59 protein-coding genes (1 of these 59 cut by a window edge) are annotated in these 56413 nt (G+C 67.0%); 19 read left to right on the top strand and 40 right to left on the bottom strand.

The annotated features are described in order from the left end of the window. Positions 1 to 124, bottom strand: partial view of a LysR family transcriptional regulator gene (locus ABZ942_RS37370; protein WP_357390659.1) — the beginning only. Its footprint begins 788 nt before the window's first position; the window shows 124 of its 912 coding nt (coding positions 1-124); its start codon is at positions 122 to 124; its stop codon lies off the left edge, out of view. 70 nt (positions 125 to 194) lie between these two features. Between ABZ942_RS37370 and ABZ942_RS37365 the strand changes: the two genes are divergently transcribed. The 3 genes from ABZ942_RS37365 to ABZ942_RS37355 all read left to right on the top strand — a co-directional run bounded on the left by ABZ942_RS37365 (position 195) and on the right by ABZ942_RS37355 (position 3153). After that, positions 195 to 1340 carry a TDT family transporter gene (locus tag ABZ942_RS37365; protein ID WP_357390657.1) on the top strand — a complete coding sequence of 382 codons (1146 nt, stop codon included), beginning with the start codon at positions 195 to 197 and terminating at the stop codon, positions 1338 to 1340. A gap of 54 nt (positions 1341 to 1394) precedes the next feature. After that, positions 1395 to 1589, top strand: a complete 195-nt coding sequence (locus ABZ942_RS37360; RefSeq protein ID WP_357390655.1) for a hypothetical protein — start codon at positions 1395 to 1397, stop codon at positions 1587 to 1589. 832 nt (positions 1590 to 2421) lie between these two features. Then, on the top strand, positions 2422 to 3153 hold the full coding sequence (locus ABZ942_RS37355) for an HNH endonuclease family protein (RefSeq protein ID WP_357390653.1): 732 nt from the start codon (positions 2422 to 2424) through the stop codon (positions 3151 to 3153). Here ABZ942_RS37355 and ABZ942_RS37350 read toward each other — a convergent pair whose 3' ends face one another. Both ABZ942_RS37350 and ABZ942_RS37345 read right to left on the bottom strand, forming a co-directional pair. Further along, positions 3154 to 4173, bottom strand: coding sequence for an NAD(P)-dependent alcohol dehydrogenase (locus tag ABZ942_RS37350; RefSeq protein WP_357390651.1), 1020 nt, complete (start codon positions 4171 to 4173; stop codon positions 3154 to 3156). It abuts the gene before it with no gap. Then, the gene (locus tag ABZ942_RS37345; protein ID WP_357390649.1) at positions 4170 to 4616 is read right to left on the bottom strand and encodes a hypothetical protein; all 447 of its coding nucleotides are present in this window, start codon (positions 4614 to 4616) and stop codon (positions 4170 to 4172) included. The genes ABZ942_RS37350 and ABZ942_RS37345 overlap by 4 nt, the downstream gene beginning before the upstream one ends. Before the next feature lie 129 nt (positions 4617 to 4745). Here ABZ942_RS37345 and ABZ942_RS37340 point away from each other — a divergent pair, with 129 nt between their 5' ends. Next, positions 4746 to 5537, top strand: coding sequence for a helix-turn-helix transcriptional regulator (locus tag ABZ942_RS37340; RefSeq protein ID WP_357390647.1), 792 nt, complete (start codon positions 4746 to 4748; stop codon positions 5535 to 5537). Between the two features lie 21 nt (positions 5538 to 5558). On the opposite strand, the gene ABZ942_RS37335 is transcribed toward ABZ942_RS37340, so the two are convergent. The 7 genes from ABZ942_RS37335 to ABZ942_RS37305 all read right to left on the bottom strand — a co-directional run bounded on the left by ABZ942_RS37335 (position 5559) and on the right by ABZ942_RS37305 (position 14016). Next, on the bottom strand, positions 5559 to 6482 hold the full coding sequence (locus ABZ942_RS37335; protein ID WP_357390645.1) for a LysR family transcriptional regulator: 924 nt from the start codon (positions 6480 to 6482) through the stop codon (positions 5559 to 5561). Positions 6483 to 6578: 96 nt separating this feature from the next. Further along, positions 6579 to 8144 (bottom strand): hypothetical protein, encoded by a 1566-nt coding sequence (locus tag ABZ942_RS37330; RefSeq protein WP_357390643.1) that lies wholly within the window; start codon positions 8142 to 8144, stop codon positions 6579 to 6581. Continuing rightward, the gene (locus ABZ942_RS37325; RefSeq protein WP_357390641.1) at positions 8129 to 8896 is read right to left on the bottom strand and encodes an ABC transporter ATP-binding protein; all 768 of its coding nucleotides are present in this window, start codon (positions 8894 to 8896) and stop codon (positions 8129 to 8131) included. Before ABZ942_RS37325 ends, ABZ942_RS37330 begins: the two co-directional genes overlap by 16 nt. Positions 8897 to 8968: 72 nt before the next feature. Next, positions 8969 to 10174: an FAD-dependent monooxygenase gene (locus ABZ942_RS37320; protein WP_357390639.1), complete on the bottom strand. Its 1206-nt coding sequence runs from the start codon at positions 10172 to 10174 to the stop codon at positions 8969 to 8971. A gap of 183 nt (positions 10175 to 10357) precedes the next feature. Further along, positions 10358 to 11017 (bottom strand): PadR family transcriptional regulator, encoded by a 660-nt coding sequence (locus ABZ942_RS37315; RefSeq protein ID WP_357390637.1) that lies wholly within the window; start codon positions 11015 to 11017, stop codon positions 10358 to 10360. 82 nt (positions 11018 to 11099) lie between these two features. Continuing rightward, positions 11100 to 13133 (bottom strand): MDR family MFS transporter, encoded by a 2034-nt coding sequence (locus ABZ942_RS37310; protein WP_357390635.1) that lies wholly within the window; start codon positions 13131 to 13133, stop codon positions 11100 to 11102. Positions 13134 to 13371: 238 nt separating this feature from the next. Then, positions 13372 to 14016 (bottom strand): TetR/AcrR family transcriptional regulator, encoded by a 645-nt coding sequence (locus ABZ942_RS37305; RefSeq protein WP_357390633.1) that lies wholly within the window; start codon positions 14014 to 14016, stop codon positions 13372 to 13374. Positions 14017 to 14372: 356 nt separating this feature from the next. Between ABZ942_RS37305 and ABZ942_RS37300 the strand changes: the two genes are divergently transcribed. The 3 genes from ABZ942_RS37300 to ABZ942_RS37290 all read left to right on the top strand — a co-directional run bounded on the left by ABZ942_RS37300 (position 14373) and on the right by ABZ942_RS37290 (position 16204). After that, positions 14373 to 15248: an oxidoreductase gene (locus tag ABZ942_RS37300; RefSeq protein WP_357390631.1), complete on the top strand. Its 876-nt coding sequence runs from the start codon at positions 14373 to 14375 to the stop codon at positions 15246 to 15248. A 126-nt stretch (positions 15249 to 15374) separates the two neighbouring features. Beyond that, positions 15375 to 15824 carry a transcriptional regulator gene (locus ABZ942_RS37295; RefSeq protein ID WP_357390629.1) on the top strand — a complete coding sequence of 150 codons (450 nt, stop codon included), beginning with the start codon at positions 15375 to 15377 and terminating at the stop codon, positions 15822 to 15824. Between the two features lie 65 nt (positions 15825 to 15889). Next, positions 15890 to 16204 carry a DUF3817 domain-containing protein gene (locus ABZ942_RS37290; RefSeq protein ID WP_357391166.1) on the top strand — a complete coding sequence of 105 codons (315 nt, stop codon included), beginning with the start codon at positions 15890 to 15892 and terminating at the stop codon, positions 16202 to 16204. Between the two features lie 111 nt (positions 16205 to 16315). Here the strand turns inward: ABZ942_RS37290 and rdgB are convergent, their stop codons facing one another. From rdgB to clpS, 10 genes are all read right to left on the bottom strand, one after another. Continuing rightward, entirely contained in the window at positions 16316 to 16927 is a 612-nt protein-coding gene (rdgB, locus tag ABZ942_RS37285; RefSeq protein WP_357390627.1) for an RdgB/HAM1 family non-canonical purine NTP pyrophosphatase, read from the bottom strand. Between the two features lie 3 nt (positions 16928 to 16930). Then, complete coding sequence (gene rph / locus ABZ942_RS37280) at positions 16931 to 17701, bottom strand: ribonuclease PH (RefSeq protein ID WP_357390625.1); 771 nt, start codon at positions 17699 to 17701, stop codon at positions 16931 to 16933. 101 nt (positions 17702 to 17802) lie between these two features. Next, the gene (locus ABZ942_RS37275; RefSeq protein WP_357390623.1) at positions 17803 to 18567 is read right to left on the bottom strand and encodes a cyclic nucleotide-degrading phosphodiesterase; all 765 of its coding nucleotides are present in this window, start codon (positions 18565 to 18567) and stop codon (positions 17803 to 17805) included. 69 nt (positions 18568 to 18636) lie between these two features. After that, a complete protein-coding gene (locus ABZ942_RS37270; RefSeq protein ID WP_357390621.1) occupies positions 18637 to 19374 on the bottom strand; it encodes a rhomboid family intramembrane serine protease in 738 nt (245 codons plus the stop codon). A 95-nt stretch (positions 19375 to 19469) separates the two neighbouring features. Then, positions 19470 to 20432 (bottom strand): cysteine synthase, encoded by a 963-nt coding sequence (locus tag ABZ942_RS37265; RefSeq protein WP_357390619.1) that lies wholly within the window; start codon positions 20430 to 20432, stop codon positions 19470 to 19472. A 7-nt stretch (positions 20433 to 20439) separates the two neighbouring features. Beyond that, complete coding sequence (locus ABZ942_RS37260; protein ID WP_357390617.1) at positions 20440 to 20712, bottom strand: MoaD/ThiS family protein; 273 nt, start codon at positions 20710 to 20712, stop codon at positions 20440 to 20442. A gap of 33 nt (positions 20713 to 20745) precedes the next feature. Beyond that, on the bottom strand, positions 20746 to 21168 hold the full coding sequence (locus ABZ942_RS37255) for a M67 family metallopeptidase (protein WP_357390615.1): 423 nt from the start codon (positions 21166 to 21168) through the stop codon (positions 20746 to 20748). A gap of 100 nt (positions 21169 to 21268) precedes the next feature. Continuing rightward, entirely contained in the window at positions 21269 to 22333 is a 1065-nt protein-coding gene (locus ABZ942_RS37250; RefSeq protein WP_357390613.1) for a P1 family peptidase, read from the bottom strand. Positions 22334 to 22451: 118 nt separating this feature from the next. Further along, positions 22452 to 23021, bottom strand: a complete 570-nt coding sequence (locus tag ABZ942_RS37245; protein WP_357390611.1) for a DUF2017 domain-containing protein — start codon at positions 23019 to 23021, stop codon at positions 22452 to 22454. Between the two features lie 22 nt (positions 23022 to 23043). Beyond that, positions 23044 to 23394: an ATP-dependent Clp protease adapter ClpS gene (gene clpS / locus ABZ942_RS37240; protein ID WP_357390609.1), complete on the bottom strand. Its 351-nt coding sequence runs from the start codon at positions 23392 to 23394 to the stop codon at positions 23044 to 23046. 161 nt (positions 23395 to 23555) lie between these two features. On the opposite strand from clpS, the gene ABZ942_RS37235 reads away from it, so the two are divergent. From ABZ942_RS37235 to ABZ942_RS37220, 4 genes are all read left to right on the top strand, one after another. Then, positions 23556 to 24911, top strand: coding sequence for a nicotinate phosphoribosyltransferase (locus ABZ942_RS37235; protein ID WP_357390607.1), 1356 nt, complete (start codon positions 23556 to 23558; stop codon positions 24909 to 24911). A gap of 73 nt (positions 24912 to 24984) precedes the next feature. Then, complete coding sequence (locus ABZ942_RS37230) at positions 24985 to 25551, top strand: isochorismatase family protein (protein ID WP_357390605.1); 567 nt, start codon at positions 24985 to 24987, stop codon at positions 25549 to 25551. 54 nt (positions 25552 to 25605) lie between these two features. Beyond that, positions 25606 to 27648 (top strand): ATP-dependent DNA helicase, encoded by a 2043-nt coding sequence (locus ABZ942_RS37225; RefSeq protein ID WP_357390603.1) that lies wholly within the window; start codon positions 25606 to 25608, stop codon positions 27646 to 27648. A 177-nt stretch (positions 27649 to 27825) separates the two neighbouring features. Beyond that, entirely contained in the window at positions 27826 to 28521 is a 696-nt protein-coding gene (locus tag ABZ942_RS37220; protein ID WP_357390601.1) for a methyltransferase domain-containing protein, read from the top strand. A gap of 49 nt (positions 28522 to 28570) precedes the next feature. On the opposite strand, the gene ABZ942_RS37215 is transcribed toward ABZ942_RS37220, so the two are convergent. From ABZ942_RS37215 to ABZ942_RS37165, 11 genes are all read right to left on the bottom strand, one after another. After that, a complete protein-coding gene (locus ABZ942_RS37215) occupies positions 28571 to 29338 on the bottom strand; it encodes an ESX secretion-associated protein EspG (protein ID WP_357390599.1) in 768 nt (255 codons plus the stop codon). After that, positions 29335 to 30699 (bottom strand): hypothetical protein, encoded by a 1365-nt coding sequence (locus ABZ942_RS37210; RefSeq protein WP_357390597.1) that lies wholly within the window; start codon positions 30697 to 30699, stop codon positions 29335 to 29337. Before ABZ942_RS37210 ends, ABZ942_RS37215 begins: the two co-directional genes overlap by 4 nt. Next, complete coding sequence (locus ABZ942_RS37205) at positions 30699 to 31106, bottom strand: hypothetical protein (protein ID WP_357390595.1); 408 nt, start codon at positions 31104 to 31106, stop codon at positions 30699 to 30701. Before ABZ942_RS37205 ends, ABZ942_RS37210 begins: the two co-directional genes overlap by 1 nt. An 87-nt stretch (positions 31107 to 31193) precedes the next feature. Beyond that, the gene (locus tag ABZ942_RS37200) at positions 31194 to 31769 is read right to left on the bottom strand and encodes a DUF3558 domain-containing protein (RefSeq protein ID WP_357390593.1); all 576 of its coding nucleotides are present in this window, start codon (positions 31767 to 31769) and stop codon (positions 31194 to 31196) included. 146 nt (positions 31770 to 31915) lie between these two features. Next, complete coding sequence (locus tag ABZ942_RS37195; protein WP_357390591.1) at positions 31916 to 32470, bottom strand: DUF3558 domain-containing protein; 555 nt, start codon at positions 32468 to 32470, stop codon at positions 31916 to 31918. A gap of 128 nt (positions 32471 to 32598) precedes the next feature. Continuing rightward, the gene (locus ABZ942_RS37190; RefSeq protein ID WP_357390589.1) at positions 32599 to 33066 is read right to left on the bottom strand and encodes a Rid family hydrolase; all 468 of its coding nucleotides are present in this window, start codon (positions 33064 to 33066) and stop codon (positions 32599 to 32601) included. Between the two features lie 48 nt (positions 33067 to 33114). Beyond that, positions 33115 to 33654, bottom strand: coding sequence for a DoxX family protein (locus ABZ942_RS37185; RefSeq protein ID WP_357390587.1), 540 nt, complete (start codon positions 33652 to 33654; stop codon positions 33115 to 33117). Positions 33655 to 33801: 147 nt separating this feature from the next. Then, positions 33802 to 35163 (bottom strand): NCS2 family permease, encoded by a 1362-nt coding sequence (locus ABZ942_RS37180; protein ID WP_357390585.1) that lies wholly within the window; start codon positions 35161 to 35163, stop codon positions 33802 to 33804. Positions 35164 to 35294: 131 nt separating this feature from the next. Then, positions 35295 to 37883 (bottom strand): alpha-glucan family phosphorylase, encoded by a 2589-nt coding sequence (gene glgP / locus ABZ942_RS37175; protein ID WP_357390583.1) that lies wholly within the window; start codon positions 37881 to 37883, stop codon positions 35295 to 35297. A 181-nt stretch (positions 37884 to 38064) separates the two neighbouring features. Further along, complete coding sequence (locus ABZ942_RS37170; RefSeq protein ID WP_357390581.1) at positions 38065 to 38607, bottom strand: DUF4262 domain-containing protein; 543 nt, start codon at positions 38605 to 38607, stop codon at positions 38065 to 38067. 56 nt (positions 38608 to 38663) lie between these two features. Continuing rightward, positions 38664 to 38810 carry a hypothetical protein gene (locus tag ABZ942_RS37165; RefSeq protein ID WP_357390579.1) on the bottom strand — a complete coding sequence of 49 codons (147 nt, stop codon included), beginning with the start codon at positions 38808 to 38810 and terminating at the stop codon, positions 38664 to 38666. Between ABZ942_RS37165 and ABZ942_RS37160 the strand changes: the two genes are divergently transcribed. Further along, positions 38809 to 39108: an SDR family oxidoreductase gene (locus ABZ942_RS37160; protein ID WP_357390577.1), complete on the top strand. Its 300-nt coding sequence runs from the start codon at positions 38809 to 38811 to the stop codon at positions 39106 to 39108. The two genes, ABZ942_RS37165 and ABZ942_RS37160, sit on opposite strands and share 2 nt — an antisense overlap. Before the next feature lie 14 nt (positions 39109 to 39122). On the opposite strand, the gene ABZ942_RS37155 is transcribed toward ABZ942_RS37160, so the two are convergent. Further along, a complete protein-coding gene (locus ABZ942_RS37155; protein ID WP_357390575.1) occupies positions 39123 to 39611 on the bottom strand; it encodes a hypothetical protein in 489 nt (162 codons plus the stop codon). A 109-nt stretch (positions 39612 to 39720) separates the two neighbouring features. Between ABZ942_RS37155 and ABZ942_RS37150 the strand changes: the two genes are divergently transcribed. From ABZ942_RS37150 to glgB, 3 genes are all read left to right on the top strand, one after another. Further along, positions 39721 to 40362, top strand: coding sequence for a LysE family translocator (locus ABZ942_RS37150; RefSeq protein ID WP_357390573.1), 642 nt, complete (start codon positions 39721 to 39723; stop codon positions 40360 to 40362). A gap of 65 nt (positions 40363 to 40427) precedes the next feature. After that, a complete protein-coding gene (locus ABZ942_RS37145; RefSeq protein ID WP_357390571.1) occupies positions 40428 to 42428 on the top strand; it encodes an alpha-1,4-glucan--maltose-1-phosphate maltosyltransferase in 2001 nt (666 codons plus the stop codon). 14 nt (positions 42429 to 42442) lie between these two features. Next, entirely contained in the window at positions 42443 to 44578 is a 2136-nt protein-coding gene (glgB, locus tag ABZ942_RS37140) for a 1,4-alpha-glucan branching protein GlgB (protein ID WP_357391164.1), read from the top strand. A 6-nt stretch (positions 44579 to 44584) separates the two neighbouring features. On the opposite strand, the gene ABZ942_RS37135 is transcribed toward glgB, so the two are convergent. From ABZ942_RS37135 to ABZ942_RS37125, 3 genes are all read right to left on the bottom strand, one after another. After that, positions 44585 to 45436 (bottom strand): tetratricopeptide repeat protein, encoded by an 852-nt coding sequence (locus ABZ942_RS37135; protein WP_357391162.1) that lies wholly within the window; start codon positions 45434 to 45436, stop codon positions 44585 to 44587. A 61-nt stretch (positions 45437 to 45497) separates the two neighbouring features. Continuing rightward, positions 45498 to 45875 carry a DUF3817 domain-containing protein gene (locus tag ABZ942_RS37130; protein ID WP_357390569.1) on the bottom strand — a complete coding sequence of 126 codons (378 nt, stop codon included), beginning with the start codon at positions 45873 to 45875 and terminating at the stop codon, positions 45498 to 45500. A gap of 162 nt (positions 45876 to 46037) precedes the next feature. Beyond that, positions 46038 to 47216, bottom strand: coding sequence for an acetyl-CoA C-acetyltransferase (locus ABZ942_RS37125; protein WP_357390567.1), 1179 nt, complete (start codon positions 47214 to 47216; stop codon positions 46038 to 46040). 107 nt (positions 47217 to 47323) lie between these two features. Between ABZ942_RS37125 and mce the strand changes: the two genes are divergently transcribed. Then, entirely contained in the window at positions 47324 to 47785 is a 462-nt protein-coding gene (gene mce / locus ABZ942_RS37120; RefSeq protein WP_357391160.1) for a methylmalonyl-CoA epimerase, read from the top strand. Positions 47786 to 47871: 86 nt separating this feature from the next. Beyond that, on the top strand, positions 47872 to 48870 hold the full coding sequence (locus ABZ942_RS37115) for a hypothetical protein (protein ID WP_357390565.1): 999 nt from the start codon (positions 47872 to 47874) through the stop codon (positions 48868 to 48870). A 312-nt stretch (positions 48871 to 49182) separates the two neighbouring features. Here the strand turns inward: ABZ942_RS37115 and ABZ942_RS37110 are convergent, their stop codons facing one another. After that, positions 49183 to 49491, bottom strand: coding sequence for an ATP/GTP-binding protein (locus ABZ942_RS37110; protein ID WP_357390563.1), 309 nt, complete (start codon positions 49489 to 49491; stop codon positions 49183 to 49185). A gap of 247 nt (positions 49492 to 49738) precedes the next feature. Here ABZ942_RS37110 and ABZ942_RS37105 point away from each other — a divergent pair, with 247 nt between their 5' ends. Next, positions 49739 to 50455 (top strand): rhomboid-like protein, encoded by a 717-nt coding sequence (locus ABZ942_RS37105; protein WP_357390561.1) that lies wholly within the window; start codon positions 49739 to 49741, stop codon positions 50453 to 50455. Between the two features lie 37 nt (positions 50456 to 50492). After that, complete coding sequence (gene nucS, locus ABZ942_RS37100) at positions 50493 to 51179, top strand: endonuclease NucS (protein ID WP_357390560.1); 687 nt, start codon at positions 50493 to 50495, stop codon at positions 51177 to 51179. A gap of 53 nt (positions 51180 to 51232) precedes the next feature. Here nucS and ABZ942_RS37095 read toward each other — a convergent pair whose 3' ends face one another. From ABZ942_RS37095 to ABZ942_RS37080, 4 genes are all read right to left on the bottom strand, one after another. After that, entirely contained in the window at positions 51233 to 52162 is a 930-nt protein-coding gene (locus ABZ942_RS37095) for a hypothetical protein (RefSeq protein WP_357390558.1), read from the bottom strand. 3 nt (positions 52163 to 52165) lie between these two features. Then, a complete protein-coding gene (locus ABZ942_RS37090; protein ID WP_357390556.1) occupies positions 52166 to 53215 on the bottom strand; it encodes a 3-oxoacyl-[acyl-carrier-protein] synthase III C-terminal domain-containing protein in 1050 nt (349 codons plus the stop codon). A 40-nt stretch (positions 53216 to 53255) separates the two neighbouring features. Next, entirely contained in the window at positions 53256 to 55502 is a 2247-nt protein-coding gene (locus tag ABZ942_RS37085; RefSeq protein ID WP_357390554.1) for an MMPL family transporter, read from the bottom strand. 84 nt (positions 55503 to 55586) lie between these two features. Next, positions 55587 to 56171: a hypothetical protein gene (locus ABZ942_RS37080; RefSeq protein ID WP_357390552.1), complete on the bottom strand. Its 585-nt coding sequence runs from the start codon at positions 56169 to 56171 to the stop codon at positions 55587 to 55589. Between the last annotated feature and the right edge of the window lie 242 nt (positions 56172 to 56413).

Here is a 56413-nt window from a genome sequence, read left to right as displayed (position 1 = left end):
GCGAGGACGCGGAGGGCTGGCTGATGCCGTGTGCCGCCGCCGCGCGACCGAGGCTGCCCAGCTCGATCACCGAAAGCAGCAGGTCGAGCGCGGCCAGATCCGGGACACGGGGCGACAGGGGCATAGAACGAGTCTATGCATACATAGGCACACGGCGGCTACCTGACGCCGCCGCCTCCGGCGACGCTGGAGCCATGACCGCCACCGTGTCCTCCCGCCCCGCAGGGCAGCGGCGTCTGGTCGGCGACGTGCGTGCCGACCGCCGCCGACTCGCCTCGCTGCGCCAACTCGGCCCGAACTGGTTCGCCGCGGTGATGGGCACCGGCATCGTCGCCACCGCGGCGGCCACCCTGCCGCTGCAGTTCCCCGGGCTGCGCGGCGCCGCGACCGTCGTGTGGGCGCTGGCCGCCGTGTCGCTGGTGACATTGACCGTCGCGTGGATCGCGCACTGGGCGCGTTTCCCCGATACCGCCCGCGACCACCGCAATCACCCGGTGATGTCGCAGTTCTTCGGCGCACCGCCGATGGCCTTGCTGACCGTCGGCGGCGGCACCCTGCTGCTCGGCTCCGACGTGATCGGCCTGCCCGCGGCGGTGGCGATCGACTGGGTGCTGTGGACCGTCGGCACCCTGCTCGGCCTGCTCACCGCCTTCGCCATCCCCTACCGGATGTTCACCAGGCACCGCGTCGCCGCCGACGCCGCGTTCGGTGGCTGGCTGATGCCCGTTGTGCCGCCGATGGTTTCGGCCGCGATGGGCGCGCTGCTGGTCCCGCACGCCCCGGCGGGCCAGCTGCGCTTGACCATGATCCTGCTCTGCGTCGCCATGTTCGGCCTGAGCCTGCTCGCCGCCTTGGTCACCATCACCATGATCTGGTCGCGCCTGGTGCATCACGGCACGCCCCAGGCGGGCATGGTGCCCACCCTGTGGATCGTGCTCGGCCCGCTCGGCCAATCCGTCACCGCCGCAGGCCTACTCGCGAACGCCGCACCCGCCGCCCTGCCCGACCTCTACGCCAAGGGCTTCCTGGTCTTCTCGGTCATCTTCGGTATCGCCGCCTGGGGCTTCGCCATGCTGTGGCTGGCTCTGGCGCTCGCCATCACCGTAAAGACCTTCCGCGCAGGCGAATTGACCTTCACCCTGACCTGGTGGGGCTTCACCTTCCCGCTCGGCACCTGCGTCACCGGCAGCACCGTCCTCTACACCCACACCGGTGCAAATCTTTTCGCCGTCACCGCGATCGCCCTGTACGTACTGTTGGTCGCCGCCTGGTCGGTGGTCGCGACCCGAACCGCCCGCGGCGTACTGAGCGGCAGCCTGCTGCGACCCGCAACGAGCTAGCCTCCCTGCTCTCAGTCCAGCAGCGGGAAACGTCCGGAGTGCGGCAGACCCGCGATGACTTTCGATAGGTGGCCGGGTGACGTCGAGGATCCCGGCGGCGTCGGCGGAGGTGAGTTCGAAGACGTCGCCGAGGACGAAGGCGCCTCGCTCGTCGCGGGCCAGGCACTGCGGCGTCGCCTGACTGCAGTTGAGCCGGACCTCCGCAGTGAGCAGGGTCGCTTCGGGGCCGCGATAGTCCGGCCCGGATGACGCGCGGCCCAGTCCAGGCCGAGCGCGCCGGCCCCAGTCGTGGCCGACGATGACCACCTGGTCCAGTTCCAGCGCGGCGAACCAGGCGTCCAGGTGGCGGGCGTGATCGACAAACCGGTAGTCGCTGTCGGGCTTGCCGGACTCGCCCATGAGTTGTCCTTCCAAGGGGTCGGCTTTGTTGCCTTCACCCGGTTTGGACACGGGATATCGCTGCCCTGCGACCGCCGCGAAAGTGACGCTCATCACGGCTTTGGCCGGCCGCGGACTGCCTCGCGCCCACTGATGCGATCCCGCAACTGACCGGCACATCCGTAAGCATTCAGTAGATATAGCTACCAGTCTGAAATGAACCTGAGAATACTGCCGAATCAGGGCGATGGACTTGCCAAGATCAAACCCTGTTATCTACTGTCTCAATACGTAGCAACAAGCAAGGTCGGGACGGAGACAAGCGGTGCGAGAGCGAGAGGCGAATTCCCAGTCGTGGGTAGCACTCTCAGCTGACACCGATCGAATCCCGATCTGCCCCTAGTCATCACGAGCGAGCTCGCCCGGCGCGGCTCGACACCTCGGGTCCTCCCTCATCGGCCCTGTGGTGTCGTCGGGTGCGGAATACGGACTGGACAACCATCCGCCCCACCGCGCGACCGTCGACCTCCCTCGTGATCAGCCACCCTCGAGTCGGCGCCGGCACGGCGACTCGAGGGTGGTTTCATGTATGAACCCCCTATGCCTGTGCGGAACGTCATACCCCGCAATCACTTCCGCGACCTCGCCCTCCGGATACGTTGGCGCCCGATATAGTTCAGGGTGGTTGGCGTTAGGAAGCTCGATGAAGTTCACAGTTCAACGGCTCGCTTTGATAGGGCTGGCCATCGCGACATTCATCGGATTGTCCTACTACTACGTGAACCGAGTCGAATCCCCCAGCGCGAACGCGGCGTGCGGCAACGGATCCGCGCTGGCCTGCGCCAATGCCCCGGCCAGCATGCCAAGCCGCGACGCGCTCGCCATGCTCGACACCATCCGGGTGGCCGGCCGCGCCGCCAAAACCGGTTACACCCGTGAGCAATTCGGCACCGCCTGGACCGATGACGTGTCGGTCCCCGGCGGTCACAACAAGTGCGACACCCGCGACGACATCCTGCAGCGTGACATGACCGAGGTCACCTTCAAGGACAACAGCAAGTGCGTCGTCGCCACCGGCACCCTGAACGACCCGTACACCGGCAAGACCATCAAGTTCGTCCGCGGTCCGAAGACCTCCGACGACGTGCAGATCGACCACATCATCCCGCTGTCGGACGCCTGGCAGAAAGGCGCACAACAGCTTTCCGCCGCGCGTCGCCAGGATCTGGCCAACGATCCGCTGAACCTGCAGGCCGTCGACGGTCCGACCAACCAGTCCAAGAGCGATTCCGACGCCGCCACCTGGCTGCCGCCGAACAAGGGCTACTGGTGCGCGTACCTGACCAGGCAGATCCAGGTCAAGGCGGCCTACCAGCTCTGGCTGACCCAGGCCGAAAAGGACGCCATGACACGGGAACTCACCGGCTGCCCCTAGTCAGGGCATCGTCACGACGACCTTGCCGAACGGGTTGTCGTCACGGAAGTAGCGGTACGCCGCCACCGCCTGGTCGAGCGGGAACACCCGATCGATGAGCGGCCGCATCCGATGTTCACTGATCGTCCGGTTCATCGCCTCGAAGTCGGTGCGACTGCCGACGGCGATCCGGCGGATCGACGCGTACTGGCTACCGAACACCTCGGCGACCGACTCGGCCACCGGCGACTGCACCGCGCCGATCATGGTGATCTGCGTGTTGTATCCGCCGGAGCGAACGGATTTCGACAAGGTCGGCAGCCCGACCGCGTCGACGACGTGCTCGACGCCGAGGCCGCCGGTCAGCTCCTGCACCGCCTGATCCCAGTCCGGCGTCTCGGTCGAGACGATCACCTCGTCCGCTCCGAGCTTGCGCAGGCCCTCGGCCTTGCCCGGGCTGGAGGTGACGGAAAAGACCCGCGCGCCCAGCATTTTGGCATACTGCACGGCGAACAGCGCGACTGTTCCGCTGCCCACCGTCAGCACCGTCTCGCCGAGCACGACCGGCACCGGTTTGGTAAGTGCCGCCCACGCAACGACTCCCGCGCAGGTCAGCGTCGCCGCCTCCACGTCGGTCAGGTGCGCGGGCACGTGCACCACCGAATCCTCTTCGATCACCGCGTAAGTGGCGAGCATGCCGTCGAAGTTGGCGCCGTATTGCTCGGCCGCCATGGCCGGCCGCTGCGGGCCGTCGATCCACCGCACGAAGTAGCTTGCGGTGATCCGATCGCCGAGCGCGGCCCGGGTCACGTTCTCGCCCAGGGCGATCACCTCGCCGACGCCGTCGGAGAGCGGGATGATGCCCGGGGTGGCGGGCAGCGGGTAGACGCCGTCCATCAGCATCAGGTCGCGGCGATTGACCGAGGCCGCGCGGACCCGGATCACGACCTGATGCGGTCCCGGTTCGGGAACTTCTTGCGCCGCGATGGTCAGGCCGTCGAGGCCGCGCAGCGGATCCAGTTGGTAGGCAATGCCATTCATCGCACACCTGCAATGAACTGGTGGTCGGACAGGATCCGGCCCTCGTCGTCGAGGCCGATGACCTCGAAGCCGCCACCGGCGACCGAGCCGTCGGCCTTGGCCACCATCGTCCAGCTCACGCCGAGCAGCCCGGCCGGCAGCCGGATCGCCGCCTGCTCGACCGCGAACTCGTACTCACCCGACTCGATGAACATCTCATAGGCCCGGGTCACCCTGCGGTCCATCGCATCATGGCCGCGTACCTCCAGCGGCGGCATCGGGAACTGCAGGCGCTCCGCCTCTTCCCGCATTTCCACCGGCGGATCCACCAGGGTCTGTGCACCGGTCGGCGCCCAGAGGTCGCGGATCTGCTTGCTGCGGGCCGCGGGGTCGGATTCGTTCCACTGCGCGATGTACTGCTGGGCGAAGCGGGCTAGCTCGTTATCGTTCAGTTGTTCACTCATGGGACATAGTTTTGCGAGCGCAGCGATACCGCGCGATTCCCGACAGGGAATAGCGCAATCACGCCGCAACTGCTCGCTCATACCCTTCGCGGAATCGCACTCACCCCCAGGTCGGGCCAAAATGTGGATATGACAACGGCGATAGAAGCACCGGGGTTCGCCCGTGAGCTCAAGCACTGGCGGACCCTGCGTCGGGTCAGTCAGCTCGACCTAGCGATCCGCGCGGACACCACGCAGCGACATCTGAGTTTCCTGGAACAGGGACGTTCGCGACCGGGCCGCACCATGGTGGTGCGGCTCGCGGAGTCGCTGGATCTGTCCCTGCGGGAGCGCAACGATCTGCTGCTGGCCGCGGGCTACGCCCCCGCGTTTCCCGAATCCGATTTGGATACACCGGAATTGGGCCCGGTGCGGGAGGCACTGAAGACGATCCTGGACGGCCACCTGCCCTACCCGGCGATCGTCGTGAAGCCGCGCGGCGTGCTGCTCGCCGCCAACGCCGCCTTCACGGTGCTGACCGAGGGCGCCGCGCCCGAGCTGCTGAAGTCGCCGATCAACGTGTTGCGCCTCGCGCTGCATCCGGATGGGCTGGCCAAGCGAGTGGTGAACCTGCCCGAGTGGGGCAAGCACGTGACCGAGGCCCTGCGCGGGCGAATGTCCCGCAGCCCCGATCCGGCCTTGGCCGAGTTGATCGTCGAGCTGGAAAGCTATCTCCCGCAAGTAGAACCGGGCCCGGACCACCTCGGTTTCGCGGTGCCGCTGCGGCTGCGCAGCGACGACGGCGAGCTGCGGCTGATCACCACGCTCACCTCGTTCGCCACGGCCACCGACATCACCCTGGCCGAGCTGCACCTGGAGGCGTTCCTGCCCGCCGACGAGCAGACGGCCGAGATCCTGCGCAAACGCGCGGCGCGCGGATAGGAGCCCGAAGTTCCGCTGCGGCTACCAGGTTCGGGCGGCGGTGCGTAGGCGGGCGTGGACCAAGTCCACGTGCGGTCGGGTGTCCGGGCCGGGGCGGCGGACCAGGAAGCCGGTGTTGATCGGTGGGTCAGGTGGGTCGAGCAGGGTGACCAGAGCGCCCGAATTCAGTTGAGCTGCACAGAGATAGCGCGGTAGGACACTGATGCCCGCGCCTGCGGCGACCGCGGCGGCGACCGCACGCAGGTCCGCGACGATGACGGCCGCTTCGCCGGTCAGCCGGATCCCGAAGACGTGTCGCCAATACCGGCGCAGGATCGGCAGGTCCGGGGCGTAGCTGACGAGCGGCGCCGTGGCCAGTGCGGCCGGGCCCTCGGCACCCAGCCGCGCGGTGTCGATCCGTCCGGCCACCGCGGGCGCGGCGACCAGGACGAATTCCTCGTCCGACAGCGCCTCGGCGATCACTGTGCGCCCCCGAGGCCGCACCGTCGACACCACCAGGTCGTAGTTCCCTGCGCGCAGCCCGGCCAGCAGATCCTCCGAGAGTCCGGCTGTCACGGTCAGTCGGACACCGTGCGAGATAAGCGGAGCCAGGGCCGGGATCGCCTGCACCGCAAGCATTTCCGCAGGGCCGGCCAACCGGACCGGTGGCTGTGGTTCATCCTCGGTGGTAATGGACCGTCCGGCAACGGCAGTCAACGCATCCAGCGGTTCGGCGATCCGCGCGGCCAATTCGGCGGCGGCCGCGGTCGGCGCCACCCCGCGCGGCAGTCGCTCGAACAGCCGCTGCCCCACCCGCTTCTCCAGCGCCTGCAACTGCGCGGTCACCGTGGGCTGCGACAACCCGACCAGCCGCGCGCCGCCGGTGATGGACCCCGCACGATGCACGGCCAGAAAAGTGCGCAACTGATTCAGATCGAGACTGCCATCGGAATCCCTATCGCTCACCAGCAGAGTCTATTGCCTCACCGATGTGCCCGCTGCCGTTCGACCCAGCGCTGACACGCACGGGTGTTGATTTCAAGGAACGCGCGCTGTCGGCGTTCACTTGGGTCGGACGGCGGCGAGGAGTTCGGGCCCCTGGGTGGTCAGGCGCTTTTCGGCGAGCCGAGCGGCGACCATGGCCGCGGCGATGCCAGTGCCGACTCCGACCGGGACCGCGAGCCATTCGATCGCCGTCAGCTCGGTGAAATGGCCGATCAGCAGGACGAGCAGCACCGGAAGCACGGCGGCCAGCTGACCGAACAGCACGGTGAACTGGAGCAGCACCTTCGCACAGCCCGGGTTACCCGAACCGGAGAAGGGATTGCCGGTGCGTGGCGGGATCGGATACGGCGCGAGCACCGAGATGAGCACGGCCGCGCCGACGCCGACGCCCAGCGCGGCGCCATACAGCGAGAGCACCCAGGGATACAGGCTCCACCGGCCGAGCGCACCCGGCAGGATCAGCGCGAGCAGCACCGTGGGCAGGCCGAGCACGATCAGCAGCGCGAGCAGCCTGCCGCGCACGTCCGCGCGCGCCGCGCCGGGGGTGACGAGGGTCTGCCAGATGGCGGTGCCGTCGTAGCCGTACAGGTTGGCACCGGCGAGCGCGGCGAACGAGACCGCGGTGACCCCGGCGAACGGCACGGCACCGGTGCCGCTGCCCTGGAAGGCGGGGAACACCGGCATCATGATGCCGACCACCAGCACCGGCAACAGCGCGGCCCGGCGGCGACTGTCCCGCGACCAGGTGCGCAGTTCCTTGATCAGCACGGCGCCGACCGGTCCGCGCTGGCGCACCCGGCCGAGCAGTCCGCCACCCGTGCTGCCCGCCACGGAATTCATCGGCGCGGCCAGCCGCCGCGCCAGCAGCACCGCCCACGCCTGCCACAGCCCGAGCGAGACCACGACCAGACCGACCAGCGGCACCAGTGCAAGCAGCCAATTACCTTGTGCCGCACCCTCTACCGCGACCGGCGCCCAGCCGGAGGGAATCCAGCGCAGTGCCGCTGCCGCCCAGTCCGGCAGGTCGCGTAGCGCGCTCACGTGCGACATCAGCCAGCTCATCGGGTAGTAGGCGACACCGAGCAGCCCGGCCAGCAGCACGCCGATGTCCTTGCCCCGCCGTGACCGCATGGCGGCGCCGACCCAGGCCAGCACCACCCGCGACAGCAGCACCACGAACACCAGCTGCAGCACGGTCCCGACGACCGCGACCAGCGTTGCCGCCCAACCCAATTGCGCCGCGAGCGCGACCAGCCCGGCGAAGGCGATCAGGTTGATCACCGGCGCCGGTCCGGCGAACGCCGCGGCGAGCAACCCGCCGGCCAGCTGCCGACTGCTGAGCGGCAGCAGCCGCAGATGCTCCGGCTGGATGGTCTCGTCGCTGCTGCCGATCAGCACCGGGCCGCACAGCCAGCCGAGCGTCCATACCCCGAAAATCGTTGCAGCAACGGTGATTCCGTTCGCGACATCGCCATCGCGCACGGCGAATCCGATCAGCGCCGCGGTGATGATCGCGAAGACCGTGCCGACCAGCACACCCATCACGAAGCTGAAGCCCTGCATGCCGTTGCTCAGCGTCCGCCTGGTGAGCAGCAGCCGCAGCCGGATCAGGATGCCAGCCACGACAACCCGTCCTCTCCGCCGACGCGGCCACCGACCAACCGGACGAACGCCTCCTCCAGGGTGGTGCCGCCGCGGACCTCGTCCACCGTGCCCGCCGCGACCACGCGTCCGGCGGTGATCACCGCGACCCGGTCACACATGCTCTCCACCAGCGCCATCACGTGACTCGACAGCACCACCGCGCCACCGGCCGCGACGAAGCGCTGCAGGATGGTGCGAATCGTGCTGCCCGACACCGGATCCACCGCCTCGAACGGTTCGTCGAGCACCAGCAGTTTCGGCGCGTGCAGCAGCGCGGTGGCCAGGCCGATCTTCTTGCGCATGCCCGCGGAATAGTCGACTACCAAAGTCTTTTCGGCGCCGGTCAATTCGAAGACTGCGAGCAGTTCGTCGGCGCGCTCGGCGACGGTCTGTTCCGGCATGCCGCGCAAAAGGCCGGTGTAGGTGAGCAATTCGCGGCCGGTGAGCCGTTCCGGCAGCGCGAGACCGTCCGGTAGCACGCCGACGAGGGTCTTGGCGCGGATCGGATCGGCCCATACGTCGGCGCCGAAGATCTCGGCGCGGCCGCCGTCCGGGCGCAGCAGTCCGCAGGCCATCGACAGCGTCGTCGTCTTGCCCGCCCCGTTGGGGCCGACCAGGCCGAAGAAGGAGCCCGGCGGTACCGCCAGGCTCACGTTGTCGACGACCCACGGTCCGCCGAAGCGTTTACACAGGCCGGTCAGGTGCAGCGCGGGCTGATGGTCAGGTTGCATTGTTCCCCCGGAGTCCTTTCGGATCGATGTTCTCCAAGGGTACGGACCATCAGCCCGCGCGGTTCGACCGAATCAGACGGTTACCGCGAGTTCTTTTTGCACCGGGGCGTCCCAGTCGATCCGGTAGCGCTGCTCGTGTCCCATGCTCTTCTCCACGTTCATCATCTTCATGAATGCCGGGGCCAGCAGCTTCATCATCGTGCGCCCCACCGGGCCGAGCGTCTTGCTGTGGTTGGTCTTCGCGGCGCGGGCCGCGACGGCCTCCACCCGGCCGCGCCGCAGCCGCTCATAGGTCTCGAACGCGGCCGTCGGCGTCGGCAGGTCACGCAGGCAGCGGGCCACCTGGACGGCGCTCTCGATGGCCAGCGACGCACCCTGACCGGAGCTGTTGGACGGCGCGTGCACCGCGTCGCCCACCAGCACCATGCGGCCGCGGAACCAGTGCGGCACCGGCGGCATGATGTGTAGCGCCCCGGACACCTCCAAGTCCGCCTCGGTAGTGCGCCTGGCGAATTCACCGCCGGGCGTGTCGTCGGCGTAGGTCTCGCGCAGGATGCCGAGCCAGTGCGCCTTCGGGATGGCCCGGGCGGCGGTGAGCGACAGGTACTCGTCGTGTGGCAGGTTGGCGCCCCACAGCACCCGGCCCGGGCCGTGTGCCCCGTACAGGTAGTAGGCCTGCTTGCCGAAGGCGAAGGTCATGGATTCGGGCTCGACGTCGCCGTCGTAGTCGATGATCGCGCCGAAGCCGAGCATGCCGGTGTAGTCGGGTCCCGGTGCGTTCGGATCGATCAGGGCGCGCACGGTCGAACGAACGCCATCGGCCCCGATCAGCACATCGGCGGTGGCCGTGCTGCCGTCGGCGAACCGCGCGGTGATGCCCGACTCGTCCTCGACCACGTCGACCAGGCGCTTGTCGTACTCGAAGCCGACGCCGGCGGCGACCGCGTGATTGTGCAGCACCTGGTGCAGCTCGCCGCGATCGACCAGTTGCAGTGGCGGCATGCCTTCCAAGCCGGGCAGGAAGATGCTCTTGCCGCCGATCGACATGCCCATCTTGGACACCGGCAGCGCGATATCGCGGACCGCGTCGCCGGCCCCGATGACGTCGAGGGCGGCAATACCGTTGGGCGCGAGCGCGAGCCCGCTGCCGATGTTGTAGGACGAGCCGGGGTAGGCCTCGTAGACGCGGGCATCGATGCCCGCCTTCAGCAGGGCGGTGGCGGCGACCGGTCCGGCGATGCCGCCGCCGATGACCAGTGCGGTCTGTGTTTTGGACATGGGTATCTCCAGGTTCGTGTGTTGCGGGTTTTTCGAATCCCCGAACCAACCCGTGCAGTACGCACCCAGTTATCCTGTGGTTGCCAGCCTTGTAGCCGGGTGCGCGCATGCGGGCGCGGTTCGAGACTGTTCAATCGGGCTCGGCGGCGGTGTTGCCGCACCCCGCCGAGCCTGGTCTCGTTGTCAGGACGGTTCCGGTTCGGCCAGCCCCCTCTCCACGTAGGCGATGACTTCCTCGGGTGGTATCGCGTCGGCGTGCACCTGCCGCCACCAGTCGACCTCGGGGAACGTGCCGTCCGCGATCTCGTCGCGGAACGAACGCGCCCAGGCCATTTCGGCTTCCAGCATGGCGAGGCCGAATTCGGATTCGACGATGAACAGTCGCGGCAGCTTCATGGCCAAGACTTTGTCGAGTTCCCGGCGCACACCGTCGATGATCTGGCTCAGCGCGTCGATGCGCTTGCCGAGCAACTCGATCACCTCGTCCGGCGGCAGCACCGCAAGAATCGACAGACCCGCGACGAACCGGTGTTGTTCCGGTTCCGGCACGGCGATCAATTCCTTGGTCCAGTCGGCGAGTTCGGCGCGTCCGGCGTCGGTGATCTGGTAGATCACCCGTTCCGGTCGCGCGCCGTCGCGCTCGCTGCCGACGATCTCCAGGAAGCCGGCCTTCTCCAGGCTCTGCACGACCGTGTAGAGCGAGCCCCACTTGATCGCCATGTCCTGGTCTTTGCCGCGGTCACGCAGCGTCTGCGCGATCTCGTAACGGTGCTTCGGCCGGTCGATCATCGCCGAGAGCACCGCCAGCGCGAGCAGGTTGTTCACCTTGCGCTTCGTGGCCATCACACCTCCTTACTCGTCTACGAATATACGTGCACGAGTATTAGTGAGGCAAGGGGGTTTCGTGGCGCGAGTGCGGACGGATTCAGGTGCGGGCGGGTTCGTGCTCGCCGGCTTCTTGTTCGAGCAGCTTGGCGGCGAGGTTGTCCAAGGCCTGGTCGAACAGGGCGCGGTCGGCGGGATCGTCGTTGTTCCAGTCGTCGAGCCTGCTGTCGAGCCAGCGGCGCCAGGCGGCCTTCACCCGATCCAGCTCGGCCTGGCCCTGGTCGGTCAGCCGCAGCTCGCGGCCGTCGTCGACGAGGTAGCCCTTGTCGGCCACCCGGCGATAGATCGGCGCGAGCACATCGTCGGGCAGCTTGTGCGCCCGCGCGACCGCGTCGAGCGTGGCACCGCCCTCGACCCGGTCACGCAGGTAGACCTGGCCGAGCGCCCAAGCCTCGCCGCGGCTGAGCGTACTGCCCGCGTCCGCGAGGATGCGCGGGCCGATCGGCCCCTCGGCGTGTTCCTTGCGCATGGTTCCGGCGATGGCCCGCTCCAGCTGCACCACCCGGTCCGCGGAGTCGGGCACCGAAAAGCCTTCGCCCACATCGCCTGCGCCGGTTCGAGCACTATCGCGCAGTGGCACTTCTTTGAGGAACCAGGCGACCACGAAACCGACCAGCGCGACCGGGACCACCCAGACGAAGACATGATCGATGGTGTTGGCGTAGGCATCGATGATCGGCGCGGCCACCTCCTCCGGAACCTTTTGCAGCGCTTGCGGATTCGCTGCGACTTCCGGCGGCACCACCTTCGCCTGAACCAGCGCGTCGCGCAGATTCGGGCCGATCTCGTTGCTGTACAGCGTGCCGAAAATCGCTGTGCCGAAAGTACTTCCGAGCGTGCGGAAGAAGGTGACGCCGGACGTCGCGGTGCCGAGCTGCGCGTACGGCACGGTGTTCTGCACGACGATGGTGAGCACCTGCATGGTCAGGCCGATGCCGAGACCGAGCACCAGCATGTACAGCGACTCTTCCCAGAAGCCCGTGTCACGGCCCATGGTCGACATCAGATACAGCCCGAGCGCCATCACCAACGTGCCGACGATCGGGAAGTACCGGTAGTGACCGGTCTTGCCGACCACCTGGCCGGACAGGATCGAGGTGACCAGCAGCCCGGCCACCAGCGGCAGCGAGCGCACGCCGGACATGGTCGCCGAAACCCCGTCCACGTACTGCAGATACGCGGGCAGATAGGTGATCGAGCCGAGCATCGCGAAGCCGCAGATGAAGCTCAGGATCGAGCACACCGTGAACACTCTGCTGCGGAACAAGCCCATCGGCAGCATGGGTTCCTCGGCCCGCAACTCGACCACCACGAACGCCGCGAACAGCAGCACCGACGCCGCGAACAGCCCGAGGATCATCGTCGAGCCCCACGCGTACTCCTGCCCACCCCATTCCAGCCCGAGAATGAGGGTGGAAACCGCAACGGCGACAAGGCCGATGCCCGCGTAGTCGATGATCGGCTTGATCACCGCGCGCACCCGCGGGATGGTGCGGGCCGACATCACGATCATGATGATCGCGATCGGCACGTTGACGTAGAAGCACCAGCGCCAGCTCGCGTGGTCGGTGAACAGGCCGCCGAGCGTCGGACCGATCACCGTGGTGACGCCGAAGACCGCACCGAGCGCGCCCTGATACTTACCGCGCTGGCGCAGCGGGATGGTGTCGGCGATGAGCGCCATCGCGGTGACCATCAGTCCGCCGCCGCCGAAGCCCTGGATGCCGCGGGCGATGATCAGCAGCGTCATCCCGTTGGCCAGGCCGGCGATCATCGAGCCGACGATGAAGATCAACGCGCTGAGCTGGAAGATCAGCTTGCGGCCGAACAGGTCGCCGAGCTTGCCCGCCAACGCGGTCGCCACCGCCTCGGCGAGCAGATAGGCCGTGACCACCCAGGCCATGTGCCCGGCCTCGCCGAGATCGGCGACGATGGTCGGCAGCGCGGTGGACACGATCGTCTGATCGAGCGCCGCCAACAACATGCCCAGCACAATGGTGGCGAACACGATATTGATCTTCGCCCGGCTCATCGGCTCGGGGGCTTTCTCGGCGACAGCGACTGCACCGGTCATTCAGACAGTATGGTCTTGTTCCGGCGACCTGTCCGTCCAGCGACACGGCAGCAGCTCAGTGTCGCGAAGCGACTCGATGGGGGGTGGTGGTCGGGCGACGGGCGGGCCAGCCGAGCACCCCTGCCAGGGCCATGGCGCGCGTCGGTTGTCGCAGCTCGGCCATGCCTTTCGCCTCGATCCGCCTGGCACGTTCGCGGGAAACGCCGAAGGTCACCGCGTTCGACGCGCTGCCGGCAGGCTATGCCGTGCGCTGATCGGGCAGTTCCAGCAGCGACAGCGCGATCGGCACCAGCAGTTCCACCAGCTCGCCGACCGAAGGGCGCGGCTCTGCCAGCACCCACTCGTGCGCGAGGCCGTTGATCGCGCCGATGAGAGCGCTTGCGCCCCAGCCACTTCCGCCGCGAATCCGGGCGCCGGGCGCCACCGCAGGCAGCAAGCTGGTCTCCAGCATCGCCGCCCAGGCATGCCGCCGTTCGCGGCGGTGCCGCTCCATCCGGTCGCTGACGCCGACCACCTCGATGAAGGCGACCTTGGCGCGATAGGGATCGGCGCCGATCGAGCCGAGGTAGGCCGACACCATCGCGGTCATCGCGGCGGTCATGTCGAAGCGCGGGTCGAGCTCGGCCAGCGCCGTGGCCAGCACGGCGGCCGCGTCGTCCTGGATCCGGTCGTAGGCGGCGACCAGCACGTCTTCCCTGGTCTGGAATTCCTCGTAGAACTGCCGCTTGGACAGCGACGCGGCGGCGCAGACGTCGGCCAGCGAGCAGTTCGCGTAGCCGCGTTCGGCGAAGATCCGGGTCGCCGCGTCCAGGAAGCGCAGGCGGCGTTCGGCCTTGCGTTCCGTGACGGCGCGTCCGCCGTACTGCCTGCCAACGATGGTCACGCCTCCACCGTATCGGAGCGACCGCCGCGACCACTGTGACCAGGCATATCCCAGCTGGGCGCAGACGAACCGAGGGTGCCGGGAACCTATGCGAATCCCGAACCGAGCCATCCCATCACAGCGATATTCCAGCAACCAACCGGCGGCGGCCGCTGAGTGAACTCTCGGTGGGCAGGATGTGATCTGTAGCGAGGGCCTGGCAGTCGGCGCGGCGCGCTGTTGTTATCTCTTACGACTGTGATCTCTCGCGGGTGTGCTCTCGACCGAGTGACAGTAATCACCTCCGTCTGAGACACTCGTCAGCAGATCGCGGGGAAACCCTTCCCCAGGAACTTACTCCAGAGTAAGGTTGATTCATGGCGTGGAAACCTTCTGAAATCCCGGATCAGACCGGACGCACCTTCGTGATCACCGGCGCGAACGGCGGGTTAGGCGCCGTGACGACCGAGGTCCTCGCGGCCCACGGCGCGACCGTCATCATGGCCTGCCGCAACGCGACCAAGGCCAAGGCGGTCGCCGACGGCATCACCGGCGACGTCCGCGTCGCCGAGCTGGACCTGTCCGACCTGGCCTCGGTCCGCAAGTTCGCGGACGAGCAGGCCGAGTTCGATGTGCTGATCAACAACGCCGGGTTGATGAACGTCCCGTTCTCGCGCACCAAGGACGGCTTCGAGACCCAGTGGGGTGTCGACCATCTCGCGCACTACGCGCTGACCGGCCTACTGCTCGACCGCATCCGCGACCGGGTGGTGACGCTGGCCAGCATCGCGCACAAGCAGACCCCGAAGCTGTGGATCGACGATCTCAACTACGAGAACCGGCGCTACCAGCGCAACCTCGCCTACGCGCAGGCCAAGCTGTCGAACCTGATGTTCGCCAGGGAACTGCAGCGCCGGCTCGCCGAATCCGGTTCGAGCAAGCGGTCTTACGCGGTGCACCCCGGTGTCTCGGCCACAGATCTGTTCGCCAGGACCGAGACCCCGATCGACCGGATCATCAAGCCGTTCGTCGCGATCATCGGCCATCCGCCGAAGAAGGCCGCGCACTCGTCGCTGTTCGCCGCGACCATGCCCGATGCCGATCCGGAGGTCTACTGGGGTCCGCGCCGGTTCTTCCAGACCCAGGGGCCGGTGGAGTCGTCGCCGTCGAGCCGGCTGTCCAAGAACAAGGAACTCTGGCGGCGGCTCTGGGAGGAATCCGAGCGGCTGACCGGCGTCACCTACAAGTTCTGAGCCGAGCGACCCGCCCGCGCGCTGCGGGCGGGTCGTCGCGTGTCCGGCCGAGACCACGATCACGGCGGGATTCCGACCGTCGACCTGGTCCTACGGACCGTGTAGTAGACGGGTACCGTAGTAGCCGTGTCCGCTTCACCCCGCCGCTCGGCACACAATCGCCCGGCCCTCATCGCGCTGGTGATCGTCGCTGCGCTCGGCTGCCTGGCGCTGGCATGGTGGCAGTGGGAGCGGTTCGAGTCGACCAGCGGCACCGGCCAGAATCTGGGCTACGCGCTGCAGTGGCCGCTGTTCGCGGCGTTCGCGGTGTTCGCCTATTTCCGGTTCGTCCGGCTGGAACGCGAGGCCGAGGAAGACGAACACCCCGGCGAGAAGCCCAGGCGCGCCCCGAAAGCCGTTGCGCCGCGCGAGATTCCGGCCGGACTGCTGCCGGAGCGGCCGAAGGCGATGCGTGAGGAGGATCCTGCGCTCGCCGAATACAACAAGTATCTGGCCGCACTGCACGCCGAAGACATCGATCATCAGGTCCGCGAGGCGGGCCTGCATGCCCGCGACACCGAGAGGAGCGCCGGTTGACCGCCAGCGAGAAGTCCACCGAGAGCACTGCGGCACCGGCCACCGAGAGCGCCCCGGCCCGCGGGGTGAGCACCGCCAAGATCAAGTCCGCGCTGCTGCGCTACCGCACGCTGGCCTGGATCACCGGTCTCTGGCTGCTGCTGCTCACCGGCGAGATGATCGCCAAGTACGGCTTCGACGTGCACACCCCGAGCTGGATCGCGGTCGTGCACGGCTGGGTGTACTTCGTCTACCTGCTGGTCACTGCCGACCTCGCGGTGAAGGTGCGCTGGCCGGTGCTGCGCACCGTCGGCACGCTGCTCGCAGGCACCATCCCGCTGCTGTCGTTCTTCGTCGAGCACGTCAACGCGAAGAAGGTCAAGGAAGACTTCGGGGTCTAATCCCTCAGCGCCGCACCGTTTTTGATGTCCGGAGTGGTGCGGCTTCGTCCTGGGCACGCATGTCCAAAGCTCCGAGACCGCGGCCCTGGGGGACAGCGCACGCTCGCCAGGTCAGCCTTCGGCCAGCTCGGAGAGCGCAGGGAGTAGCTGGGTGAGCGCGCGGCCACGGTGCGAGGCCGCGTCCTTCTCGGCGGGGGTCAGCTGTGCGGCGGAAGTGTCGCCGCCCTCGGGGATGAACAGCGGGTCGTAGCCGAAACCGCCGTCGCCCAATGGTTTCCGGCCGACCGTGCCCGGCCATTCGCCGCGCACCACGATTTCCGCGCCGTCGGGCACGACCAGCGCGCAGGTCGAGACGAACCGGGCGCCGCGCCGCTCGTCCGGCACGTCGCCGAGTTGGGCGAGCAACAGCGCGTTGTTGGCCGCGTCGTCGCCGTGCCGACCGGCCCAGCGGGCCGAGAGCACGCCGGGCATCCCGTTGAGCGCGTCCACCTCGATGCCGGAATCGTCTGCGACACAGGCCAATCCGGTGGCGACGGCACCGTCGCGGGCCTTGGCGAGCGCGTTCTCCTCGAACGTCGCGCCGGTCTCCGGCGCCTCGTCGTAGGCGGGCACGTCGTCCAGCCCGACGATCTCGATCCCCGCGATGCCCGCCTCGGCGAGGATGCGCCGCAGTTCGTTCAGCTTCTTGGCGTTGCGGCTGGCCACCAGCACCCGGCGCGCCATCGGCTACTTCTTCTTCGACTCGGACGGCTCCGGCAGCACGCCGGGATACGGCAGCGCCAGCGCTTCTTTCTGGATGGCGAAGATCTGCTCGCAGCCGACCAGTGCGGAGTCGAGCATCTTGTCCAGCGTGGAGCGCGGGAAGGTGGCGCCCTCGCCGGTGCCCTGGATCTCGACCAGGGTGCCGGTGTCGGTGGCGACCACGTTCATGTCGACCTCGGCGCGCGAATCCTCTTCGTAGGGCAGGTCCAGGCGCACCCGGCCGTCGACGACGCCGACGCTCACCGCGGCGATCGCGCAGGAGATCGGCTGCGGGTCGGCCAGCACGCCCTTGGCGGCCAGGTAGGTGATCGCGTCGACGAGCGCGACATACGCGCCGGTGATGGCGGCGGTCCTGGTGCCGCCGTCGGCCTGCAGCACGTCGCAGTCGATCGCGATGGTGTTCTCGCCGATGGCGGCGAGGTCGATACAGGCACGCAGCGAGCGGCCGATCAGGCGGCTGATCTCCTGGGTGCGGCCGCCGACCTTGCCCTTCACCGACTCGCGTCCGCTGCGGGTGTGCGTCGCCGCGGGCAGCATCGCGTATTCGGCGGTGACCCACCCCAGTCCGGAGTCGCGCCGCCACGGCGGCACGCCCTCGGTCACGCTCGCGGTGCACATCACCCGCGTCTGACCGAACTCGACCAGCACCGAACCGGCTGGATGCGTGGTGAATCCACGGGTGATCTTTACCTCGCGGAGTTCGTCGTCCGCCCTGCCATCGGCTCGTCTAGACACGCGCAGAGCTTAACTGCCGCGCCTCCGCGCGGCGTGTTCGCGGCCCCCTTAGTCTCGAACGGCGCTCGATGGCCTCGCGCGTGATGGCTGGGTGGAGTGGATCAGAGGTCGAACGTCTCGCCCGGCGCGACGGCGTGCACGGGTCCGGCGAACTGTGCCTTGGCCTCGGCGATGACATCCTCGCGTGAGGTCCACGGCGGAATGTGGGTGAGCAGCAGTTCCTTCACGCCCGCCTGGGTGGCGATCTGGCCCGCCTCGGTGCCCGAAAGATGAATGCCGGGCGGCCGATTCGCCGGATCGTGGGTCCAGGACGCCTCGGCCATCAGGATGTCGGCGCCCTCGGCGAGTTGGTGGACCGAGTCGCACATCGCGGTGTCGCCGGTGTAGACGAAGGTGCGTCCGGCGGCCGTGACGATCCGCAGGCCGTAGGACTCCGGCGGGTGGAGCATCCGGCGCGCCGACACGGTGTGGCCGGGCCCGAATTCGATCTCTTCGCCGACGGTCCACGGCCGGTGGTCGATCACGTCGGACCAGTCGTCGCATTCGCCGCCGATCTCCGCGGACGCGTTGCCGATGCGCAGCGCGCTGTCCGACGGGCCGCGCACGATGGCCCGGCCGACCGGCGGGCTCGGGTGGTAGCGCCGCCAGACCAGCAGGCCGGGCAGATCGAGGCAGTGGTCGGCGTGCAGGTGGGTGAGGAAGATGTCGACCTCGCCGGGGTCGGCGTAGCGCTGCAGCGCGCCGAGCACGCCGGGCCCGAAATCGATCACCACGGGCGTCATATCCGGCCCGGTCAGCAGATAGCCCGACGCTGGGGAGTCCGGGCCGGACACGCTGCCCGAGCACCCGAGGACGGTGAGGCGCATTCCCCCATGCTGCCACGACGAATTCTCAGTCAAGAAAGGATCCCCCACATTCCGTTTCCAGCCGCAGAATCACCGTGGCGACGCAATGATTCCAGCCTGATCCCCGCGACGATTTCGGCGTGCATCACCAGAGAGTACCCAGCCCGCGAGCAGTCCACCCATCGCCCCGAAAAGATGGCCCTGCCAAGAGATTCCAGGTTGGCCGGGTAATACACCCCACAGCACAGACCCATAGATGGCCAAAACCACCAGTCCGAGCACGATCTGTCCGATGTTGCGAGCGAACCAGCCGCGCGAGATCAGGAACGTCAACCAGCCGAACACCAGGACCGACGCGCCGAGGTGGGTACTGCCGGACGCACCGGTCAGCCAGGTGCCTACGCCGGCGACGATCCAGATGACCGCGGTGGCGGCCAGGCCGCGGCCGATACCGGCCGCCAGCACGAGAAAGCCGAGGACCAGGACCGGCAGGGTGTTGCCGATCAGATGGGGCCAGCCGTAGTGCAGGACCGGGGCGAACAGGATGCCGGGGAGCCCGTCGGCCTCGCGGGGGTGGATCCCCGCGTTGTCGAGTTGATTGTGGTCGAGGGTGTCGACGCCTTCGATGCCGTACAGCAGTGCTACGAAACCGGCGATCAGTACCCCGGCACGCAGCCACGTCTGTTTGACGGCGGTGAAGTTGTTCGACTTCGCCGGCGCGTTTGCCGTAGTTCGCGGCGCGGATGCGCCCGGCTTCCCCAACTGGGCACGGATCGCCGCGATCCGATCGGGGTCGAATGACGAACCGATTCCCGAATCGCCGGACATCGCAGCCTCCTCGTCGAGCAGGAGTAACGGTCGCTGATTCGTGCGCGAGCCGTCATCCCACTATTCGAGGGTACCGGCGTAGACAAGGGCGAGCGTCAGGCCCAGAGTTGGCCGTCGAGTCGTTCCTCGGCCTCTTCCAGAGTGCCGTCGTAGGCGCCGGTCGAAAGGTACTTCCAGCCGCCGTCGGCGACCACGAACGCGATATCGGCGCGCTTGCCCGCCTTCGCGACCTTGCGCGCGACACCGAGCGCGGCGTGCAGGATCGCGCCGGTCGAGACGCCCGCGAAAATGCCCTCTTCGGAGACGAGCTCGCGGGTGCGCTTCACCGCGTCGAACGGGCCGACCGAGAAACGAGAAGTCAGCACCGACTCGTCGTACAGCTCGGGGATAAAGCCCTCATCGATATTGCGCAGCCCGTAGACCAATTCGCCGTAGCGCGGTTCGGCCGCCACGATCTCGATGCTCGGCACCTTCTCGCGCAGAAAACGGCCGGTGCCCATGAGGGTTCCCGTGGTGCCGAGGCCCGCGACGAAATGGGTGATCTCCGGCAGATCGGCCAGGATCTCCGGGCCGGTGGTTTCGTAATGCGCCAGCGCGTTGGCGGGGTTGCCGTACTGGTACAGCATCACCCAGTCCGGATTTTCGGCGGCGATCTGCTTGGCCAGTGCCACCGCCTGATTGGAGCCGCCCGCGGCCGGTGAATCGATGATCCGCGCGCCGAACATGGTCAGCAGCTGACGCCGCTCCACCGAGGTGTTCTCCGGCATCACGCAGACCATCCGGTAGCCCTTGAGCTTGGCGGCCATGGCCAGCGAGATGCCGGTGTTGCCGCTGGTGGGTTCCAGGATGGTGCAGCCCGGTGTCAGCAGACCGTCCGCCTCGGCCTGTTCGATCATCCGCAGTGCAGGCCGGTCCTTGATCGAACCGGTCGGGTTGCGATCCTCCAGCTTGGCCCACAGCCGCACATGGTTTTCACCGTCCCACTGCGGGGACAGCGTGCGCAGGCCGACCAGCGGAGTGTTGCCGAGGGTCGCGATCAGCGATTCATAGCGCGCCACGGGTGGGTCAGCCGCCGGCGACGGCAGGCAGGATGGTCACGCTCGCGTCGGCGGGTACCTCGGCCGCGAGGCCGCCGGAGAAACGCACGTCCTCGTCGTCGACGTAGATGTTGACGTAGCGGTTCAGCTTGCCGTCCTTGAGCAGCCGCTCGGCCAGCCCCGGGTGGTTCGCGTCGAGGTCATCGATCAGCGCGCTGAGGGTGGCGCCCTGCGCCTGCACGCGCTTCTCCCCTCCGGTGAGGCCACGCATGATGGTCGGGATGGACACGGTTACCGGCATGAGAACTCCTCGGTTTCACGAACAAGCATCGGTTCAGGCGGTTTCGTACGCATCGACGATCTGCACCGGCTCCTCGGTGACCTCGCCGTCGACGATCCGGTAGCTGCGCAGCTCGTGCTGCTCGGGATCGCGGGTGGAGATCAGCACGTAGTGCGCGAACGGCTCGGACGCGTAGGACACATCGGTGCGGCTCGGGTATGCCTCGGTGGCGGTGTGCGAGTGGTAGATCACCACCGGTGTCTCGTCGGCGTCGTCCATCGCGCGCCAGACTTTGAGCTGTTCACCGGAATCGAAACGGTAGAAGGTGGGCGAACGCTCGGCATTCACCATGGCCACGTAGCGCTCCGGGCGATCGGAATCCTCGGGTCCGGCGATGATGCCGCAGGCCTCGTCGGGGTGATCGGCGCGTGCGTGCGCCACCATTGCCTCCACGAGGTCGGCCCTGATCACCAGCACGAGTCAAACCTTTCCGCAATGCCGACCTATTGCTGTCGACAACGAGTCAGAATATTCGGCTATTCCCCGAACGCTTCGGCTGGTCCCGGATTCTCCGCGTTCAGCGGGGAAATAGGGCGCTGTACGCAGGGACTTCCCCGACGGACACGGCGGAAAGGATCGCGTCGACGATCGCGCGTTCCACGCAGAGCGCCGCGGCGGTGCCGAGCAGATCGACCATCAGTATGTCCGGCGGGAACGCGGGCGGCAGTTCGAAGCTCGCGGCGGGCGGCTGCCAGGTGCCGGTCGACAGCGCGAAGAACGCGTCGCCGTCGAACGGTCCGTGCGCGGGCCGGATCGCGCGAGCAAGTCCGTCGTGGGCGGTCATCGCCAGTCGCTGACAGCCGATCGGGTCCAGCGGCGCGTCCGTGGCCACCACACCGATGGTGGTGTTGAGCCGCATGCTTTTCGCGGGCAAGGCGTTCGCGCGCGCCAGCTGTTCGGCGGTCGGCGGGCGCAAGCCGAAGTACTCCGGCCCGTCGGTGCCGACGCCCCACGGCAGGCCGGTGCGCGGATCGAAGACCGAGCCCGCAGCGTTCGCCACGACCAGTGCGGACACCGTGGCCCCGGCCGCGAGCCCGTCGCCGAGCACCACGCTCGCGGTGCCGACACCGCCCTTGATCGAACCGGCCCGCGCGCCGACGCCGCCGCCGACCACGCCGCGTGCGAAATCGAGCGACGCGGCCGCCGCGGCCTGATAGCCGAACTCGGCGGTGGGCCGAATGTCCCACGCGCCCAACGGAAGGTCGTAGATCACCGCGCCCGGCACGATCGGGACCACCCGGCTCGGGTTGGTCGGGTCCATCGGGATGCCCTCGCTGCGTTCCTCCAGCCAGCGCATGACGCCGTCGGCCGCCGCGAGGCCGTAGGCGCTGCCGCCGGTGAGCACGATCGCGTTGGCCTGACGCATGGTGCGGGCCAGATCGAGCACGTCGGTTTCCCTGGTGCCGGGCCCGCCGCCGCGCACATCGACCGCGGCGGTCGCGCCGCCCGGCGCGTACACGACGGTGGTTCCGGTCGCCGCGCCGGAGCCGAGCGTCGCGTCCGGGTCGAGCGCGGTGTGATGCCCGACCAGCAGGCCGGATACATCGGTGAGCGAATTACGTTGCCCGGCTTGCACCTTCATAATTGCTCCTGACGCTCGGTCGCGGCGGTATTCGATCTACGCGCGTACAGGTTCTGTTCTACCTGTCTTGTCCGGCGGGCGCGGTCTCGCGTCCTCGCCGACACTCCGGCGAACGCACTCAGGGAGCCAGCGCCTGCAGCAGCGAGTCCTGCATCCAGGTGAGCCAGTGGTACACGTCCAGGTGTGGTGCGCGCGGGTCGTCCGAACCGAGATGGTCGGGGGTGTCGGCGTCGATGCCGAGCACCGTGCCGAGAGCCAGTCGCACGTCGGTGAGCGCGGTCAACCAGGCGTCGGCCTGTTCGGGGGTGAGCACGATCTTGCCGCCGGAGGTGGGCACGGTGCTCAGGATGACGCTGCCCGCGGCCAGCTTGGCGTCGATGATCTCCGGTTCGTGCAGCCCGCGCAGCGCGCTGTTCAGATCGGCGCGGTCGGCGTCGGGGGAACCGGGTTCGCTGCGGTGGAAGTCGGGCAGCAGCCTGCGCAGTCGCGGATCGTCGGGGGCGACGGAGTTGCCGGTGCGCAGCCCGGTCAGCGCGGCCAGGTCGTCTTCGGGTGCGGCCTCGGCGCGTTCGGTGAGCAACCCGGAGACGGCACCGACCAGCGAGCGCAGCACGTTGGCCTCACGTGCGTCCATCTCGGATCGCAGTTTGAGGCCGCTCAGCGAGTTCTTCCTGCTCCACTTCCGCACGGCGTCAGGGTAGTCGTCTCGGTCAGTCGTCCCGCTGCATGGTCGCCCAGAGTCCCGCGGCGTGCAGCCGCTGGACATCATGTTCCATTTTGTCCCGCGAACCCGACGACACCACGGCCTTACCCTCGTTGTGCACGCAGAGCATCAGCTCGGTCGCCTTGGCTTTGCTGTAGCCGAACAGCTTCTGGAAGATATAGGCGACATAGTGCATGAGGTTGACCGGGTCGTCCCAGACCACAGTGACCCACGGGCGATCTTCTGCCTCCAAGATCTCGGTGTATTCGACCGCCTCGGGGGTCGCCTGTGCCGCTGACAGTGTCGCGTCCACGGCGTCCACCACGACGCCACCTCGGACTGTGTTGCACAAGGCCATAACGTCAAGGGTACGACTCGACTCCGAATGAGCAACACCCCGCCGAGCCCCGATTCGCGCATTTACCGACTCGCTGAACGGGCCGCCCCTATGATGCTCCGGCCCGGGCATTCCGCGCTCCGCAAGCGCTATAAACGACCGGTCTGTCTACAGTTGGCAACGTGGACAACCGCGACGGCGTCACCAGCACCGCACTGCTGACGGACCAGTACGAACTGACCATGCTGGCCGCCGCGCTGGCCGACGAATCCGCGCACCGCCGCTGCACCTTCGAGGTGTTCGCCCGCCGCCTGCCGCACGGACGGCGCTACGGCGTGGTCGCGGGCACCGGTCGACTGCTCGACGCGCTGGAGCGCTTCCAGTTCGGCGAGGCCGAGCTGGCCGTGATCGAGCCGTTCCTGCCCGCCGAGACGGTGGCTTGGCTGCGCGACTACCGCTTCACCGGCGACATCGACGGCTACGCCGAGGGCGAGCTGTATTTCCCCGGTTCCCCCATTCTTTCGGTGCGCGGCAGCTTCGCCGAATGCGTCGTGCTGGAGACGCTGGCCCTGTCGATCCTCAACCACGACAGCGCGATCGCCTCCGCGGCCGCGCGGATGGTGAGCGCGTCGGGCGGGCGGCGGATGATCGAGATGGGGTCGCGACGCACCCACGAACTCGCCGCGCCGGACAGTTCACGTGCCGCCTACCTGGCAGGCTTCGACGCCACCTCCAATCTGGAGGCCGTACGCCGGTACGGAGTGCCGGGCGCGGGGACCAGCGCGCACGCATTTACGTTGTTGCACGCGGGGACCGCAGTCGGCGGAGCCGACGGGGTGGGTGGGCACAGCGGGGCGGACGGCGAGCACGAGGCGGAGGCGTTCCGCAGCCAGGTCGCGGCACTCGGCATCGGCACCACACTGCTGGTCGACACCTACGACATCACCCAGGGCGTCGCGACCGCGATCGAGGTGGCTGGTCCGGAATTGGGTGGCGTGCGGATCGATTCCGGCGACCTCGGCGTACTGGCCAGGCAGGTGCGCGATCAGTTGGACGGGCTCGGTGCGACGAAGACGCGCATCGTGGTGTCCGGCGATCTCGACGAGTACGCCATCGCCGCGTTGCGGGCGGAACCGGTCGACGTGTACGGCGTCGGCACCTCGCTGGTGACCGGGTCCGGCGCGCCGACCGCGGGGATGGTCTACAAGCTGGTCGAGGTCGACGGGGTGCCGGTCGCCAAGCGCAGCAGTCACAAGGAGTCGCGCGGCGGGACCAAGAAGGCGATCCGGCTGTCCCGGGACACCGGGACGATCGTCGAGGAGATCGTCTATCCGGCAACCGGGCCCGCGCCCGCGGTGAACGGGTTCGAGGCGCGGGAACTGCTCGTTCCGCTGGTGCGCGGCGGCAAGCTCGTCGACGACCTGCCGACGCTGTCGGACAGCCGGGACCATGTGGCGCACGGGCTGATCAGCCTGCCGTGGGAGGGTCTGAAACTGTCCGCCGGTGAGCCCGCCGTGCCGACTACATTCCTGAGTTGAGCCCACTGGGCCGGCTGTCGGGCCGAGCGGCACAATGCATTACGGGTACTCAGTTCAACCGCGGGAGGTCAGCATGACCCGGGCCCTGATCATCGTCGATGTCCAGAACGATTTCTGCGAGGGCGGGTCGCTCGCCGTCACCGGAGGTGCCGCGGTCGCGACCCGAATCAGCGAGCACCTGGCGGCCGCGGATTACGCCGCGATCGTCGCGACCCGTGACTATCACATCGATCCCGGCGATCACTTCTCCACGCATCCCGATTACGTCGACTCCTGGCCGCCGCACTGCCGCGTCGGCACCCCGGGCGCGGACTTCCATCCGAACCTGGACACCGCACCCGTTCAGGAGATCTTCTCCAAGGGCGCGTATTCGGCCGCCTACTCCGGTTTCGAGGGCACCGCCGCGGACGGCACCACCCTGGCCGACTGGCTGCACAACCGCGGCATCGAGGCGGTCGACGTCGTCGGCATCGCCACCGACCACTGCGTCCGCGCCACCGCGCTGGACGCCAGGATCGAGGGCTTCGACACCCGCGTGCTGCTCGACCTGACCGCCGGCGTCGCCCGCGACACCACCGACTCCGCGCTGGACCGGATGCGCGCCGCGGGCGTCGACCTCGAAGGAAGCGTTTCCGGGTAGGTCATCACCACAACGCCCGCGTCCGGTGTCGGTATCGGGCAGTAGGCTGCTCGCGTGCCCGAACTCCCCGCCGTCCCCGACCTTTTGGCCACTGCCGTGCAGGCGCTCGGCGGGAAAGAACGCGTCGGGCAGGTGACGATGGCGACCGCGGTGGATCACGCGATCGACACCAAGGAGCACCTGGCCGTGCAGGCCGGAACGGGCACCGGCAAGTCGCTGGCCTACCTGGTGCCCAGCCTGCGGCACGCGGTGCGGACCGGGCGCACCGTGGTGGTGTCGACCGCGACGATCGCGCTGCAGCGCCAGCTGGTCGATCGCGATCTGCCGCGGCTGTCCGAGGCGCTGAGCAAGCCGCTCGGGCGCGCGGCCAAGTTCGCGATCCTCAAGGGCCGCAACAACTATCTGTGCCTGAACAAGATCAACAGCGTGATTCCGGAGGAGCCGGAGGCGGAGCTGTTCGACGCGTTCGCCATCTCCCGGCTCGGCCGCGAGGTGCAGCGGCTCAACGAGTGGGTCTCCGACACCGAGACCGGCGACCGGGACGAGATCGTGCCCGGCGTGACCGACCGCGCCTGGAAACAGGTGAGTGTGTCCTCGCGCGAATGCCTCGGCAAGTCGCGCTGCCCGTTCGGTCAGGACTGCTTCGCCGAGAAGGCACGAGCCGAATCCGCGCAGGCCGACGTGGTGGTGACCAACCACGCGCTGCTGGCGATCGACGCCATCAGCGGCATCCAGGTGCTGCCCGAGCACGACGTGGTCGTCATCGACGAGGCACACGAATTGGTCGACCGGGTCACCGGCGTGGCCACCGCCGATCTGGCCTCGTCCGCGATCAGCGCGGCCGCGCGCCGCTGCGCCAAACTCATCGACGAAAAAGAGGTGGACCGGCTCGAGGGCGCCGCCGAGGCCTGGCACGACGTGCTGGAGGAGCTGCCCGCTGCGCGTTGGGAACGGCTGCCCGACGGCGTCGCCCCGGTACTCGCGCTGGTCCGCGACGCCGCGTGGAACGCGCGCACCGCACTCGCGCCGCAGGGCGGCACCACCCAGCAGGGTGACGTCGAGACCGCCGCCGCGCGCACCCAGGCGCTGGCCGCGATCGACGAGATCCACGACAGCGCGGTGCGCGCGCTCACCGCGTTCGACGAACCGGATCCGGCGAAACGCCACGACGTCATCTGGCTGTCCGCCGAAGAGATGCGCGGCGTCGCCCGGCGCTCGCTGCGGATGGCGCCGCTGTCGGTCGGCGGGCTGTTGCGCAGCAGGCTGTTCGGCACCGCGACCGTGGTACTCACCTCGGCAACGCTGCAGATCGGCGGCTCGTTCGACGGGCTCGCGATCACCTGGGGACTGCCCGCGCAATCGTCGAGCCAAGTCGATCCGGGCCTGGCCAACGGTGCCGAGGCGCCCAGCGACGCCGACAAGGTGCGCTGGAGTTCACTCGACGTCGGCTCGCCGTTCGACCACGCCAAGTCCGGCATCCTCTACGTCGCCAAGCACCTGCCCGCGCCGGGCCGCGATGGCCTCGCCCCCGCCTACCTGGACGAGATCGAAAAGCTCATCACGGCCGCGGGCGGTCGCACGCTCGGGCTGTTCTCCTCCATGCGCGCGGCCAAGGCGGCGACCGAGGCGTTGCGCGAGCGGCTGGACACGCCGGTGCTGTGCCAGGGCGACGATTCGACCGGGGCGCTGGTCCGCAAGTTCGCCGACGATCCGGAGACCTCGCTGTTCGGCACGCTGTCGCTGTGGCAGGGCGTCGACGTGCCCGGCCCGTCGCTCAGCCTGGTGATCCTGGATCGAATTCCGTTCCCGCGACCCGACGATCCGCTGCTCACCGCCCGGCAGCGCGCGGTCGAGTCACGTGGCGGCAACGGGTTCATGGCGATCGCGGCCAACCACGCCGCGCTGCTGCTCGCCCAGGGCACCGGCCGGTTGCTGCGCAGCGTCGACGACCGCGGCGTCGTCGCGATTCTCGACTCCCGGCTGGCCACCGCCCGCTACGGCGGCTACCTGCGCGCCTCGCTGCCGCCGTACTGGGAGACGTCCAACCCCGAGGTCGTGGTGAAAGCGCTGAAACGACTCACCGAAAACCCAGTGTGAAACAGACCACATTAGGGCGCGTATGCTTCCGAACAGAAGTAAATTAAGAGTGGTACTTCGGTGAACCCCAATTCCCACACCGAATGTATCGGCGGTCCCCGCGCCAAGCCCTGCACGCGGCGCGGGGACACCACAAATTCTCCCCGCGTGTCCGGTCGCGCATGAGACCGTTTCCAGATGAAGCACCCTTCCGACAGTGACGTCCTAGGCGAATTTCTGGTCAGCGCAAGATCATTGGCCGAGTATCGCGCAATATTCACCCTTACCGACGCCGATCTGCACGGCCGAATTCTCGATTGCCCCGGCGGCGCAGCGAGTTTCACGGCCGAGGCGAATGCCCTCGGCGCCGATGTCACCGCCACCGATCCGATCTACGCCCGCCCACCCGATGAGCTGCGCGGCCTCGCACTCAGCGAGACCGATCGCGGAAGCGACTGGGCCACAGCGCATTCGGAAAGATACCGGTGGGACTGGTACGGCGGCCCGCGCCAGCAGCACGCGATGCGCCACGCCGCCGCCCGCCGATTCGGCGCCGACCTCACCGCACATCCCGAACGCTACGTCGCCGCCGAACTGCCGTCGCTGCCCTTCCCCGACGACAGCTTCGACCTGGCCCTCAGCTCACACCTGCTGTTCACCTACGCCGACCGGCTGACCGCCGACTTCCACCTCGAGGCCCTACTGGAGCTGGCCCGGGTCTGCGCGGGCGAGATCCGCGCCTATCCCCTGGTCGACCACGTCGGTCATCATCAGGACGAACTGGTCGCACATCTCCGAAAGGAACTCGAAGACAAAGGAATTCGCACCGGTCTCCGCGAGATCAGCTACGAATTCCATCATGGGGCGAATACCGTGCTCGTGCTGCGTCCCTGATTACCGGCGTTGACACGCTTTCCATCCCCGAGCACCTGAGCTGGTCGGGCTACCAGCTGTGGGCCACCGCGCGGTAGGTGGTTTCGATGAGTGTGTGCAGCTGACGCTGGATCTCCTCGACCGGGCCGGGGGTCAGGGTGAACTCGTCGTTGTCCTGGTTGTGCAGCAGGTAGCGGCCGTCGGCGGGCAGGTAATCCATCCAGTGGAAGCCGCGGCCGTCGGTGGTCGGCCTGCTGTCGATCGCGCCGCCGGCGAAGACGCCGACCTCGCCGAGCCCGGAGCGCGGGCGGCGGACGATGCGGTTGAGTTGCTCGGTGTGCGAAAGGCGGGTCGGATGCTGGGCGTATTCGACCCTGTGCACGTCCGAGCGGCGGCCGCTGATCGTCGGGTATTTGCCTGGGGCGCATTTCGGCAATTGCGCGGCGATCTGTGCGGGTAACGCCTGCGGCGGGCAGCGGGTGAGCAGGATATCGCGGCCGTATTCCTGTGTCGGACCGGGCAATTGGACCGCCATGGTCGCGGCCCGGCCGGTCATTCCGGCATGCACGCGCACCACCTGATTGAAATCGCGGCCGAAGAAACCGTGCACCTCGACCCGAACCTGCGGTTCCAGCAACACATTCAGCGCATTGAACAAGTCGGGCGACGCGAAACTCGACAGCTGCTTCGCGGCATTCACGCGCAAACGCTGATAGTCCTCGTAGGCTTCGACGCCTTCGATGGTGTAACGCAACGGATAGGGCAGACGGTCACGGCCGAGCGCCTCCAGCGCCAACTCGAACATCAAACCGTCCAGGCGCCAGCGGGATTCGTTCATCCGCCGATGACTCCGCCCGGTGGCAGCGCGGGCGGCTGCGTACCCAGCAACTCCGAACCATGGTCATAGATGAGGTAGTCCGGGATCTTGTGCTCACCGTCCTCGTCCCCCTTGCCGCGTCCCGCGCCCGCACCCATGCCTGGGGCGCCGGAGGTGCCGGGTTTGCCGGAGGCGGCGGCGCGGGCGGCGGTTGTCGCCGCCGGGCTGGAGGGGGTTCCCGCCTTGCCGGGGATGCTCTTTCCCGGCGACGGGGTGGAACTCGGCGTGCCGGGAGTGCGCGACGGTGAACCGGGGAACGTCGTGGTCGGAGTGTTCGACGGGGTCGACGGTGTCGACGGTGTCGACGGCGTCTTCGATTTGGTCGGATCGTCGATGGTGGGTGTGCTCGCCGGGGTGGTCGAAGCCGGTGTCGTACTGGTCGACTTCTTGTCCGTGGAGTCGCTCGGATTCGTACTCGAAGGCTGAGTCGACGGGTCGACGGTGCTGTCCTGCTTCTTCGAATCGTCCGTGGACTTCTGGTCGGTGGTGTTGGGCGTGCCCGTCGGGTTGTTGCTGTTCGGGCTACCCGGCTGACCTGGCCCCGGGGTGTAGCCGGGGTCATTCGGCTTGTTCTTGTCCACTGTGCTGGTGGGCTCGGGAAGGATCGGGGTGATGCCGTCGACCTCGTTGACCCCAGGGCGGTAGTACTCGGTCATCGCGAAGCGCGCGTTACTTTCGGCTTCTTGAGCGCGGTAGGTCGGACCCTTGATGATGTTCTGGCCAGGCAGCATGTCGATGAGCTTGTCGCCGATGGTGTAGCTGTCCGGCTCTGGCACAGAACCTTTGGCCTGGGCAAGGTGCCCCTGGGTCAAATCCAAACCGTGCCCGACCATTTGGAACGAGGCTGCGAGCTTGGTAAAGGTCTTGGTGAACTCGCGGGTGGCGTCTATCGCGCCGCTACCCGACTTGCCGGTCCAGTGCTCGGTAATGGATTGCTCGACACCCTTTGAGTACTCCTCGACTGCGGTTCGGCCTTCTTTGGCCAGATTGCGCCAGCCATCGGCTGCGTTATTGATCACGTTCGGGTCCACATCTCGAAGCGCGTCGTAGATCGCTTGGTGTGACATGGTTTCGAACGGGTCCTGGCCCTTGATGGCCCGGCCTGCGAACGTAGCGTTGCCATACTCGGACAGCAACCCAGCCCATTCGTTGTTGACGTACCCGCGATCCTCGTCCCACTTCGTCTTTTCGTCGGAGATCCGCCGCTGGTCGTCAGATTTGTTCTTGTCGGCCTCGTGCCGCGAGCTGATCACGCTTCCCGCACCCGGTCCAAGAGCGGCGTTGCCGATCGCCGCAACCCAGTCGTTCATTGACAGCCCCATCACGAACTCCCTAAGTTCAGCTGACGGAGCTTGTCGGCAGCAGATTGGTCGGACTCGGTCAGCTTGCCGATGGCGAGATTGTAGGTCTCACTCATCAAGGTCAGCACTTCGATGCTCTGCTTGAGCCGGTTAACGGCTGAATCATCGGAGCCATTCGCTTTACTGCCGAACTTGTCTCGCAGAGCTTCCGCTGACATCAAGGTGCCAAAGCCGGACAAACGATCAAGACCTACCGTGATATCCATCATTTTGTTGAGCTTTTTGAGCATCTGATCGGCGTGCCGAGCCAAGTCCGTTCCGATTTGCTCGTCAAGACGAAGCTCGCCCCCTTCTGCCTGCTTCTTCAACGACTGCCAGCGGGCCACAGCGGCCTGCATCCCGGCACCTTCGCTCTGCGACTCCGACATCGTCCCTCCTTACGAAAACTCCACTGCCACAATGTCGGCGATCCGTAGCGGTTCGGTATGCACCAGCGTGCTGATCACCGTTCGAACCTACTTCGGCAAAAAGGGCTCGAGCTCCTGTGCGTGCCGTACATCAAGATCACACGGGGGCGCCTGCGGCAGTGATGCCCGCTCGCTGTAATCCCAGCCGACAGCGACTTCGACCATGCCCTGCGATGCGGGGAGGCTGATATTGCATCGAAGCTTGTCTTGGTCGGCCTTATCAAGAGAAATCAGACCTGATCGCGAACCTATCTGGACATCGCGCACGACGGTGACCCTGTCGTTCTTTCTGAGGTCGGCCAACGTGTACGTCAACGACGAAACGGTTACGCCATACGGCCCCTCGATGGAGTCCCACCGACAGATCCGCGCCACTACCCCACCCGTTGGAGGATCGGTGACCACCGTCTTCGACGCCGGATCTACCTTGGTAGCCTGCAACGCCGCATCGGACAAGCCAGTGCACGGGTTGAAGAGATTCTTCCCGTCATTGGTCGGTGTTCCGCTGGCCGTGGTCGGAGTCCCGTCCTTCGTCGGCGAGCACCCCGCGACCAGGCTGGCCACTGCCATCCCGGCCAGCACCGTCCGCATTACGAGCTTCGGCGCAACGATCGCGGTTCGCATATCTCTCCTGACTTCGGCTCAGACACCCCGACACAGGATAAGACGCACGTGATCTCCCCCTGGTTCCACTCCAAAATAGAGCACTCCAACTGGATCGTTCCAGTCCGGCGGCAGAATCGGGTGCGTTCACCTCGATCTAGAGCACGCTACTTCGGCAGGTATGCCTCGAGCTGGGTAGCGTGCCGTAGAGCGAGGTCACACGGTGGGGCCTGCGGAAGCGAAGCCCGCTCGCTGTAGCGCCATCCGACACCCACTTCGAACATGCCTTGCGCCGCAGGAAAACTGACGTTGCAGCGCAGCTTGTCGTCATCGGCCTGCTCCGTAGAGATGAGTCCGATACGAGGACCTACTTGGACATCACGTAAGACGGTGACTCTGTCGTTCTTGCGAAGATCGTCCAGTTTGTAGTTCATCGACCACACCGTGACAAAGTACGGTCCTTCGGTGGACGACCATTTGCAGATCCGCGCAACCACCCCACCCTCTGGAGCATCGGTTACGACCGACTTCGTCGCCGGGTCAGCCATGGTTGCCCGCAGCGCGTCGTCCGACAGCTCGGTACACGGATTGAAGATCTTCTGCTCGCCATTGGTCGGACTCCCGCTGACCGCGCCGGGACCACCGTCCTCCGGCGTCATCGAACATCCCGCGACCGCCCCGACCGCCGCCATCCCTGCCAGCATCGTTCGCACGATGACCATCGGCGACACAACCGCGGTCTGCACATCTCTCCTGACTTTCAGTCCAATACTCCGACACAGGACAAGACGCGCAAGACCTCCCCCCGGTTCCGCTCCAACCTAGATCTAGCCACTTGGACCGTTCCAGATCACCCGCGCACCGCCACCGCATCCACCTCGAACAACATCCCCGGCAACGCAAGCGCGGCAACACCATTCAGCGTCTGCACCGGCGGACGTTCGTCCCAGATCTCCGCGATCTTCCTACCGATAACCGCAAGCTTGTCGAGGTTGTGGTCGACGATGAACGTCCGCAGCTGCGCGACGTCCACATAGTCCAAACCGACTGAGCGCAAAGCGATCCCGAGGTTGGCGAAGGCATTATTCACCTGAACCGCGAAATCCTCGCTGGTCGTGTGCCCCTCGGCATCCGAGTCGTACTGCCCCGCGATGAGCACCAGCTCACCACTGACCCGCGCCACATGGCTGTATCCAAATCCCGTGGGATCGTGCAGTTCCGCGGGATTGCTGATCTCGATGCCCATCGTCGTCTCCTCAGTTCGTCGACTCTTCCGCTCAACAAGGAGAAGACGGCGCAGCATCCCGGGCTGTGACATGACGTGGCGCGGCGACCCTGATGGGGCACCGCGCCGGAGTCGAGTGGGTCAGAGGATCCACTTGAAGACGAGGGTGACCACCGCGGCGACCACGCCGAGCACGACCATTGCCGCGCCGACCATCAATCCTTGTCGCTGCCACGGCCGCCCGTGATCCAGCGAGTACCGGCCGGCCCCGATGAAGGCGAAGCCGGTGCCGACGACGGCGAAGAGCAGCGGGGTCTCCCAGCCGCCTTGGCCGAACAGGCCCGGCCCCCAGGTCACATTGATCGCGTTGATCATGGTGCCGAGCACGATGGCACCGGCGAGCGGGGTGAAGAGGCCGAGGGCGAGGAGCACGCCGCCGGTGATTTCGCTCAGGCCGGCCAAGGTGCCGAAGAATTTGCCGGGGTTGTAACCCATGCCGTCGAACATGGCGGCGTTGGCGTTCCAGCCGTAGCCCCAGAACCAGCCGAACAGTTTCTGGGTGCCGTGTGCGACGAGTAACGCGCCGAAGACGACGCGGATGAGAAGCAGGCCGATGTCGGCGGACGCTCCGTCGAGTTCAGTGTTGGTGGTGGCGCGATCGAGCACAGATTTCGTAGTCATGTGATCCTCGTCCCTGCAAGTCGGATTCCGAACAGCTGGTCAATGGCCTCGGCGATGAAGCGGACCGCGGTCCGATCGTCGCACGGGGCACCCTGACTCTCCAAGACCCGGTCTTATTCTGATCTACGTTCGCATCCCCTGCAGGGTTCATTCCGCCAGGAAAAAGAAGTATCCGAGGAATATCACCAGCAGTGCCCACATCGCGGGATGCACGTCCTTGATCCGGCCTTTTGCGACCATGACGATCGGATAGAACAGCATTCCCATGGCCAGACCGTTCGCGATCGAGTACGTCAGCGGCATCATCACGATCGTGATGAATGCGGGCACCGAATACTCGAGTCGATTCCAGTCGATCTCGCCGAGCGCACGCGACATCAACACACCGACCACGATCAACGCGGGCGCGGTCACCTCGCCGGAACCCGCGACGACGGCGAAGATCGGGTAGCAGAACATGGCGACCAGGAACCAGCCCGCGGTGGTGACGGCGGTCAACCCGGTGCGCCCGCCCGCGGACACGCCTGCGGTGGATTCGACGTAGGCGGTGGTGGTGGAGGTGCCGATGACCGCGCCCGCCATGGTGCCGACGGAGTCGGCGGCCAGCGCGCTGGCGGCGCGCGGCAGTTTGCCGTCCTTGTCGAGCAGACCCGCCTGGTTGGCGACGCCGATCAGAGTGCCGGAGGCGTCGAAGAAGTCGACGAAGAGCATGGTCAGGATGACGACGGCCATCTGCCCGGTGAACGCGTCGGGCAGGTGGATGACCGCCTGACCGAAGGTGTGCTCTAGCCCCTTCGGCGCAGCTACGACGCCGTTGGGCAGATCGACGAGCCCGCTGACGATGCCGACGCCCGCGGTGAGCACGATCCCGTACAGCACGGCCCCGTGCCAGCCGATGACGAGGAACACCACGGTCACCACGAGCCCGAACAGTGCGAGCAGGGTGGTGCCCTTGGTGAAATCGCCCAGCGTGACCAGGGTGGCGTCGCTGTTCACCACAATGCCCGCGTTCTTCAACCCGAGGAAGGCCACGAACAACCCGATGCCCGCGCCGACGGCGAGCTTCATCTGCATCGGAATCGCGTTGAGGATGCGCTCGCGCACCTTGGTGACCGCGAGCAGGAAGAAGATGATCCCGGACAGCAGGGTCCCGGACAACGCGACCTGCCACGGGATGCCCATGCCGAGCACCACCGAGTAGGCGAAGAACGCATTGAGCCCCATACCGGGGGCGAGGGCGATCGGATACTTGGCCCACAGCCCCATCACCAGCGTGCCGAACACCGCGGCGACGGCGGTCGCGGTGAACACCGCCTGCATGGGAATGCCCTTGGCGCCCAACGCACCTTCGTCGCCGAGCACCGACGGGTTCACCGCGAGGACGTAGGACATGGCGAGGAACGTCACCGTGCCCGCCATCAGTTCGCGTTTCATGGTCGAACCAGTCGCGCTGATGCCGAAGAACGCGTCGATGCGACCTCGGGGCTCGGTCGGTACGGCGGTGGCCATGGGCGGTCTCCAGTCAGGGAGTGGTACGGGCGTGCCCAGGCACGTTAGCCGACGATTCACTGAATCGGAGAATTCGACCGACCCACGGCCGCGCCGACCGTCCTCGACCGGAAAGGGCTGGTGCGGCCGTTTCAGGCGTTGGGTGCGGCGACCAATCCGAGCTCGGCGTCACCGGCGAGCAACTCACTGTGCGGCAGCACCCGCACCGTGTAGCCGACGGCGCCGGACAGCGGGACGGGCGTGTCCACGGTGAAGAGCTCGACGCCGGAATCGGATCCGGTGTGTGTCATCGCGACGGTGGTGACGTCGGAGAGGTCGTCGGCGGTCGACACCCGGCCGAGTACCGCCTGCACGACGACATCGGCGACCTGCAAGCCACCCAGGTCGATGCGCGCGGTCAGCGACAGGCCGGCCCCGATGATCGGCGTGTCCGGTAGGCCCGCGCTGTCCACCTGGATCACCTTCACCGACGGCCAGGCCGCTTCGACGCGGCGTCGATAGTCGGCGATGGTGCGGGCGACGGCGAACTCGTCGGCGGTCGCCCGCTGGTAGGCGTTGGCGGCGGGCGCGTAGTACTCGACGGCGTAGTCGCGGACCATGCGCGAGGCGAGCACCTTCGGGCCGAGGGTCTGCAGGGTGTGGCGCACCATCTCAACCCAGCGCACCGGCATGCCCGCGGCGTCGCGGTCGTAGAAGCGGGGCGCGACGGTGCGCTCGAACAGGTCGTAGAGCGCGTTGGCCTCGAGGTCGTCGCGGCGGTGTTCGTCGGCGACGCCGTCGGCGGTCGGGATGGCCCAGCCGTTCTCGCCGTCGAACATCTCGTCCCACCAGCCGTCCCGGATGGACAGGTTGAGACCGCCGTTGAGCGCGGACTTCATCCCGGAGGTGCCGCACGCCTCGAGCGGGCGCAGCGGATTGTTCAGCCAGACATCGCAACCCCAGTACAGGTAGCGGGCCATCGACATGTCGTAGTCGGGCAGGAAGACGATGCGGTGCCGCACCTCCGGATCGTCGGCGAAGCGGACAACCTGCTGGATGAGCGCCTTGCCGCCGTCGTCGGCCGGGTGGCTCTTGCCCGCGACCACCAGCTGCATCGGCCGGTCGGAGTCGAGCAGCCTGGCGCGCAACCGTTCCGGGTCGCGCAGCATCAGAGTGAGTCGCTTGTAGGTCGGCACCCGGCGAGCGAAGCCGACGGTCAGCACGTCCGGGTCGAAAACGCTGTCCACCCAGCCCAATTCGGCTTCCGCCGCGCCACGGTCCAGCCAGGACGCGCGCACCCGGCGGCGCACCTCGGCAACCAGGATGGCGCGCAACGCATTCCGCGTCGACCACAGTTCGCCGAGATCGACGTCACGCAGTCGCTCCCAACCGCGCGCCTCTTCGACCAACTCGGCACCGATGTGCTTGCGCGCCTTGTCGAACCATTCGCGGGCGGCCCAGGTCGGCGCGTGCACACCGTTGGTGACCGAGCCGATGGGCACCTCGGCCGCATCGAAGCCGGGCCACAGCGGGGCGAACATCTCGCGGCTGACCTCGCCGTGCAGTTTCGATACGCCGTTGGCGCGCTGAGCAAGTCGCAGGCCCATGTGCGCCATGTTGAAGACGGACGGATCGGCCTCGCGGCCCAGGGCGAGGATCCGATCGACGGAAAGTCCTGGGAGCATGGCGGATTCGGATTCGCCGTGCGCGCCACCGAAGTAGCGGCGCACCATCGGCATCGGGAAACGGTCGATGCCTGCGGGGACCGGAGTGTGCGTGGTGAACACCGTGCCCGCTCGCACCGCCGCCAGCGCCGTGTCGAAATCCTGTCCGTTGGAGACGAATTCGCGGATGCGCTCGACGCCGAGGAAACCGGCGTGGCCTTCGTTCATGTGGAACACATCGGGATCGGGCAGCCCGGTCGCGTTGGTGTAGGCGCGAACCGCGCGCACGCCGCCGATACCGGCCAGGATCTCCTGCCGGATCCGGTGCTCCTGGTCACCGCCGTAGAGCCGGTCGGTGACCGCCCGCAACTCCGGATCGTTCTCCGCGATATCGGAATCCAGCAACAGCAGCGGCACCCGCCCGACCTGCGCGATCCACACCCGAGCCCGCAGCACCCGCTGATCCGGCATCGCCACGTGAATCAGCACCGGCGCCGTCTCTGAGCCACCGTTGTCCGAGGTGAGCAGCCGCAGCGGCAGACCCTGCGGATCCAGGTCCGGGTAGTGCTCGGTCTGCCAGCCGTCCGCCGACAGTGTCTGCCGGAAATAGCCGGAGCGATACAGCAATCCGACACCGATCAACGGCAGTCCCAGATCGGAAGCGGCCTTCAGATGATCGCCCGCCAGGATCCCGAGCCCACCCGAATAGTTCGGCAGTACCTCGGTAACCCCGAACTCCATGGAGAAGTAGGCGATCCCGCGCACGCCCTCCTCCCCCGCGCGCCGCTCGAACCAACTCGGCGCCGCAAGGTACTCCCGCAGATCGGCCGCCGCGGCATCCACCCGCCGCACATACTCCGGATCCGCCGCCAGCTCGTCCACCCGCGCGGCAGGCACCTCCCCGAGCATCCGCACCGGGTCGTGCCCCATCTCCAACCACCGCTGCGGATCCATCTCCGCGAACAGATCCTGGGTAGCCGGATGCCACGACCACCGCAGATTCGTAGCGAGCTCGCCGAGCGCGGCCAGCCGCTCAGGCAGATGGGCACGGACGGTGAATCGACGCAATGCCTTCACCACGCGAACCCTACCGAACACCGCGACAACGGGCCGCCCAGGCGGCACGACTCACAACCGCCGCTGTCGGCAAACTTGGCGCAGCAGCCCGCACCACAAAGGGCACGACAGTCGTCGTACCTGCGTCGTACGCTTGTCGCAACACAATTCGCCTAGGCTTCCAGCCGCGGGTCCACGTCCATCAGAGGTCGGCGGTCCAGATGTCCGCCGGGTGCTCGTCGGGCTTCAGCCATAGCTGAGGCTGCCGTCCTCGAATTCGCTCGTGTGCCTGTTCTTCCCAGTGGAAGTGATGGTCCGGGTCGGGCCACGCCACTTGGAGGACGGAAAACGGGGTCTTCCGGTAGAAGCCGATGGCTCGGCCGAAGTAGGGGCGGTACCAGCTCGGGTCGACAGATCGGAGGGCGACCGGGCGGCCCTCGATGACGTCGTCGTCCCGCTGCCCGTCTGCCAGCACGGCACCGGCGGCGGCCTTGGCGCCCAAGATATTCAGCATGCTGTGCATCGCGTTGACGTCGAGGCCGAACATGGCGAGTTCGGGAGTGCGGTGGGTGTGGGTCAGGCCGATTGTGTAGGCGAACTGGATGTCGCCATCGATGACCTTGACGACGTGCCATCCTTGTTGTTGCACGTCATCGATGATCCGCAGGTCCGCCCCGTCCGCTTCGTCGCGGTCGCCGTAGTCGTGGTCGAGGACGCAGCGGCATTCGAAAGACTCGTCTAGCACGGAGCCGACTCTACGATGCGCGCCGAGACCCCGGCTAACCCTATTTCCGTTGCGGATCAGCCGCGCACAGCGGCAACGCACTCGTCGTAGCGGTCGATGATGTCACCCTTGCCGCCGTTGTCGACCCAGGTCATCGATGCGGCGTCGAAGCATGCGAACGCCGTCGCGAGCACCGGCGCCGGCGAGGGGCTCGGACCTGCCATGACAGTCGCCAAGGGCGCACTGTTGCCACTCATGCGGTCCCTCGCGCTCGAACTCGCCCCCCGCCACATCCGCGTCAACGCCGTCAGCCCCGGACTGATCAACACCCCCGCCTACGCCAAGATGGGCATCTCGCCGGAAATGCTCGACTCCTGGGCCGAAGGCATCCCACTCGGCCGCGTCGGCGTGCCCGCCGATATCGCCGAAGCGGTGGCCTTCTCAGCCTCGGACGCGGCCGGCTACCTCACCGGCGACAACCTCGTCGTCTCCGGCGGCAGCGGTATTCACGCCCACCCCTGACAAGCACTCGACGCTCAGCTGAGCGTGAACGCCGCGTCCCCCGCCAGGTACTCCATCTCTCGATGGTCCTCGAACGTGGTGATGATCCGAGCCTCTACCCGCCCGACCCCCGGCGCAGTGCCGAAACCGGTGATCACGTTGTCCGGTGCGTCGATGACGCCGTTTCCGTCGACGCGGTGCGACTGTCCGTCGCTGTAACCGGAATCCAGGTTCTTGAAACGCACCACGACGCGGTAGGCGCCGCAGCGCTGGCCGGTCTGGGTGATCTTCACGCGGACGCCGAACGTGCCGGCCTGGGGCTGGGGGACGGTTTCGGCGTTGATGATCGCGGCGCAGTCGCCACCACCGGGGATCCGGGTGAGGGTGGGGGAGAAATGCACGACCGGATCGGTCGGTGAGGCGACGGCCGGTCCGGTGAACCCGACCAAAGCGGCGCCGGCCACTGCGGCGACGACAACGGAGCTGACCGAGAACCGTTGAACCTGTTTGCTTTTCAGTCTCATGTCCAGTTTTTCGGGCCGCGACAAAGATCCGTTATCCGGGTCGGTGCCCCCAAAGACGTTGGCACAAATACGGTGGCATGATCGGTGATCCGCGTGCCAGCATCGACGGATGCCGCACTGGGTCGCCGTTCTCCCCCAATTCCTGCTGGCCGCACTGATCCTGGCCGCGCTCCCCGGACCTGCGACCGCCCTGTCCCTGCAGCGTTCCGTCCGCGACGGGCGCAGTGCGGGGCTGGCAGCGGTCGCCGGCGGCGAGATCGGCATGCTCGCATGGAATATCGCCGGTGGCGCGGGACTGTCCGTCCTCCTCGCTGCCAACCATGTTTTGAATGTCACGATGCATGTTGTCGGCGCGCTGGTGCTGATCTGGCTCGGCGTGCAGGCGTGGCGCGGCGCGCGCAATGACGACGAGTTCGGCAGCACCATGACGAAGATGCTGCCGTCGGGCCGCACGCCCGCGGCGGCGTTCCGGGCGTCGCTGGTGTCGATCGCCGCGAATCCGAAGGCGGCGGTGTTCGGATTGACGATCCTGCCGCAGTTCCTGCCGTCCAGCGGCCCGGTGCTGCCGACCGTGGTCGCGCTCGTGTTGATCCAGTTGGTGGTGGACACCGCGTGGTGTGTGGGCGTTGTGCTCGCCGCCGACCGGGCAGGCAGCTGGCTGCGGCGAACCGGCGTCCGCCAGCGGATCGAACGCGCGCTCGGCGCGATCCTCGTCGCGCTCGGGCTGGGTCTCGCGGCCGACGCCCGCTGACGCACTCCCCCGACGGTTCCCGCGCTGATCCCGTGCATCCCCGGCGCTGACGGTAGGTTGAATCCGTGACCGGCCGTATCGCAATCGATGACACTGCCCCGTCCATCGCAGGCGGTCGGCCTGCCAAGGCCGTCGTCGGGGAGGTCTTCCCGGTGCGCACCGTGGTGTGGCGGGAGGGGCACGACGCCGTCGCGGCGACGCTGACCGTGCGCGGCCCCAACTCCGCGCGCCCGATCCGGATCCGGATGACCCCCGATCTCGAGCCGGACGTCTTCAACGCCACCTTCACCCCGAATCTGCCCGGCGCCTGGACCTACCGCATCGAGGGCTGGAGCGATCCGATCGCGACCTGGCGCTCGGCGGTGGAGGCGAAACTCGCCGTCGGGCAGAACGCCGCGGACCTGGACAACGACCTCGAGATCGGGGCCAGGCTGTTCGACCGGGCCGCGCAGGCGGTGCCGAAGAAACAGTTCGAGCGGTTGCGCGCCGCGGCCGCCGCATTGCGCAGCGCCGAGCAGTTGCCCGCCCGGGTGGCACCGGCGTTCGCCGAGGAGATCACCGAGATCCTGCGCGCGACACCGTTGCGCGACATGGTGACTCGCGGCCCGCAGCACACCGTGCTGGTGGAACGGCAGCGCGCGCTGTACGGCTCGTGGTACGAATTCTTCCCCCGCTCCACCGGCGGCCGGGACAAGGCGGGCAAACCGATCCACGGCACCTTCGCCACCGCGGCAAAGGAATTGCCGCGCATCGCCGCGATGGGTTTCGACGTGGTCTACCTGCCGCCGATCCATCCGGTCGGCGCGGTGAATCGCAAGGGCCGCAACAACACCCTCGTCGCCGAGCCCGGCGATGTCGGGTCGCCGTGGGCGATCGGCTCGAAGGACGGCGGGCACGACGCCGTGCACCCGCAGCTCGGCACGGCCGAGGACTTCGCCGAATTCGTCGACACCGCAGCACAACTCGGTCTCGAGGTGGCCCTCGATCTGGCGCTGCAATGCGCGCCCGACCATCCGTGGGTGGCCACCCATCCGGAGTGGTTCACCACCCTGCCCGACGGCACCATCGCCTTCGCCGAGAACCCGCCGAAGAAGTACCAGGACATCTACCCGGTCAACTTCGACAACGATCCGGACGGCCTGTACGCCGAGGTGCTGCGCGTGGTCCGGCATTGGATCGCGTTGGGCGTCAAGATCTTCCGGGTCGACAACCCGCACACCAAGCCCGCCGACTTCTGGGAGTGGCTGATCGCCACGGTGCGCCGCACCGACCCGGACGTGCTGTTCCTCTCCGAGGCGTTCACCCGCCCGGCCCGGCTGTACGGCCTCGCGCGCCGCGGCTTCAGCCAGTCCTACACGTATTTCACCTGGCGGGTGGCGAAGTGGGAGCTCACCCAGTTCGGCGAGGAACTCGCGGCCAAGGCGGACGAGGCCAGACCCAACCTGTTCGTCAACACCCCCGACATCCTGCACGAGAGCCTGCAGCACGGCGGTCCCGGCATGTTCGCCATCCGCGCGGTGCTCGCCGCGACCCTCGGACCCAGCTGGGGCGTGTACTCCGGCTTCGAGCTGTTCGAGCATCAGGCGGTGCGGCCGGGCAGCGAGGAATACCTGGATTCGGAGAAGTACGAGCTGCGCCCGCGCCCGTTCGCCGAGGCGCTGGCGCGCGGGGAATCGTTGGAGCCGTGGATCACTCGGCTCAACGAGATCCGCCGCGCGCATCCAGCGCTGCAACAGTTGCGCTGCATCCACTTTCACCACGTCGACAACGACTCGCTGATCGCCTACTCGAAGGTCGATCCGAGCAGCGGCGACGCGGTGCTCGTGGTGGTGAACCTGAACCCGTTCGCCGCCGAGTGGGGCATGGTCTCGCTCGACCTGCCCGCCATCGGCCGCGAATGGCACGACCACCCGGTGGTGCTCGACGAGGTGAGCGGCGAAGAATACCACTGGGCCCAAACGAATTACGTGCGGCTCGACCCGTCGACGTCGGTCGCGCACATTCTCACACTGCCACCGGTCGCGCAGCAGGCGCGCACCGAACTCGCCTATCGGAGCACACTGTGAGACGCCGGGATCTGATGCTGTTGGCCGCGGGCACCCACGGTGACCCGCACACCGTGCTCGGCGCACACCCACATCCGGACGGCACCGAGATCAGTGTGCTTCGCCCGCAAGCGGACTCGGTCAGCGCCCGCGTCGGCAACACCGACCATCCACTGAAGTCGTTGGGACACGGCATTTTCGCCGCTGTACTCCCCTACCCCGACCTCATGGACTACCGCATCCTCACCACCTATCCAGGAGGCCAGACCATTCTCTCCGCCGACGGCTACCGATTCCTGCCGACGGTCGGCGAACTGGATCTGCACCTGATCGGCGAGGGCCGCCACGAGCGACTGTGGGACGTGCTCGGCGCGCACCCGCGCCACTACACCACCCTCGACGGCGACGTGGACGGCACCTCGTTCGCGGTGTGGGCGCCAAATGCCCGCGGTGTCACCGTGATCGGCGATTTCGACGGATGGAGCGGGACCACCGCCCCGATGCGCGCGCTGGGCTCGTCCGGCGTGTGGGAGGTGTTCGTGCCCGGTGTCGGGCCGGGCACCAAGTACAAGTTCCGCGTGCACGGCGCCGACGGCCGCACCATCGACCATGCCGACCCGATGGCGTTCGCGACCGAACTACCGCCCGCCACCGCATCGGTGGTCACCGAGAGCCACTACGTCTGGCATGACCAGGCGTGGCTCGATACCCGTGCGAGCACCGACCCCACCCAGGCGCCGATGAGCGTCTACGAGGTCCACCTCGGTTCCTGGCGCCCCGGCCTCGGCTACCGCGAATTGGCCGACCAGCTGGCCGATTACGTGCAGGCCGCCGGATACACTCACATCGAACTGCTGCCCATCGCCGAGCACCCCTTCGGCGGTTCCTGGGGCTATCAGGTCACCTCCTACTACGCGCCCACCGCGCGCTTCGGCTCCCCGGACGACTTCCGCGCCTTCGTCGATCGGCTGCACCAGGCAGGCCTCGGCGTGCTGCTGGACTGGGTGCCGGCGCACTTCCCGCGCGATGAATGGGCACTGGCCCGCTTCGACGGCACCCCGCTCTACGAGCACGCCGACCCGCGCCGCGGCGAGCAACTCGACTGGGGCACCTACGTTTTCGACTTCGGACGGCACGAGGTGCGCAACTTCCTGGTGGCCAACGCGCGCTACTGGATCGAGGAATTCCACATCGACGGCCTGCGCGTCGACGCCGTCGCCTCCATGCTGTACCTGGATTACTCACGCCCCGAAGGGGGTTGGGAGCCCAACGTGCACGGCGGCCGGGAAAACCTGGAGGCCGTCGACTTCTTGCAGGACCTCAACAACACCGTGCACCGCCATCATCCCGGCGTGGTCACCATCGCCGAGGAATCCACCAGCTGGCCCGGCGTCACCCGCGGCACCGATGTCGGCGGCCTGGGTTTCACCATGAAATGGAACATGGGCTGGATGCACGACACCCTCGGCTTTCTGCAGCGCGACCCGATCCACCGCTCCTGGCACCACAACGAGATCACCTTCTCCGCGATGTACGCGTGGAGCGAGAACTTCGTGCTGCCCATCAGTCACGACGAAGTAGTGCACGGCAAGGGCACGCTGTGGACCAGGATGCCCGGCGACGATTTCGCCAAAGCCGGTGGGGTGCGCGCACTTCTGGCCTACATGTGGGGCCACCCCGGCAAGCAGTTGCTGTTCATGGGCCAGGATTTCGGCCAGTTCCGCGAATGGTCACACGACCGGGGCCTGGACTGGCAAGAGCTGGACAACCCACTGCACCAAGGGATTACGACCGCAGTCCGTGACCTCAACGCCGTCTACCGCGCCCACCCCGCACTGTGGAGCCAGGACACCACCCCGGGCGGCTACTCGTGGATCGAGGCGAACGACCAGGCGAACAACGTGCTGGCGTTCCTGCGCTACGGGTCGGACGGGTCCGTGGTGGCGTGCGTCTACAACTTCTCCGGCTCGGTGCACGGCGAGTATCGGGTCGGCCTGCCGTTCGCCGGGCAGTGGACCGAGATCCTGAACACCGACGCCGCCGAATACGGCGGCTCCGGCATCGGAAACCTGGGCGCTGTCAAGGCGACTGACGAAGGCTGGCACGGTCGCCCGGCCTCCGCCACCATCGCGTTGGCTCCCAACAGCGCCGTCTGGCTGGCCCCGAACTGACCTTGCTCAGTACAGCGCGGCGGCGAGCTTGCGCCGCGCGGCGACCACGAACGGCTCGGCCTGATCGAACAATTCGAAGAGTTCGAGCAGCCGGGTGCGCGCCTTGGTGCGCTCGTCGCCCGCCGAGCGCTTGACCACGCCGATGAGCCGATCGAACGCGGCCTCCGGCTGCTGGTTGAGCATCTCCACGTCGGCGGCGTCCAGCGCGGCGTCCACATTGTCGGGATCGGCGTCGGCGGTCGCGATCGCGGACTCCGGCAGCACCTGCGCGCGACCGAGGAACCGCAGCTGACGCAGCGCGCCCTTGGCCTCCTCGTTGCCCGGCTCCGCGGCGATGATCGCCTCGTAGGCGGCCTCGGCCCCGGCGTAGTCGCCCTGCTCCAGCGCCGTCTCCGCGGCGACGAAGCGCGGATCCTCGGGCGCTTCCTCGGGCTCCTCGCCACCGGGCAGCTTGCCTGCCACCGCGTCGATGACCGCGCTCAGCCACTGCCGAACCTGGGCCTCGGGCTGCGCGCCCTGGAAGTCGGCGAGCGGCTGGCCGCCCGCAACCGCGATGACGGTCGGGATGCCCTGCACACCGAACGCCTGCGCGATCCGCATGTTGGTCTCGGCCTCGACGGTGGCCAGGTCCCAGGCGCCGCCGCTCTCGCCGACCAGCCGCTCGAGCGTCTTGACCAGCTCGACGCTGCCCGGGCTGCGCTGCGAGTACAGCGCCACGACCACCGGCACCTGCACCGAGCGGCGTAGCACCTTGGTCTCGAAGTTCGCCTCGTTCACCGCGTAGTCGCCACCGCTCGCCGCACCGGGTGCGCCGGCGGGCGGTTGCTTCAGTCCGGAGAGATCTACTGCCCCGGACATGGCGGCGACAGCGGCTGGCGAAGGGCGGCGTGCGGCAGGTCGAGTCACGGTTTCCAGTTTGTCACGACGTCGCGGCGGCCGGGGCTCCGGAGTCGGCAGAAACCGCGTTGCTCAGCTCGCCGAGCTTGCCCGAACGGACCGCCCAGATCTCGAACACGACCGTGCAGAACGGCGGGATGCTGGACAGCAAGGCGAGCACCGTGGTCTTCGCGTGCCAGCCGAGCTCACGCGCGGCCATGATGGCGGCGATCACGAACAGCACGAAAATGATGCCGTGCGTCATGCCGAACACCTTGACCGGCCACAGCACCGGCTCGGGGAGTCGCTTGAACACCATGCCGACGATCAGGAAAACCCAGGAGATCGCCTCGAGCACCGCGATGAAACGAAAGCGCTTCGCGACAGTACTCAGGTCGAAGACATTGCCCATGCGCACCATTGTGCCGGATGCACTACGACGTGTCGTAGTGGGACGAGTCACATCGAGTCGACACACGCGACGACCCTCCTAGCGAAAGCCGGGACCAGCGAAAGACTTTCGCACCAGAGACACCACAGCCCCCGCGAAAGGTATCCGCAGGGGCTGTGGCAAGAAACTCGGTTACACGCGCACGATCAGCGCATCCCCCTGGCCGCCACCACCACACAGCGCGGCAGCGCCGACGCCACCACCGCGACGCTTCAGCTCGAGCACCAGGTGCAGCAGGATCCGCGCACCGGACATGCCCAGCGGGTGCCCGATAGCGATCGCACCACCGTTGACGTTCACCTTCGCCGGATCGATCCCCAGCTTGCGGGTCGACGCGACACCGACCGCCGCGAACGCCTCGTTGATCTCCACCACGTCCAGGTCGGCAAGCGAAATGCCTTCGCGCGCACAGGCCTTCGCGATGGCGTTGGCCGGCTGGTCCTGCAGCGTCGAGTCCGGGCCGGCGACGACGCCCGCGGCACCGATCTCGGCGAGCCAGCTCAGCCCCAGCTCCTCGGCCTTGGCCTTGCTCATCACCACGACCGCGGCCGCACCGTCGGAGATCTGCGAGGCCGTGCCCGCGGTGATCGTGCCGTCCTTGCGGAACGCGGGACGCAGCTTGGCCAGCGACTCCGCGGTGGTGTCCGCGCGGATGCCCTCGTCGGCGGCGACCACCAGCGGGTCACCCTTGCGCTGCGGCACCGAGACCGGGACCACCTCGTCGTCGAAGACACCGTTCTTCCACGCCGCCGCCGCGCGCTGGTGCGAGGCCGCCGCGAACGCGTCCTGCTCCTCCCGGCTCACCGGCTCGGTGTCGTTGCGCTGTTCGGTCAGCGCGCCCATCGGCTGATCGGTGAAGATGTCGTGCAGGCCGTCGTAGGCCATGTGGTCGCGCAGCGTCACGTCGCCGTACTTGAAACCCTCGCGGCTCTTCTCCAGCAGATGCGGGGCCTGGCTCATCGACTCCTGGCCGCCCGCGACGACGATCTCGTACTCGCCCGCGCGAATCAGCTGGTCCGCCAACGCGATCGCGTTGATTCCGGACAAACAGACCTTATTGACCGTCAGCGCGGGCACATCCATCGGAATGCCCGCGGCCGCCGCAGCCTGCCTGGCCGGGATCTGCCCCGCGCCCGCGGTGAGCACCTGGCCCATGATCACGTAGTCGACCTGCTCCGGCGCGACGCCGCCCTTTTCCAGCGCGGCCTTGATGGCGAAGCCGCCGAGATCGGAACCGCTGAAGTCCTTGAGGCCGCCGAGCAGCCGACCGACCGGGGTACGGGCACCGGAGACGATCACGGTTGTGGTCACGACAAGCCTCGCAATCTTGTTTCGCAGGATTCTGTACTCCACGGTAACCGCAACGCCCAAGTTGCCGGTACGCAGGTAGCGGCTACCTTCGAGTAGTGAGCAACGTTATGGATTCGTCCGATTTCATCCCCGCGGACTACGTCGTCGCCGTCGACCACGTCGGCGTCGCCGTACCCGACCTGGATGTCGCGGTTGCCTGGTACGCCGAGAATCTCGGCATGATCGAGACCCATCGCGAGGTCAACGATGCCCAGGGCGTGCACGAGGCGATGCTGTCGCTGCCCGGCGCACCGGATCGCGGGACTGCCCTGCAGTTGCTGGCCCCGCTCAACGCGGAGTCGACCATCGCCAAGTTCATCGACCGTAACGGAGCGGGCCTGCAACAACTGGCGTACCGCGTCACCGACATCGATGCGGTCTCCGCGCACCTGCGCGCGCGGGGCTTGCGTTTGCTGTACGAGGTGCCAAGGCCTGGAACAGCGGATTCCCGCATCAATTTCATCCATCCGAAGGATGCTGGCGGTGTGCTGATCGAGTTGGTCGAGCCGAACCCGAATGTTACGCACTAGTATCAAGATCGGGCCGGAAAAACTCTTCGGAATCACATTCGCGGTCGAGTCACCATCAGGTCTCTGTAGGCTGTAGTTTGTGTGCCATGTCGTCACCTGAGTCCGATCGCAATCGCTTCGTTGCACTGCCCTTCACCGTTGTGCGCAAGGGTTATGCGCAAGACGAGGTACGCAACTACTTCGACCGCTTCGACGCCGAACTAAGGGTCACCGCTACCGACCGGGATGCTGCTGCGGCACAAGCCCGTAACCTCGCGAGCCAGCTCGAGGATGCGCGTGACGAGATCGACGAGCTCCGCAAGGAGGTCGACCGACTCTCGGTGCCGCCCACCACCGCGGAAGGCATGTCCGACCGCATCTCCCGCATGCTGCGGCTGGCCTCCGACGAGGCCTCCGAGGTCCGTGCCCTGGCACAGGCCGAGGCCGCGGAGATGGTGTCGATCGCGGAGCAGCAGGCCACCGAGATGCGTGGCAAGTACGAGTCGTTGCTGGCCGAAACCAAGGAAAAGCGCGAGGCGCTCGAGATCGAGTTCGAGCAGACCCTGGCCAACGCGCGCACCGAGTCCGCCAAGATCATCGAAGCCGCGCAGGCCGAGGCCGACCGCCTTGGCAAGGAAGCCGATGCCAAGCGCAAGGCGACCCAGCAGGACTTCGAGGTCACCATGGCGGAGCGGCGCACCAAGCTCACCCGCGCCATGGAGGAGCTGGAGGCCACCAGCCGCGCCGAGGCCGCACAGCGGATCAAGGACGCGACCGACGAGGCCAACCGCCTCATCACCTCCGCGACCCAGACCTCCGAGCGCAAGATCGCGCACGCGAAGGAACTGGCCGAGGAAATGCGCGTGCTGCGTGGACGCGTGCTCGCCCAGCTGCTCGGCATCCGCGGCCAGCTCGACTCGGTGCCCGCGATGCTCGCCGCGGTCAACCGGGAAAGCGAACTGCTGGACGGTGTCCCGGATCAGCGCAAGATCGGCAACAACACCAAGCAGGTCGCCGGCTCCAGCCGCAAGGCCATCTCCGAGGTTGCCGCCGAGGAAGACGACATCGTCGACGAGGAGCGCGAAAACGCCGACATCAGCAACTGACTGACTGACGGCGGGCTAGCCCGCCTCTCCGCGAATTCAGGCCAGACCAAGGTGCGACGACAGTACGTTGGCGGCCGGCGGTGATGGGACAGGCTGGGTCAGCCGGTCCCCGGCGAGTTACCCATGTACTCGCCAAATCAGTTGCTGCGTCACCGAATTCAACCTAAGGCCGCCCCTTCGGGGGCGGCCTTCCTAATTCCCGGCGAGCGATGCTTACCCGGAATCGACTGCGCCAACCGGACATTGGCCATGAATGTCACCTATCGGAGGAAACACCCTCGCCGACAAGGACATTCGGGACCAATCGGGCGATCAAGACCAGCGGCGAGTGATCCCTCGTGTCTGGCGCCCATTCCAGCAACCGCGGTGCCAGTGCCTACGATCATCCTCACCACCGTCTGCGGCCCAGGCGACGATGTGCGCGACGCCGAGGGCGATTTCGTGGTCACACCCCGGGCAGCGGTAGGTCTTCACCGCACGGGCCCCTGGGATGGTGCGAACGACATACGTCTCGTCACCGTCGGGGCCCGCCTCGGTCCGGCCGAAGACATCACCGAGCGGTGTGCCGCCCGTCCGCGAGCGGCCCGTGTGACCGTCTGCGCGCGGTTTCCGACGAGGCATGCTCCCAGACTATTACCCGGCCGAAGACGACACTGAACGGCCGGTGCGTCGACCGTGCGGGAGACTGCCTGGTCAGCTCGTTCCCCCTGCCGGGATCGGCCCGATGTGGCACAGTAGGGCACCGCCGGAATGCCGTCCTCGATGAGCACCGGCGATCAGTTTCGCAGCAATTTCACAGGGAATACCCTGATCGAGCGCAGCGGAGAACTCGATCATGGAGAGACGCCGCACAGACACGGAGGTACGCATGGCCGTCGCCACGATCACGGACGACCCGACAACGGTCGTCGGTCCTCGCTGGTGGCGACCGAGGGTGCCCGCGACCGTAGGCTATCTGGCCGCGCTGGTGATCGTCACGTCAATTTTCTCGGCGCTGAGCGACTCGGCCCAGTCGAAGGTGGTGCTGCACGCCAGCACCAATCTGCACAACCTCCTCCAAGGACGCGTCGTCACCCTGCTGTCCAGCGCGCTGGTCATCGGTGACGTCGGCACCGCGTGGCTGATCATGCCGTTACTGGCCTGCCTGCTCGGCCTGGCCGAGCTGCGCTTCGGCGCGCTGCACATGGTGCGCGTCTTCCTGGCCGGGCACATCGGCGCCACGCTGCTCGTCGCGGGCGGGCTCTGGGTGGCCGTCGAATTCGACTGGCTGCCCGCGAGCGTGCGCTGGAGCGAGGACGTCGGCATCAGCTACGGCTCGATGGCGTTGATCGGCGCCCTCGTCTTCGTGGTACCGAACCGGTTCCGGATCGTCTGGGCCGCAGTGTGGTTCGTCGCCGCCATCGGCGGCGTACTGCTCGGGCAGAACTTCACCAACGTCGGACACCTGCTGGCCTTCTGCATCGGCTCGGCCGTCGGCTACGGCATGATCCGGACCAAGACGCCGGTCACCCGCCGATTCACCAAGGTGGAACAGGCCCTGCTCACCACCAGCGCGATCCTGGCCGCCGCGATCCTGTTGGGCTGACGACAAGCTCGCACACCCGGTCACCTACAGTGCTTGGGTGCGCCTAGTGATTGCTCGCTGTCAGGTCGACTACGTGGGGCGACTCACCGCCCATCTCGCGATGGCCCGCCGCTTGCTCTTGGTGAAAGCGGACGGCTCCGTCCTCGTGCACTCCGACGGTGGCTCGTACAAGCCGCTGAACTGGATGAGCCCGCCGTGCTGGCTGGAAGAGCGCGGCGCCGCCGACATTCCCGAGGGCGCGAAGGCGCTCTGGGTCGTCACCAACAAGGCGGGCGAGGAACTCCGCATCACCATCGAGGACATCGAGCACGACTCCTCGCACGAGCTCGGGGTGGACCCCGGCCTGGTGAAAGACGGTGTGGAGGCGCACCTTCAGGTGCTGCTCGCCGAACACGTCACCACCCTCGGCCCCGGCTTCTCCCTCATCCGCCGCGAGTACATGACCGCCATCGGACCGGTGGACCTGCTGTGCCGCGACGCCGACGGCGCCACCGTCGCGGTCGAGATCAAACGCCGCGGCGAGATCGACGGCGTCGAACAGCTCACCCGCTACCTCGAACTGCTGAACCGCGACCCGCTGCTCGCCCCCGTGGCCGGCGTCTTCGCCGCGCAGCAGATCAAGCCGCAGGCCCGCACCCTCGCCGAGGACCGCGGAATCCGTTGCCACGTCCTCGATTACGACGCGCTGCGCGGCACGGAGAGCACCGAGTTCCGGTTGTTCTGAACGAGATCGTTGTGGCCCATGACATCCGATACCTGCGGCCACAACGACGAATCTCAGTACCTCGCAACGTTTGCGGAACTCATCGCGACACCTGCGGGCAACCGTGGACGGTAGGGCAGGCAGACGGCCGAGGCATCGTATGCGGCCAGGAACAGCACAGTATCGGCGGCGTCGAGCACGCCGGAGTCCTGCGCGTGCAGATATGCGTGGACAGGTGCCGCAGAGTACGGGTCGCCCAACTCGGACGGAACACCGATCACCGACGCCGGGGCGAGCCCGAGCGTATCCGCAAGGCGGGCAGGGAATCCGGGTCCGGGAGCCGGTGCGAGCAGCACTGCGCGTCCAGCCGCGAAATCACTGTCATCGAGCCCTTCCTCGGCAAGGCAAGCGCGTACCGCGGCTGCGGCCAGAGCGAGCGGATCAGCTCCGGGCAGTGTCGTTACTGTCGAGCGGCCGTCCGACCCAGCTTCGCCAACATCCAGCCAGGCGGACGCCTCGACCGGACCCGTGGTGTCGCGGACCTGCAACCGACCGAATCCGCCTGCGGTGGAAGAACTCCCGAGTAGTATTGCGGCCCCGCTTGTGGTGTATGGAAATCCGGCTACGGCGCGCTCGGTCGACGGATGGGCGTCCCCGGCCAGTAGCAGCACGTACTTCACTTCCCCAGTAGCCAAAAAGCATTCGGCGGTAGTGAAGCCGTGCAACAGGCCGTTGGCGCCGTGCAGCAGATCAAAGGAGACGACAGGAATCCGGCCCGGCTCGTATTCGAGCCCGAGCCCGAGCCGCTTCTGAATGAGCGCGGCCACCGCGGGCTCGACGAGGTTGTTGTCCCGAAAGACGCCGGTGTTGATGAGCATTCCGACTTCGTCGATGGTGATGCCCGCACGCTCGACACAGGTGCGCGCGGCGCGCGCGGCCAGGTCGAAATAGCTGCCGGTATCCCGATCGGTGTTCACCGCGGCGCCGAGGATCATGGTTGGCACGGCTCAGGCCTCCAGTCGTGAGATGGTCGCGGCGAGGTGACCGGACACGGTCCCGGACGCCTGCGGTGTCATCAGGATCTTCGATCCTTTGGGGATCTTCTGCTGCGCGAGATGCTCGTGCAGGACCACGAAGTGGGATGTCGATGCGGTATTCCCGTACTCGTGCAGCACATCGAGCGCTTGCGGCATCGGAGTACCGAAATGTTGCTCGGCCAGGTGTGAAATGTACTCGGCGAGCGGACGACTGAACTGGTGCTGAATGATGTAGTCGAACTTCTCGCTCTCCCAGCTACGGCCGGTTTCCTTCAGGAAGGTATCGATGCGCTGTATCGCCTGCAGGTATCTGGCCGGATTCTGCATGGCGCGGTTATCGGTATAGAGCGCAATCCCATTCGAGCTGTCGCTTGGCATGCCGAGGCAATACTCGGCCCCGTCTGCGACTGTCATGAGTTCGACGTAGTGGATTTCGTCGTCGTCGTCGCCGCGCCCGTCGAGCACGACAGCCACCCCCGCATCGCCGACGGTGAGCGCCGCGAACTGCGAATCGTACGACTTGCTGATCTCGCGCACCGCCGTCTCGGCGATCGGCGTGATCTGTTCGCCGCTGACCACCAGCCCATTGCGTACCACCCCCGCCTTGATCATCCGGTCCAGTACAAGGACTCCCGTGATCATCCCGGCACACGCGTTCGAGACGTCGAAATGCCTGGCCCGCGTCGCGCCGATCGCCTGGCCCAGCATCTGCGCGAATGCCGGTGCCCCACAGAAGATTCCTTTGCCGTGAAACCGAGTTATCGACGTCGAGATGACGATGTCGAGATCGGCTGCCGTGTACTCGGAACGCGCTAGGCAATCATTGATGGCGTTGAGCGCCAACTGGAATGAACATTCGTACCGGTCCGGATCCGAGTCGTACACCCTCCGATTCTTGATCCCAGTGATCCGCTCCAGGTCAATTGCCCGCCGCACAGCGAGTTTGGCGATCAGCTCATCGGTGGAACAAACGGTTTCCGGCGTGTACCGGCCGAGCGACTCGAAACGCGTACGCTGCATAGCTCCTGCTTTCTACAGACCAGTCATGCACAAACGTCAGTCATTGCCGAACCATCTGCTTCGGAAGCGAAACATCAGGCATCACAGCACTTTTCGGTCGAATCGAGGGAAACCACCAGTTCCAGCGACCCATGATCTGCATCAGGGCGGGCACCAGGATGAGCCGGATCAGGGTGGCGTCGATGATCAAGGCCGCCGCGATAGCGAATCCCATCACTCGCAAGCCGCTGATCTGGGACACCAGCAGGCTGCCGAAGGCGACGGCCAGAATCGCCGCGGCCAGCGAGATCGGTTGGGCGGTGCGCCGCAGACCTACGACAACCGAGCGCCGGTTGTCGCCGGTGGCCAGATACTCCTCCTGGATCCGGCGAACAAGGAACAGTTCATAGTCCGTGGACAGCGCGAACAGCAGCACGAACACGATGAACGGCACCTGCGGCCAGATCAATCCCGGCCCGGACAGCCCGGAGACCTCGTCACCCGTGTCGCCCTGAAAGAGCAGGACGGTCAGCCCGAAGGCCGCGCCGGTCGCGAGAAGATTCATCGCCAGCGCCTTCAACGGCAGCAGCAAGCTTCGGAGCACCACGACCAGCACGGCAAACATCAGGATCAGGACAAAGCCGATCACCCACCACATCTTCGCCACGGTCTCCTGAAGAATGTCGGTGATCAGCGCGCTGGAACCGCCTACCAGAACCCGAACGCCGGAAGGCGCGGCCGCAGGCACGATCTCGGTTCGGATCCGCTCGACCAGCCGGACAATCGCCGGTGAGTCGGGCATGTGCTTCGGGACGATCAGCACGGCGGTGACGTCGACGCCATCGTCGATCGAACTGGCCGCTGCCACTTCCGGATCCGCACTCAGGGCAGCGATCAACGGTCCGACGTCCGGCGGGCCGGAATCGGCAGGCCGCTGCAGCACGATGAAGAACGTGCTGGTCAAACCGGGCGCATCCGGATCAACGATGGCGTGACCAGCGAGGCTCGGGGTGTCTGCCAATGCGCGGCGTTCGAGGTTGATACCCAGCGTCAGGCCGGGCACCGGAATCGCCGCAGCCAGCAATCCCGCGGTGACGGCGACGACGTATGGCCAGGGGTGCCGCATCAAATGCTCAGCCCATCGAGTCAACCGTCCTCGACCACCAGCTCCCGGAGATCGCCTCGACATCCATCGAGGGCGCCATTCCAGCCACTTGGTCAGCGACACCAGCACGGCTGGTAACAGCGTCACCGAGGCCACCAACGCGACCGTGGTCACGACCATGGCACCGACCGCGGCTTGCGCGAACACATGCCACCGCACCAAGAACAGGCTCAGCACTGCCAGCAACAAGATCAGGCCCGAGTAGACGACCGTCCGCCCCGTGGTGGCCGCCGCCGTCGCGATGGCCCGCAGCTGGTCGGCGCCGGCCGCCAGCTCTTCCCGGTAGCGATTCGTCACGAACAACGCGTAGTCGATGCCGATGCCGAGCCCGATCGCATTCACCCCGACCAGCAGCATGCCGTCGACCGGGAAGGCCCCGTTCAACAGTGTGAACAGACCCGAGGTAGTCAGCACCGCAGCGCAAGCCGCGAGCGCGGGCACAAATGCGGCCACCGGTGCCCGTAATCCCAACAGCAACACCACGATCGCGGCGGGCACCGCGACCAACTCGATGCGCATCAGGTCGGCGATCTCGGCTTCCTGCATCGCCTGTCCGAAGGCGGAAACTCCGATCAAGTACGTCCGCACCGCGCCGGTCGAGGCAGCTCGGGTCGCCTCGTCGACTGCTGACTGCTGCGCAGGTATCCGATCCTGACGTTGCCGGTCTTCCCCAGATGTTCCCACCAGCAGGTATGCGGTGTGCTCGTCGTGAAACAGTGGCCGCAGCGGTTCGAGTGTCCTTGCCAGCCGGCGAACGGGCGTGGGGTCGCCCGCTATCGGCAACGACACGACTCCCGAGATGCCGTCTTGTTCCCCCAGCGCGGCTTTTCCAGCGTGAATCGCCTCTTGAAACGGCGGATCGGTCGCACGATACGTAGATGAGTGCAACACCGCGATCATCGGGTCGGTCCCCAGGGTCGGTAACGCCGCACCGAGAATCGCACCCGCCTGCTGTGATTCGGAGCCCGTCACCTCGATCGGCGGCGAAACCAACGATCCCAGTAGATGCGGCAATCCGAACAACCCGACAATCGCGGCGAGTAGCCAGCCGGCGAACACCCGACGCCGGTATCGAACCATGGTGACCGCCAGTCGAGCCAAGGCATCCTTGCGTACGTCGAGCACAGTCCACCCCTGTTTCACGTCAGCACATGCTGCGTCCAGCGATTCGAGCGCCCGCGCCACGTCGACCGTTGTCGACGTGGCGCGTTGACAACTCGATCGGACTTACGGCTCGACGACGGTCGCGTCCACATCTGTTGCCGTGATGGTGTCGTCCTCGACCAGCTTGCAGTCCGTCAACTCGATGCCCTTGAGGGTCGCCGTGGCGGTGACCTTCTCACCGGACTTCGTAGTGTCTTTGATCGTCACTTTCCCGGCACCACCGGCTTGCGGAACAACCATCTTGATCATCCCGGACTGGGAGGTCTCGGTGCTGTCCGTGTCCTGGCCGTTGGCGTTGTCGATCTTGGCCTCCAACACACAGGTTTTGTTCGCGTCATCCGCGGTCGACTTGATGAGCCCGGACGTGCCGTTGGCCCCAATGCCTACACAATTGCTCAGCTCGTCGCCGTACTCTATGAAGTCCCCGGTCAGTTCCGCAGTGCCGACGAAGCCGTTGCCCTTCTTCTTGATGACAACTTTCGCCTCGCCACCAGTGCAGTCGAACGAGTCTGCCGAGTCTGCCGCCGTCGAACTGGGCGCTTGGGCGACAACGTGGTAACCGAGGGCGGACACAGCCAATAGTCCGGCGGCCACGAACGCCAACCGTCGTGTCCGTTTCGTGCGCCGCGCTGTTCCTTCGAATGCCATCGCAAACCTTCCCATCAACTGATAGATCACTGGAACAACACCACCCCTGGGTCTATAACCCGGAACAGAGGTCTTCCCATTTGGAATGGTCATCTAGCATTCGTTGCCGTAGCGCGTCTGGATGGCAACAACTGTGTTGGTGCTGGCGCACACCGGGATTGGTTCGGAAACGACGAAAGCCCCCCAGCGTGAGCTGGGGGGCTTTCGTGAATGATGTTCCGGCGGTGTCCTACTCTCCCACA

The sequence above is a fragment of the Nocardia sp. NPDC046473 genome (assembly GCF_040645995.1).
Classification (GTDB): domain Bacteria; phylum Actinomycetota; class Actinomycetes; order Mycobacteriales; family Mycobacteriaceae; genus Nocardia.
This window is presented reverse-complemented; position numbering and strand designations above follow the sequence as displayed.

Bases quoted from the DNA above. Each gene is read 5' to 3' on its own strand.
- rdgB (WP_357390627.1), bottom strand. From the start codon at position 16,927: ATGGCGCGCCGGGTGCTGGTGGCCAGCCGCAACGCCAAGAAGCTGAAC.
- ABZ942_RS37130 (WP_357390569.1), bottom strand. From the start codon at position 45,875: ATGGTGCGCATGGGCAATGTCTTCGACCTGAGTACTGTCGCGAAGCGC.
- ABZ942_RS37105 (WP_357390561.1), top strand. From the start codon at position 49,739: ATGGCCGTCGCCACGATCACGGACGACCCGACAACGGTCGTCGGTCCT.
- ABZ942_RS37215 (WP_357390599.1), bottom strand. From the start codon at position 29,338: ATGAACGAATCCCGCTGGCGCCTGGACGGTTTGATGTTCGAGTTGGCG.
- ABZ942_RS37260 (WP_357390617.1), bottom strand. From the start codon at position 20,712: ATGCCGGTAACCGTGTCCATCCCGACCATCATGCGTGGCCTCACCGGA.
- ABZ942_RS37275 (WP_357390623.1), bottom strand. From the start codon at position 18,567: ATGCGCCTCACCGTCCTCGGGTGCTCGGGCAGCGTGTCCGGCCCGGAC.
- ABZ942_RS37340 (WP_357390647.1), top strand. From the start codon at position 4,746: ATGACAACGGCGATAGAAGCACCGGGGTTCGCCCGTGAGCTCAAGCAC.
- ABZ942_RS37365 (WP_357390657.1), top strand. From the start codon at position 195: ATGACCGCCACCGTGTCCTCCCGCCCCGCAGGGCAGCGGCGTCTGGTC.
- ABZ942_RS37350 (WP_357390651.1), bottom strand. From the start codon at position 4,173: ATGAATGGCATTGCCTACCAACTGGATCCGCTGCGCGGCCTCGACGGC.
- ABZ942_RS37205 (WP_357390595.1), bottom strand. From the start codon at position 31,106: ATGTCGGAGTCGCAGAGCGAAGGTGCCGGGATGCAGGCCGCTGTGGCC.
- ABZ942_RS37135 (WP_357391162.1), bottom strand. From the start codon at position 45,436: ATGTCCGGGGCAGTAGATCTCTCCGGACTGAAGCAACCGCCCGCCGGC.
- ABZ942_RS37325 (WP_357390641.1), bottom strand. From the start codon at position 8,896: ATGCAACCTGACCATCAGCCCGCGCTGCACCTGACCGGCCTGTGTAAA.
- ABZ942_RS37210 (WP_357390597.1), bottom strand. From the start codon at position 30,699: ATGGGGCTGTCAATGAACGACTGGGTTGCGGCGATCGGCAACGCCGCT.
- ABZ942_RS37080 (WP_357390552.1), bottom strand. From the start codon at position 56,171: ATGGCATTCGAAGGAACAGCGCGGCGCACGAAACGGACACGACGGTTG.
- ABZ942_RS37315 (WP_357390637.1), bottom strand. From the start codon at position 11,017: ATGGCCACGAAGCGCAAGGTGAACAACCTGCTCGCGCTGGCGGTGCTC.
- ABZ942_RS37270 (WP_357390621.1), bottom strand. From the start codon at position 19,374: ATGTCCGGCGATTCGGGAATCGGTTCGTCATTCGACCCCGATCGGATC.
- ABZ942_RS37200 (WP_357390593.1), bottom strand. From the start codon at position 31,769: ATGCGAACCGCGATCGTTGCGCCGAAGCTCGTAATGCGGACGGTGCTG.
- ABZ942_RS37165 (WP_357390579.1), bottom strand. From the start codon at position 38,810: ATGGCAGGTCCGAGCCCCTCGCCGGCGCCGGTGCTCGCGACGGCGTTC.
- ABZ942_RS37345 (WP_357390649.1), bottom strand. From the start codon at position 4,616: ATGAGTGAACAACTGAACGATAACGAGCTAGCCCGCTTCGCCCAGCAG.
- ABZ942_RS37185 (WP_357390587.1), bottom strand. From the start codon at position 33,654: ATGACTACGAAATCTGTGCTCGATCGCGCCACCACCAACACTGAACTC.
- ABZ942_RS37155 (WP_357390575.1), bottom strand. From the start codon at position 39,611: ATGAGACTGAAAAGCAAACAGGTTCAACGGTTCTCGGTCAGCTCCGTT.
- mce (WP_357391160.1), top strand. From the start codon at position 47,324: ATGGATTCGTCCGATTTCATCCCCGCGGACTACGTCGTCGCCGTCGAC.
- ABZ942_RS37320 (WP_357390639.1), bottom strand. From the start codon at position 10,174: ATGTCCAAAACACAGACCGCACTGGTCATCGGCGGCGGCATCGCCGGA.
- ABZ942_RS37310 (WP_357390635.1), bottom strand. From the start codon at position 13,133: ATGACCGGTGCAGTCGCTGTCGCCGAGAAAGCCCCCGAGCCGATGAGC.
- ABZ942_RS37250 (WP_357390613.1), bottom strand. From the start codon at position 22,333: ATGAAGGTGCAAGCCGGGCAACGTAATTCGCTCACCGATGTATCCGGC.
- ABZ942_RS37180 (WP_357390585.1), bottom strand. From the start codon at position 35,163: ATGGCCACCGCCGTACCGACCGAGCCCCGAGGTCGCATCGACGCGTTC.
- ABZ942_RS37110 (WP_357390563.1), bottom strand. From the start codon at position 49,491: ATGCCTCGTCGGAAACCGCGCGCAGACGGTCACACGGGCCGCTCGCGG.
- ABZ942_RS37230 (WP_357390605.1), top strand. From the start codon at position 24,985: ATGACCCGGGCCCTGATCATCGTCGATGTCCAGAACGATTTCTGCGAG.
- ABZ942_RS37300 (WP_357390631.1), top strand. From the start codon at position 14,373: ATGGCGTGGAAACCTTCTGAAATCCCGGATCAGACCGGACGCACCTTC.
- ABZ942_RS37190 (WP_357390589.1), bottom strand. From the start codon at position 33,066: ATGTCACAGCCCGGGATGCTGCGCCGTCTTCTCCTTGTTGAGCGGAAG.
- ABZ942_RS37355 (WP_357390653.1), top strand. From the start codon at position 2,422: ATGAAGTTCACAGTTCAACGGCTCGCTTTGATAGGGCTGGCCATCGCG.
- ABZ942_RS37150 (WP_357390573.1), top strand. From the start codon at position 39,721: ATGCCGCACTGGGTCGCCGTTCTCCCCCAATTCCTGCTGGCCGCACTG.
- ABZ942_RS37090 (WP_357390556.1), bottom strand. From the start codon at position 53,215: ATGCAGCGTACGCGTTTCGAGTCGCTCGGCCGGTACACGCCGGAAACC.
- ABZ942_RS37195 (WP_357390591.1), bottom strand. From the start codon at position 32,470: ATGGTCATCGTGCGAACGATGCTGGCAGGGATGGCGGCGGTCGGGGCG.
- glgB (WP_357391164.1), top strand. From the start codon at position 42,443: ATGCTGTTGGCCGCGGGCACCCACGGTGACCCGCACACCGTGCTCGGC.
- ABZ942_RS37160 (WP_357390577.1), top strand. From the start codon at position 38,809: ATGACAGTCGCCAAGGGCGCACTGTTGCCACTCATGCGGTCCCTCGCG.
- ABZ942_RS37115 (WP_357390565.1), top strand. From the start codon at position 47,872: ATGTCGTCACCTGAGTCCGATCGCAATCGCTTCGTTGCACTGCCCTTC.
- ABZ942_RS37360 (WP_357390655.1), top strand. From the start codon at position 1,395: ATGACTTTCGATAGGTGGCCGGGTGACGTCGAGGATCCCGGCGGCGTC.
- ABZ942_RS37220 (WP_357390601.1), top strand. From the start codon at position 27,826: ATGAAGCACCCTTCCGACAGTGACGTCCTAGGCGAATTTCTGGTCAGC.
- clpS (WP_357390609.1), bottom strand. From the start codon at position 23,394: ATGGCCTTGTGCAACACAGTCCGAGGTGGCGTCGTGGTGGACGCCGTG.